Consider the following 57,671-nt stretch of genomic DNA (forward strand, 5'->3'; position numbering starts at 1 on the left):
GGCGCGCGCGGTGTCCGCGGGGCCGGCGGCGGGGATTGCGGTGAAATCGGGGTCGTCGAGGACCGTCTCGTCGAACGCCTTGACCGTCGGGACGCCGTCGATCGTGAGTTCGGCGAGGGCGCGACGGGCGCGCGTGAGGCACGCTTCGCGCGTCGGCGCCCACACGATGAGCTTCGCCAGCATCGAATCGAACTGGTCCGGCACGATCGAACCGGCGGCGACGCCCGTGTCGAACCGGATGCCGGGGCCGCTCGGCGCGCGCAGGCCGTCGATCGTGCCGGGGAACGGGACGAATCCGCGCGACGGGTCCTCCGCGTTGATGCGGAACTCGATCGCATGGCCGTGGGCGGGAACGTCGATAGTGCCGGTGGCGGCGGTTTCGGCGGCGTCGGTGACGCTGACATCGTTGGCGGTGCGTGCAGTGTTGATGACATCGGTGACGCTCGCGCCCTCGGCGATCGCGAACTGCGCGGCGACCAGGTCGACGCCGCTCGTCACCTCGGTGACCGGATGCTCGACCTGGATACGCGTATTCACCTCCATGAACGACATCGTGCCGTCCGGGTCGACGAGGAACTCGACCGTGCCGGCGCTCGTGTACCGCGCGCGCTCGCAGATCGCGACCGCCGCGCGCTTGAGCCGATTCTCGGTCTCCGGCGCGAGGAACGGGGCGGGCGCCTCCTCGATGAGCTTCTGATTGCGGCGCTGCAACGAACAGTCGCGCGTGCCGACGGCGACCACGCGGCCGGCGCGGTCGCCGAGCACCTGCACCTCCACGTGACGCGGGCGCGCGAGGAACCGTTCGATGAAGCAGTCGCCGTTGCCGAACGCGACCTCGGCCTCATGCGTGGCGGAGACGAACGCCTCCTCCACGTCCTTGAGCTCGTGGACGACCTTGAGGCCGCGCCCGCCGCCGCCATACACGGCTTTGATGGCGAGTGGCAGTCCGTGCTCGCGCGCGAACGCGACCACCTGCGCCGGGTCGTGCACCGGTTCCGTGGTGCCCGGGGCCATCGGCGCGCCCACGTCGGCGGCGATGCGACGCGCCTCCACCTTCGAGCCGAGCATGCGGATCGTCTCCGGGCTCGGGCCGATCCATGCGAGCCCCGCGTCGATGACCGCCTGTGCGAAATCCGCGTTCTCGGAAAGGAAGCCGTAGCCGGGGTGCACGGCGTCGGCGTGGGATTTCTTCGCGATGCCGACGATCTTGGCGATGTCGAGATACGTGGTCTTCGAGGTCGCGCCGTCGAGCGCGTAGGCCTCGTCGGCGAGATGGACGAACAGGGCGTCCGCGTCCGGGTCGGCGTAGACGGCGATGGCCGTGCGGCCCGTGTCATGGCAGGCGTGGATGATGCGCACCGCGATTTCGCCGCGGTTTGCGATGAGGACGCGGGTGAGGCGGTGGTGGGTTGAGGCGGGTGCCGGTGCTGAGGTCGGTGTGGCTGACGTGGCTGGGGTGGCTGACGTGGATGTGGGTTGGAACTGGGGCATTATGCCGTCCTTTCGTGGAGGGTGAAGCGGATTTGCGCGCCGGGCGGGAGCTGACCGGCGGTGGTGAGGGCCGCTGTGGTGAGTACGGCGATCACCGGGTAGCCGCCGGTCACCGGTTGATCGCGCAGGAAGATGAGCGGCAGCCCGTTGCCCGGCACCTCGATGCTGCCGGGAATCGTCGCCTCGCTGTTCAGCTCCGCGTGCGGGTCGCGGCGTTCGATGACGGGGGAGTAGGGTGTGACGGCCGGCGTGGCCGGCTCGGCCGATGCGGCCGGCGTGGCCGGTGTGGCCGATGCGGCTGGTGTGGCCGGTGTGCCGGCTGGCATGGAGTCTGGCGATGCGGAGGCTGCGGTTACCGCAGCGGCGAGACGGAGACCGACGCGGTTCGACTGGGCGGTGACGGTCCACGTGGTACCGAGGAACGTGGCGATGCCGGCTTCGGTGAACCAGTCGTCGCGCGGCCCGAGGGTGACGGCGAGTTCGGTGATATTCGTGGTGTTGGTGTTGGTGTTGGTGTTGGTGTTGGTGTTGGTGTTGGTGTTGGTGTTGGTGTTGGTTGCGGCGGCGCGCGGCAGGTCGTCCGGCCACGGCTGAGGGAGCCCGATGGTGAATGGTCGCCGTGCCGTGGCCCCTGCCGACGAGGGATTGATAGGGATGAGGTCGCCGGGGCGTAGCGGGGTGGGGCCGATGCCGCTCATCGTGTCGGTGGAGGCGGAATCGAGAATCGTGGGCACGGCGAATCCGCCGCGCACGGCGATGTAGTCGCGCAGGCCGGCTGTCGGCGCGCCGATGGCGACGGTCTCGCCGTCGCGCAGCAGGAACGCCTCCTGCCGGGTGATAGGGAAGGCGGGGTCCGGAGTGCGGGCGGCGTGCTTGCGACCACCCCCAACCGGCGTGCGCCGGGAGCCCCCGCCGGCGGGGGCGAAGAAGGGGGTGTTCGGATTGCGCGGGGCACTGCCGGTGGGGGCGGAAGGGGCTGAACCCGACTGATGTAGGGGGTTGCTGGCGGAGATGATGGTGACGGGGACCGGGGCGCCGGTGACCGCGATAGTGAGGTCGCCGTGAGCGGTGAACGATGCGTTGCCGCCGGTCAGTTCGATGACCGGGGTGCCGGCGGGATTGCCGACCAGCTCGTTTGCCAGGTGGAAGGCACGAGGGTCGGCCGCCCCCGAGCCGGTGACGCCCATCTCGGGCGCGCGGCGGCCCTCATCCTGGAACGTGGCGAGGATACCGGGGCTGACGGCCTCAAGGGCGGGGGCATCGGGCGTGGTGCCGGTGTCCTGCATGGTTGAACCGTCGGGCGTGGTGCCGGTAGCGTGCATGGTTGGGCCGTCGGGCGTGGTGCCGGTAGCGTGCATGGTTGGGCCGTCGGGCGTGGTGCCGGTGTCCTGCATGGTTGAACCGGTGTCCTGCATGGTTGAACCGGCAACGTGCATGGTTGGGGCTGTATTGTGTAGTCTTTCCGAGGCATTGTGTGGGGTGTCCTGCTGAAGAACGCCCTGCGCCGTGGCTTCGGCGCGTGCGGGTGTGAAGCGAACGGTGTCGCCGGGGCGGAGGAGCGCGGGCGGATTCATGGCATCGTTCCACATCGGAACGGAGGTCCTGCCGATGAGCTGCCAACCACCCGAACTGGCCCTTGGGTAGACGCCGGAGAACGTGCCGGCGAGCCCCACTGAGCCCGCAGGAACGGCCAAACGCGGCGCTTTTCGGCGCGGCACATCGAAGATCGGGTCGCCTCCCACGAGGTAGTCGAAGCCGGGGGCGAACCCGCCGAACGCGACCTTCCACGGTTGTCCGGCATGTCGTGCGACCACCTGTTCGGTGCTGATGTCGAGCAATTTGGCAACGTTCCCAAGATCCTCGCCGTCATACACGACCGGAATCTCCACGACCCGGGAATCACGGGTCTTCAGCACCTCACCGTGCAGGTTCGCGATTTTCGACTGCAGGATGCTCCGGAAATCCCGCACGTTCGTCTCCGAACCATGCACGTTCGCACGGAAACCATGCACATCCGTTCCCCAACCGTGCACGTTCGTCGCCGCGAGCAGCGGATCGAACGCGACGTATACCGTGCGCGCCGCCGGCAGCACCGTCGTCACTCCGTCGAAGGCCGCCGCGTCGATCGCCGCGTACAATTCCAGCGCCGCGTCCAGATCGGCGCATTCGACGATCATCGCCGATTCGCCGCATGGCAGGAACCGCAGCGGGCGCGAGGATGCTCCCGCGAGCATATCGTCGGCGCGGATGGGTGATGCGCCGTCGGAAGAAATGGTGGAAGAAGTGGTGGAGGTACTGCCGGGCGGGTTGCCGGAGATGGTGGCGCGAATCATGAGCATCCTCACGCTGCGAACGCTGCGAACGGACGGATCGCGACGCCGTCGGCGGTGAGTCGCGCGCGCACCGCCTTCGCGAGCGCGACGGCGGCCGGCGAGTCGCCGTGCACGCACACCGAGTCGGCGCGAATCGGCACGACTGTGCCGTCGATCGCCTCGACCACGCCGTCGGTCACCATGCGTGAGACGCGCGCGGCGACCGCATCCGGGTCGGCGATGACCGCGCCCGGCAGGCGGCGTGAGACGAGCGTGCCGTCGGGCGTGTACGCGCGGTCGGCGAACGCTTCGCGGAACACGCGCAGCCCGGCCGCCTCGGCCACGCGGCCTACCGCGGAGCCGGGCAGCGTGAGCAGGGCGAGTGCAGGGTCGATGGCGCGCATCGCTTCGACGACCGCCTTCGCCTGCGTTTCGTCGGCGACGATCCGGTTGTACAGCGCGCCGTGCGGCTTCACGTAGCGCACGCGTGTGCCCGCCGCCTTCGCCATGCCTTCCAGCGCGGCCAGTTGGTACATCACGTCCGCGGTGAGTTCGGCGGGCGCGACGTCGACGTAGCGGCGGCCGAACCCGGCGAGATCGCGGTAGGCGACGTGCGCGCCGACCGCGACGTCGTTCGCCGCCGCGTTCGCCAGCGTGCGGCGCATCACGCTCGGGTCGCCGGCGTGGAAGCCGCAGGCGATGTTTGCGCTGGAGACGACGGTGAGCAGCGCCTCGTCGTCGCCGAGCTTCCAGCGTCCGAAGCTTTCGCCCATGTCGCTGTTCAGATCGATGGTGGTCATGTTGGGTGTTCGTCCTTTCGAGATTGGTGTGATCCGCGTGATTCGCGTGATCCGTGTCCGCGTGCGGACCGTGCGACTGTGCGTCGTGCGGCTGAACGTCGTGCGCCGGAGGCCTCCGTCACACCATGTAGCCGAGGTCGCGCTTCGAGGTGATGAGCATGTGGCCGGGAGCGTGTGTGATCGCGAACGGCGGCTTCGAGGCCATCGCGGCGGCCTGCGGGGTCACGCCGCACGCCCAGAAGACCGGCACGTCGCCGTCCTCGAGGATCGGGGCGTCGCCGTAGTCGGGGTGCATGATGTCGGTCACGCCGATCGCCGCCGGATCGCCGACGCAGACGGGCGCGCCGTGCACGGACGGGTAGTAGCCGGAGATGCGCACCGCGTCGGCCACCTGCGTGGACGGGATGCCGCGCATCGAGACGACCATGTTCGAGTGGAACGCGCCGGCCGGGCGGCAGGCGATGGACGTGTCGTACATCGGCACGTTGCGGCCGGCGGTGATGTGCCGCACCGGCACGCCCGCCTCCATGAGCGGGAACTCGAACGTGAAGCTGCATCCGATCACGAACGTGACCAGGTCGTCGCGCCAGTAGTCGGTGATGTCGGGCGTTTCGGCGACGAGTTCGCCATGCTCCCACACGCGGTACAGCGGTACGTCGGTGCGGATGTCCGCGCCGGGGCAGGTGGCGGGCTTGGTCTCGCCCGCCTCCATCACCTCGAGCAACGGGCATGGCTTCGGATTGCGTTGCGCGAACAGCAGGAAGTCGAAGGCGAGATCCTTCGGCAGGATCATCAGATTCGCCTGCGCGTAGCCCTTCGCGATGCCGCAGGTCGGGCGCACGAGCCCGTCACGGAAGGCGAGGCGTGCGGCCTCGGGGGTGGAGTCGGCGTTGAGTGCGGACGTCGCCGGAGTTGCGGCGGCTGTGGTGGTGGGCGGCATTGCTGTGGTTGACGGCATCGCTACGGCTGACGATGTTGCGGTGATTGCGCCAGCCGGGCTTGTTTCGGCCGTTCCGGCTGTCCCGGCTGTTTCGGTCGTTCTGGTTGTTTCGGTCATGGCGTCCCCCGTTTCCGCGCGTTCTCGCGTCGCGCGCACTGCTGTTCGCACTGTTGTCCGCCACGATACGGCGGCACCGCGTTACGGTTCATGTCCGTTTGTGACCGTTGCATTTCCGTCGTGCTACATCGGATGTTTCACATGAAACAATGCGTGGTTAGGTTGGGCGCTGATGTGAGAACCGCCATGTCGAATCAGAGAAAGGGACTGTGATGAGTTCGATCGTGTTGGGAATGGGCAACGGCAAAGCGATGTTCGGCGATGAGAAGGTGAGCGACGCCGATCTCATCACCCTGGTCGATCCGAGTGGACTCAACATCAACGCCTTCGATCTGAGCGTGCTGCGCGGCGACGGCATCTTCGAGGCGACGACCGTGTGGAAGGGCTACCCGGTCTCGCTGGAGAACCATCTGCGTCGTCTCGCCCAGTCCGCTGCGATGGTCGACCTGCCCAAGCCGAACTTCGAGGCGATCACGCGCGGCGTCGAGCAGGTCATCGACGCGTATGACGACCCCGAACCCGGTCCGCTGCTGCGCATCATCGTCTCGCGCGGCCTCGATCCCGACACCGGCGTGGGCAAGGCCTCCGACCGCACGCCCACGGTGTTCATCTTCCTCGACGCCAAGGGCACGCTGCACGAGACCGATCCGATCACGATGGCCTCGATGACGCGCGGCTACCCGTCCGACATCACCGAACGCGCGCCGTGGCTGCTCAACGGCGCGAAGACGCTGAGCTACGCATTCAACTGCGCCGTGCACCGCGAGTGCGCGCGCCGCGGCGTCGGCGACGCCGTGCTCTACACCGAGGACGGTTACACGATGGAATGTCCGAACTCGTCGATCGTGGCCCGCTACGGCGACACGTTCGTGACCCCCGACCCGTCAATCGGCATCCTCAACGGCACGTCCCAGCGTGAACTGTTCGCGTGGGCGCGCCAGGAGGGCAAGTCCATCGAATACCGCAAACTGCCGATCGCCGAACTGCGCGAGGCCGACCGCCTGTACATGACGCACGGCGGCTGGGTGATTCCGGTGAACGAGATCGACGGCCGTGCGCTCGACTACTCGGCCGACGAGATCGCCCAGGTCAATGAGGCGATCCACACCGGCCGCACCCACGACGACGCCCTCGCCATCGGCCCGGACTATCGCTACTGACGTACCGGTATTGACGGTATGCGTGAGGCGGCTCGCTGGGTGCATTGCGCGAGAGTGGAGTAAGGTGGCTCGTATGACTGAAACGACGAGCACCCCCGAACGATCCGCGGACGCCGCGGATGCTGCGGACGAGAACGGCGGCGACTGGCTGAGCGCCACCGTCACCCGCAATCCCGGCGAACACGCCACCGTCATCGACTCCGCGAAAGCCGCGGAGAACCCCGAGACCGCCGAAACCGTGGCGAAGATCAAAGCGCTGCGCCAATCCATCGACAACGTGGACACGGCCATCGTCTCCCTGCTCGCCGAACGCTTCAAGTACACGTCGCAGGTCGGCGTGCTCAAGGCGCGCGCCGGCTTCGCCCCCGCCGACTACAAGCGCGAGGACTACCAGATCGAACGCCTCCACCGCATCGCCGTGGCCGCCGGCCTCGATCCGGACATCGCCGAGATGTACCGCGAATTCGTCGTCACCGAGGCGAAGAAGCGCCACCAGCGCATCGCCGAGGCCGGCGGCGACCCGGGCGTGCTGGACGTGTTCGCCTGATCGTGCGCAACCGCAACACCCAACCCCGGATGAAGATTCGAACGCGACGCCGGGGTGCCTTGGCGTGCGCGTGTGCGTGCGCCTGCGTGATCGCCGTCGCTTCGACGCTCGTCTTGGGAGGGGCCGTCGGCGCGACGGTGGTCACCTCCCATGCGGATGTTCCCACCATCGTAGACCGTGACGTACTCACCGTGACCGCGTCGGACGGCGGCCCGGGCGCGTTGTACCTCGTGAAGGATTCCGCTGAAGCCGCGGAAGGTCAGGGAGGTGCTGGCACGTCGCCGTCACCGGCGGCGACGGTCACGCGCGTGCGCGCCGGCGAACGCGAACTGCCGATCGCGGCGCATATCGACTATTCGCTCGACGGGCCGAATGTGAAACGCGCGACGGTCGCCGGAGCCAGCGGGCTCGTCGGCGTACACGTCACGCTCGAAGCCGACACGCTCGACGACGACCTGCCCCGCGCAGTGCGATCGCAGCGCATGCTCGTCGCGTTCACCGTGCCGACGCGCGTCGCCGACGACGTGAACGTGAACCACGACGCCGTCGTCACCACGCAAGGGGCGAACACGGTCGTCGCCGCCGTGATGCGCGTCGGCGACCGCATCGACTGCTATATGAACGCGAAGAAGTTCACGATGGGCGATGTGGTCGTCGTCTCCGCGGGCGGGGCGTCGGCGCTCGCCGGCGAGGCCGTCGCGATGGGCGACGGGTCGCTGGGCGGCTCGGATGGCGATGATGCTGCCGGTTCTGCCGGTTCTGGCGGTGCGACCGGCGTGACCGGTGCTGCCGGTGCGCATCAGGATCTCATCGACAAACTCACCGCGCTGCGCGACCTCGAACGCTCCCTTGCCGCCAGTGAGATCGCCGCGAAACAAGCCGACTATGACAAGGCGTTCGGCGCGTACATGAGCGCCTACGTCACGTCGTACACGAATCATCTGTCCGGCTCGATCGGATCGAGCACGCAGCTGACCGCGCTTATGGGCACGGCCGGCGAGCTCAGCGGCGGCACTCCGCTCGCCGCCGCGGTGCTTGACGAAGCGAGTGCGACCGACGCGCTGGCCTCCGCACATCAGCACACGGGTGCCGCGGATGCGATCGAGCAGGTGATTCGCATGGTGCGCGCGCAGGGCGTCGACGGTCTCGCGGACACGCTGCGCCGCCGCGCCGGCGAGGAGACCACTGAAGGCGCGAAGGCGTATGCGGCGGGCCAGTCGCAGCTGTCCCAGGCGATGATCCCGTATTCGATGGCGTACACGGACGCGTATACGAAGCATTTGAGCGCATTGACCGGTGGGAGCTCCGCGGGGGCGTCCGCGTATGCCGCCGAGGCGAACGCGGCGACCGCGAAGGAGTTCGGTATCGGCGGCGCGGGTGCTTCCGGTGGCGACGGTGCCGGCAGTGATGCTTCCGGCAGCGACGGTGCCGGTGGTGCGCACGCGGATGACGCGGCGAAGGTGGATGCGGCGATGGCCGCGCTCGCCGCGGCGCGTGAGCGTACCGGCGCGGGCAGTGCGTACCGTCAGGTGCTGCTGCGGTTCGCGGGGGAGTTGAACGGTGACGCGACTGGGACCGGCACGGCCGGTGCGACTGCTGCCGGTGCGGGTGCCGGTTCTGCCGGGACTGCCGGGACTGCCGGAACTGCCGGGACTGCCGGGACGACGGCGGTGACGGGCGACGCGGGTACTGGCGCTGGAACCGCCGGTGATGCCGGTCGGTTTGTCGGAAGTGGCATGACGGGTGATTCCTCGCTTGCGGCGCGCGCCGAAACGACGCGTCTGCGGCACCTTGCCGCCGCCGAGCGACGTGCCGCGAAGGCGTCCGCGGGTGATGTGACGACTACGGTGATCGACGAGACCGCGGGGCGTACCGATTCCGGTGATGTGCTGAAGTTCGCCGGCGGCGTGCCCGGCGTGGGTGGTTCGTCCGGTGCGTCCGCGAAGTCGGGTGATGCGTCCGGTGCGTCGGATACGAACGATGCGGGGAACCATGGCTCGTCGGGTGCGGGCGGTGCCGGGACTCATGCGGATGCGGCATCTTCGGGGTCCTCGGAGTCTTCGAAGTCCGCGTTGACGCAACTGTCGCCGTATGTCGGCATGAGCGGTTCCAACGGTTCGGCGGGCGGTTCCGGTACACGGCTCACCGTCGATACGACCCAACTCATCAACGATGCGACCGCGCTCGGCGATGCCGGCGCGCTCATCCAAACGCTGCTCGCCGACACGGCTCTTCAAGCCAAACTGCCCGTGGCCGCCGCGGGGTCGTCTTCTGCGGGGGTATCTGCCGGTGACTCGGCTGTCACGGGTTCGACTGCCGGTGGCTCGACTGTCGGTGACTCGACTGTCACGGGTTCGTCTGCCGGTGACTCGACTGTCGGTGACTCGGCGGACTCCGGCACGGCCTCCACACGCCTCCTGCTCGTCATTCCCGCCTTCTGACCCTGTTCCCGATTCCCGTCTCCAGCGTCTCGCGCGAGCGGATGGCTGACGCACGGTTTGGGGCAAGGCTAACAGTGGCGAGGCGGAGTATGCGGTTTTGAATCGCAAATGTGAAGGAAATGTGTTTTAGACTTTTTTAGACTTTTTAGATTCTTTAGAACTTTTTAGATTCTTGGGCATTATCTGAATTCGGTGACACGGGTTCCGTGTCACCGTCTGCGCGTTCTTCGCATTGTGACGTGTATAGAGGCCGCACGGTCATCTTTCTCTCGCTGGTGGGAGGTATGGGCCTTCCGTCTGGCGGGCATGTGGCTAATGCTTTTCCTCCCGCTGGCGGGAGGTGGCGCGTAGCGCCGGTGGGTGGTCGGCGGCGGTGAATCGCCGCCGTGTCCGGCTGACATCGGTGTTGTCAGCGGAACCACCCCCACCCGGCTCGCGCCGGGAGCCCCCGCCAGCGGGGGCGAGGGGATGCAGCGGCGTGGGTGTCGCGCGGCCCATGCGCACTACAGTGCGTAGGGCTCTTTGTAGCCGTGATATGCGAAGGGGTTGTCGGCCGGAATCATCACGATTCCGGCCGACAACCCCTTTATGTTGCGGCACCGGCTACCGGTTGTAACCGGCTGCAGGATACTACTTGCGCGGCTTCTTGACCGGCTGAGCCGTGAAGCGGGGAGTCCGGTGGACTCCCCGTAGGCGAAGCGAGCGGCGGCCGCCGCGAGGGACGACCGGGGAAGCCCGCCTCCTACTACTACTTGCGCGGCTTCTTAGCCGGCGGCTCGCCGAGTTCGCTTTCCTCGACGATGATCTCGGCGGCGGCCTCGGTCTCGGCCTTGGCCTCCTTGGCGGCGTCCTTCGCGGCTGCGGCTGCGGCCTCGACGGTCTCCTTGACGGCCTTGACGGCGGCGGCTGCGGCGGCGAAGTGGATCTTGCCCACCACACGGCCGGCCTCGGCGATGTCGTCCAGCGCACCGGCCAGCGATTCGCGCACGTCGTCGGCCACGCCCAGCGTGACGGACAGGATCGGCGTCTTCATCGAGACCTTCGCCTTGGACTTGATGCCGCGCAGCGCGGCCAGCGCCTCGCCGGCGTGGTTCAGCAGCTCCGGGGCCACCTTGAACGCGGCCGCCTCGTACACGTCCGGGGTCGGCCATGCGGCGCGGTGCACCGAACCGGAGTCGGCGTGCATCCAGCTCCACACCTCTTCGGTGGCGTACGGCAGGAACGGCGCGAGCAGGCGGGTGAACGCGTCGAGGCCGAGGCCCAGCGCGGTGCGCGCGGACTTGACGGCTGCCTCGGACGGCACGTGGCCGGTCGCGTCGGCGGTGCCGTAGGCGCGGTTCTTCACCAGCTCGATGTAGTCGTCGCAGAACTGCCAGAAGTAGTTCTCGATGGCCTCAAGCGCCTTGGAGTGCTCGTAGTGGTCGAGCGCGGCGGTCGCCTCGCGCACCACGAGCGCCATGCGGGCCATGGCGGCGCGGTCGAGCGGCTCGGTCACGTCGGCCGGATCCCAGACCGCCTCGGCGGCCTCGGAGACGTGGTGGTTCTCATCCTCACGGCCGATGGCCAGCGCGAACTTCGTCGCGTTGAGCAGCTTGATCGCCAGACGGCGGCCGATCTTCATCTGGCCCTCGTCGTAGGTGGCGTCGAGGCCGAGTCGCGCGGCGGCGGCCCAGTAGCGTACCGCGTCGGCGCCGAACTGCTCGATCGGCTTGTTCGGCACGACGACGTTGCCCTTGGACTTCGACATCTTCTTGTGGTCCGGGTCGAGGATCCAGCCGGAGAGGGTCGTGTGCTTCCACGGCAGGCACTTGTTCTCGAGGTGCGCGCGGTCCACGGAGCTGAACAGCCAGGTGCGGATGATGTCCTGGCCCTGCGGGCGCAGATCCATCGGGAACGTGGCCTTGAACAGCGCCTGGTTCTCCTCGCCGGGCTCCTCCCAGCGGGTCACGATCTGCGGGGTGAGCGAGGAGGTCGCCCACGTGTCCATGATGTCCTTCTCGGCGGTGAAGCCACCGGGCACGTCACGCTGCGATTCGTCGTAGCCGGCCGGCACGTCGGTGGTCGGGTCGATTGGCAGGATGTCCTCGGACGGGGTGATCGGATGGTCGTAGTCGGCCGAACCGTCCTCCTTGACCGGGTACCACAGCGGGAACGGCACGCCGAAGAAGCGCTGGCGGGAGATCAGCCAGTCGCCGTTGAGGCCGTGCACCCAGTTCTCGTAGCGCACGCGCATGAAGTCCGGGTGGAACTCGAGCTCGCGGCCGCGCTCGATGAGCTCGGCGTTCAGCTTCTGGTCGGTGCCGCCGTTCTTCAGGTACCACTGGCGGGAGGTGACGATCTCGAGCGGCTTGTCGCCCTTCTCGTAGAAGTTCGTCATACGCTTCGTCGGCGTCGGCTCGCCGTCCAGGTCGCCGGACTCGCGCAGATGGTCGACGATGATCTTGCGGGCGGAGAACGTGGTCTTGCCTTCGGTCTCCGCGAAGATCGCCTTGCCGCCCTCGTCGGTGATCCAGTCCGGCACGGACATCACGATGCGGCCGTTGCGCTGGATGATCGGACGGGTCGGCAGGTTCAGGTCACGCCACCATTCGACGTCGGTCACGTCGCCGAAGGTGCAGCACATGGCGATGCCGGCGCCCTTGTCCATCTCGGCGGCCGGGTGCGCGAGGATCGGCACCTTCACCTTGAACAGCGGGGAGTAGACGTACTGGCCGAAGTACTGCTTGTAGCGCTCGTCGTCCGGGTGCGCGATCAGCGCGCCGCAGGCGGCCAGCAGCTCGGGGCGGGTCGTCTCGATGTAGATCGGGGTGCCGTCCTCGAAGCGGAACGCCACCTTGTGGTAGAAGCCCGGGTATTCGCGCGATTCGAGCTCGGCCTGGGCCACGGCGGTCTGGAAGGTCACGTCCCACAGGCCCGGGGCGTCCTTCTGGTAGGCCTCGCCGCGGGCGAGGTTGCGCAGGAACGCCTTCTGGGCGACGCGGCGCGGATGCTCGCCGATCGTGTGGTAGGTCTGCGACCAGTCGATCGACAGGCCCAGCTTGCGCCACAGTGCCTCGAACAGCTTCTCGTCCTCGGCGGTGAGCTTCTCGCACAGTTCGATGAAGTTCTGGCGGGAGCACGGCACCTGGTCCTTGGCGTCGATCTTCTTGCCGTCGGTGCCTTCGAACGGCGGCTTGAAGTCCGGGTCGTACTTGAGGGAGGTGTCGACGCGCACGCCGTAGTAGTTCTGCACACGGCGCTCGGTCGGCAGGCCGTTGTCGTCCCAGCCCATCGGGTAGAACACGTCGAAGCCCTGCATGCGCTTGAAACGGGCGATCACGTCCGTGTGCGTGTAGGAGAACACGTGGCCCACGTGCAGGTGGCCGGACACGGTGGGCGGCGGGGTGTCGATGGAGTACACGGCCTTGCGGTCGCGGGTGTCGTTGAACTTGTAGGTGCCCTGTTCGTCCCAGACGGCACGCCACTTGTCTTCGAGGCCGTCCACGCCCACGCGGTCGGGGAGCGGGGTGAGGTTGGCCGTGATGGATTTGGCTTCAGTCATACAGGCGAGTTTATGCGGCTTAGGTGACAACGCCTACTGTTTTGCGAGGTCCTTCAGCGGCAGTCGGGTGTCGGTGAGCTGGGTGGGGTAGCCGTTCAGCGTCTTCTTCACGACGATCGCGTTGCGCTTCGTGTACAGCCAGTCGCTGGCCGCGTCCTCGCTCACCGTGCGCGCATACGTCTTCAGTCTGTTCGCGTAGTCCGTCGCGTTCGCGGCGCCCGCCGCCGCCGCGTACTGCGACTGCGCGTCCGCGTTCGTGTAGTGCGGCGTCGAGTCGGGTGTCGCGAAGATCGCCGATCCGTCCTCGCCGTCGAGCTCGGTGAGCATGAGCTGGAAGTCGCGTGACTGCGCGCGCTGGTCGAGCTGCGCCGCGTCGACCGTCTCCACGTCGACGGCGACGCCCGCCGTCTGGTACTGCGCGGCGATCGCCTGCGCCAGCGACGTGTACGCGGCCGTGGTGACGAGCTTCAGCGTGCCGACGTATCCGGAGGAGAAGTAGCTCATCATCGACCGTCCCTTCGCGCTGTCGTACGGCAGGATGGAGGTGAGGTTCTCATAACCGGGTTCGAGCGGGCCGATCGGTCCGCCGAGCACCTGCTCCACATCCTGTTTGCGGCCGTTCGCCAGCGCCGCCTTGTCGAGCATGAGGCGCATCGCCTGCCGCGCCTGCACGTCGGAGAGGATCGAATCGGCGTCGTTGTTGTAGAGCAGCGTCACCTTGCGCGTGCTGGCGCCGTACACGGTGGCGAACGAGGCGTCGCCGGCGAGCCCGTCCGCGGAACTTGCGAAATCCGGCAGGATCATGTCGAATCCGCCGAAATCGGCCTGCTTCATCAACGTATCGTCGTCGGCGAAATACTTGAACGTGACGGTGCCGACCTTCGCGCCGCCTCCGGAACGCGCCTTGAGCGTCATCACGCCGTCCTTGAACGACGAGACGGCGAACGGGCCGGAACCGGCGGTCTGCTTCGCATAGTTCACGTTCGCGTCCGCATCGTAGACGATGCCGAGACGGCCGGTGAGCGTGCGCGTGAGCGTCGGATCCGGTTCGCTGAGCGCGATGACCACCGTCGTCGGGTTCGGGTTCGTGACGGAGGCGAGACGCTTGAACTTCGCATCCGCATCCGGCCACTTGCCTTCCACGGCCTGCTGGATCGACCACACGGCATCGGTCGAGTCGAGCGTGTCGCCGTTCGCGAACGTGAGTCCGGAACGCATCGTGAGCGTCAACGTCCTGCCGTCCGCCGACGTCTCCCACTTCGACGCGAGACCGCCGGTGATCTGGTTCTTGTCGTCCACGTCGAGCAGCGTCTCGTACACGTTGCCGATGAGCACGCGGCTGAGACGGTCGGACTGCGCGCCGGATGCGGTGCGGATGTCGAGCGAGTCGGGCACGCCGGTCAGACCGATCGTCACGGATTCGCCCGCCGTGGCGCCGCCTTCGAACGCGGCGACGACGTCGCGATCCCGCACGACCGTCCAGCCGAGCCAGACGAGCGCGGAGAGCGCCAACGCGACGCCGAGGAAGACGCCCCAGCGTTTGAGTTCGTCGAGGGCGTTGCCGTTGCGGGGATTGCGTGTGCCGTTGCCGTGATTCGCCATGTGGCTCAGTCTACGCGTGACGGGCGGCTACGACGCGGACGGGCAGGTGGCGGCGAGCGGACAGTCGGCGCAATCGGGCGTGCGCGCGTGGCAGACCGCGCGCCCGAACAGGATGAGACGGTGGCTCAGATCCGTCCACTCCTCGGGCGGGAAGCACGCGGTGATCTCCTTCTCGACCGCCACCGGATCGGGGTGACGTTCGCGCCAGTCGCTGCGCCAGCGCAGGCGTCCGGTCACGCGCATCACGTGCGTGTCGACGGGGAAGCCGGGTACGCCGAACGCGTTGCCGAGCACGACGTTCGCCGTTTTGCGGCCCACGCCCGGCAGGCTCGTGAGCTCCGCCATCGTGCGCGGCACCTCGCCGCCGAAACGTTCGTCGAGCGCGGCGGCGAGCCCCAGCAGATGCTTCGTCTTGGAACGGTAGAAGCCGAGCGGATGGATGATGTCCTCCACGTCCTCGGGATTCGCGACGGCCAGCGCGGCGGCGTCCGGATAGCGGGCGAAGAGTTCCGGCGTGACGGTGTTGACGCGTTTGTCGGTGGTCTGCGCGCTCAGGACGGTCGCGATGAGCAGCTGCAGCGGCGTCGAGAAGTCGAGCGCGCACTTCGGTTCGGGGAACAGTCCGGTGAGGATCGCGTACTCGTCGTGCATGCGGGCGACGCGGGCCCGCTTCGATTCGCGTGGCATATCGGGAGGATCGGGGCGGTGGCGGCCGGCCGATCACTCGTCCTTCGGCGCGTTGCGCGCGGCGGACTTGGCGGCCGACTCCTCGGACTCCTCGTCCGGCGGGTCGAAACGGTAGCCGACGTTGCGCACGGTGCCGATGAGATGCTCGTATTCGCCGCCGAGCTTGGCGCGCAGACGACGGATGTGCACGTCGACGGTGCGCGTGCCGCCGTAGTAGTCGTAGCCCCACACCTCCTGCAGCAGCTGCGCGCGCGTGAACACACGGCCCGGATGCTGCACGAGATACTTGAGCAGCTCGAACTCCTTGTACGCCAGATCGATCGGGCGGCCGTGCAGGGAGGCTGTGTAGCCGTTCGTGTCCACGATGAGGTCGCCGGAGCGGATCTGACCGTCCTCGGTGGTCACGCCCTTGTCGCCCGCGGCGGCGTTCGCGCTCGCGGCGGGCGCGTTGCCGCGTTCGGAGACGAGACGCAGACGACCCTCGACCTCCGCCGGCGAAGCGGTCGAGACGACCACGTCGGCGATGCCCCACTGCGAGTTGACGACGGTGAAGCCGCCCTCGGTGAGGATCAGCACGATCGGCGTGGACAGGCCGGACGCGTGGATGAGATTGCACAGGGTCTTCGCGGTGGCCAGATCGTCGCGCGCGTCGAGGAACAGGATCGTGTTCTCCGGCATCTTCACCAGACTGGCCGCGTCCATCGGCAGGACGCGCACACGGTGGGAGAGCAGGGCGAGCGACGGCAGCACGGAGGCGGGGTTGCTAGCGAACGTCATCAACGTCAGATCAGTCACGTCTTGCCCCTCTCATGGCTCGGGCGCATGGTGCGGACGCTGGTCGGACCGGAAAACCTCACCGGGTCGATGACGTCCGTTGCGGGAATGACCGAGCCGGTCGTGCGCCGGATCGGAGATTCGTGATGGAAACCCTTACGAATACTGCGCCTCATTGTACGCGCACAGATGGGACACATGATGGTAACTTCTGTGACAACAAGAGGCAATATGCGTGCGAACTGGTGCAGGAAACTGCGGTTTCCGTGGGGCTATGGGGGCCGGTGAGGGCTGACGAGGGCTGACGAGGGCTGACGAGGGAGAATCGTCGGTGGCGGACGGGGCACAAAATGGTCCCGTCGGAAAATCCGCTGCGAAAATCATGGAAATTGCGATGGAAGACCATCCACCATGTGGTCATGTCCACTATGCGGGCTCTTCTGCATTATGGCGTGTATGGGCCGCGCGGCTGAGCGGCTTTCATCTCCCTCCCGCCTGCGGGAGGTGGCGCGTAGCGTCGGAGGGTGGTCGCGGGCGGGAGGTGGCGCGCGTGGGGCTGCATCCGGCGCGGCGGGTAGGATTGGTGCGGTCAACGAGGTCGAGTTGTGGATTCGGGAGTGTGGATATGAACGGCGAAACCGTCAGCCAGTGGAACGCCAAGCGCGGGGCGATGCTCGGCGCGCAGGCGTTCGCGTACGCGTTGCTCATCGTGATCGGCGCCGTATGGGCTTTGGCCGACGCCGGTGGCGGCATCATCGCACAGATGGCCGCGACTGTGCTGCTGGCGGTCGTGCTCGTGCTGTTCCACGTGTACTGGCCGTTCCGCGCGACCATCATCGACCGTGTGATCGGCCTGGTCGCCGGAGCACTGTCGCTCGTGTTCGTCGTGTCCCCCGCCGCCGGGAACCTGATCATGGCGAACGACGATTCCCACGCCGTCCTGTTCGACACCAACTCCGCCGAAATCCGCTGGGCGGCCGCCGTCGCCGGACTGCTCGTCGTCCTCACCATCGTCTCGTTCGGACGGCAGATGCTGCGTGAGGAGCGTTCTCACCTCATCCGCGCCCTGTCGCATTGCGTGACCGGCGGTGCCGCGGCAATCTCGCTGGCCGGCTGGTTGTTCTTCCCCTACGTGGTGGCCGGGGCAATCACCGCGCCGACGCTCCTGTTCGCGGGCGTGGTCGCGGTGATGGTGCTGTTCGCGCTCGTGCTCGCCTACGCTTCCGTGTGGTGGCTCAGGGAGCTTGACGCCGATCCGGCGCAGCGCGCCCCGTGGATCGGCGTCGCGCTGCTGCCCGTCATGTTCTTCGGACTCGTCTCCTTCGCCGCCGCCCTGTTCCTCCAGATCGTCGGCTGAATCGTCGGCTGAATCGTCGGCTGAGGGGCGATTCGCGCACGGTCGCTCCCTCCGTCGCCTTCGGCGCCTCCCTCGTCAGACACTCCCTCGTCAGAGGGGAGGGGGGAACGGTACTCAGAACGCGATGATGCCCAGATGCTCGAGCAGCACCTTGACGCCGATGAGAATCAGCACGACACCGCCGGCGATCTGCGCCGGAATCTGCCAACGGGAGCCGAACACGCGGCCGATGTAGATGCCGGCAATCGACAACAGGCCCGTCACCACACCCATCGCGGAGACCGTGAACGCGATGTTGATCTTCATCAATCCCAGGCTCACGCCGACCGCGAACGCGTCGATGCTGCACGCCACCGCCAGCGGCAGCATGTGCTTCCAGTCGAAGTCGGGGGTCTCCTTCGCATCCTCCTCAGGCTCCTCGAACGCCTCGCGGATCATGTTGCCGCCGATCACGGCCAGCAGGACGAAGATGATCCAATGATCCACGCTCGTCACATAGGAGGCGAACGTGGAGGCGGCGAAGATGCCGAGCAGCGGGAACAGCGCCTGGAATCCACCGAACCACAGGCCGCATTTCAGGGCGTCCACGAACCGCGCCTTCTTCACGGTCAGGCCCTTGCCGATGGACACGGCGAACGCGTCCATCGCGACGGAAACGGAAATCAGCAACGATTGGATGATCATCGAAATCATGGTGTGTGCGTGAATGGTTCATCCCGCGGCGGTTCTCCGCCGTCCCGCAGGATGGGCCTCGACCAGCGTTCCCACACGCCGCCTACGCCTAGGTGAAATTACGGTACTCGATTATATACGGGATTACAGGGCTCTTCGCCTTGTGGCGTGTGACCGTGCGATCGTGTGTCTGTGTGACTGTGCGACTGTGTGACCGTGTGGTCGTGATTCCCGTCTCCCCTCCCGCTGGCGGGAGGTGGCGCGCAGCGTCGGAGGGTGGTCACGGGTCGGAAGTGCCGTGACACCGGAGGGTGGTCGCGTGGGAGCGGTGCCGAATCATGAGACCGTCGTCCTCTTCTTCCCCTCCCGCTGGCGGGAGGTGGCGTGCAGCGTCGGAGGGTGGTCATGGGCCGGAAGTGCCGTGACACCGGAGAGCGGCCCCGCGGAAGTGGTGCCGGATCATGCGGCTGCAGCTGTCTTATCTTCCTCCCGCTGGCGGGAGGTGGCGCATGGCGCCGGAGGGTGGCCGCGGGCCGGAAGTGCCGTGATACCGGAGAGCGGCCCCGCGGAAGTGGTGCCGGATCATGCGGCTGCAGCTGTCTTATCTTCCTCCCGCTGGCGGGAGGTGGCGCATGGCGCCGGAGGGTGGCCGCGGGCCGGAAGTGCCGTGATACCGGAGAGCGGCCCCGCGGAAGTGGTGCCGAATCATGCGGCTGCAGCCCTTTTATCTCTCCTCCCGCTGGCGGGAGGTGGCGCATAGCGCCGGAGGGTGGCCACGGGCCGGAGTCCGATGCGTCCGCCGCTGCCGGGCCGGTCGTTTGCGCGTGGGCCGGTGATTGTTCCGGACGTGGAGCTGGCCGGTTCGGACGTGGGACCGGCCGTTTCCGGGGTGCGTGCGGCGCGGAGGACGCGGCAGACTCGTGCGGCGCACGGCTTCCTGCCCCCGTGTCCCACGTCCCGTCCGGTTCTGCTCCACAATACGTGCCGGAGAGCCTGTTGTGGAGCGGCATTCCGCCGCGACCCCCGCGAGAACCCCTGTTTCCGGCGTTCCCGGCCTGTAAACCGCGCCACAACTCCCCGGAATACCGGGTTCCGCTCCTGTTGTGGAGCGGGTCTGCTCCACAACAGCCGCCGGTATCGTTCCCACCGCGCGTTGTGGAGCGGACGGCCCCCTCATAACGCGCCACAACTCCCATAAACCGCCTCTCACAGCCGTGTTGTGGCGCACCGCCGCTCCACAACACGATCCCCATATGCCGTTGTGGCGCACCACCATGCCACAACACGATCCCCGCATGCCGTTGTGGCGTACCGCCATCCCCGCGACTGCCCCATGGCACGGACCGGTGCGACGAGCGGGGCATCGCGGTTCCGCATCACGATCCCCGCATGCCGTTGTGGAGCACCGTCACCCCTGCGGCCGCCCCACGGCATGGATTCCGCACGTCGTGTAGTGGAGCATCGTCACACCCCGCGGCACGAAACGGCACAGCGGGTGGAGCTCGAGAACGTCCCCCAGCCCGAGAACGCCCCGGCCCGAAGGTCGCCCACCGCATCACCCCAGGAGTTCGCCACCAGCGTCACAAATCCCGGAGAACAGCCCTATCGTCCGGGATTCCTGACGCCGCGGCTCAGCGTCACAAATCCCGGACGACGCCGCTTATCTCCGTAATCCGGGACGCTGGGAGCGGCTCAGTGTCCCGGGTTACGGATGATGCCGCCTATTTCCCGAATTGGGGACGCTGGGAGCGGCTCAGTGTCCCGGGTTACGGATGAAGCCGCCTATTTCCCGAATTGGGGACGCTGAGAAGGGCTCGGCGTCCCGGGTTACGGATGATGCCGCCCGTTTCCCGAATTGGGGACGCTGGGAGAGGGGGTGCGTCCCGGGTTACGGATGAAGCCGTTGTTCTCCGGGATTTGTGACGCCGGGGCGGATATCGGCGCATATCGTCCCGCCGGGCGCGACCACCCTCCGGCGCCGCACGCCACCTCCCTCCGGTGGGAGGGAAGAAACGAGGAGCGGTTCGTGCGCGTTGCCTCCCTCCGATGGGAGGGGATGGCATGCCGCCGATCCCTTTGCCCCCGCCGGCGGGGGCTCCCGGCGTGAGCCGGATGGGGGTGGGCGTCAACGACGCCACTGGTATCGGCTGGGCATGACGGCGATACACGATCGCCGACCACCCTCCGGCGCTACACGCCACCTCCCGCCAGCGGGAGGAAGATACGAATCACAGCCGCATGGGCCGGTGCCGCACCACCTCCGTCCGCGACCACCCTTCGGCGCTGCGCGCCACCTCCCGCCAGCGGGAGGAAGATACGAATCACAACCGCACGGACCGGTGCCACACCACCTCCGTCCGCGACCACCCTCCGGAACTACGCGCCGCCTCCCGCCAGCGGGAGGTGGAATACGAAGGCGGCTCGTGCGCGCCACCTCCCGCCAGAGCGGGAGGCGGATGGGGAAGACCAGAGCCGCTTGGGGCGTACGCGTCCAAACACGACGAGTCGGTTGAGAGGTCATGGTTTGGGGCCAGGGGAATCGCCGGCAACAAACGACTGAGGGGTAGCCGGATGCTTGGATCCGTGCTACCCCTCAGTCCCGCTTTGCGGGCCAGCTCCCCTGCAAGGGGAGCCTAATCAATCTGCGTCACTTGGCGGAGTTGGCGAGGCGCTCGCGCGCTTCCTTGATCTCCTTCTCGGCGACGTCCGCACCGGTCCAGTAGTCGCCCGGGAGGACTTCCTTGTTGGGCTCAAGGGCCTTGTACTGCTCGAAGAAGTGCTTGATCTCCTTGAGGTGGTACTCGTTGACGTCCTTGACGTCCTGGATGTCGTCGTAGCGGACGTCGGCCGGCACGCACAGCACCTTGTCGTCGCCGCCCTCTTCGTCCTCCATGTGGTACAGGCCCACGGCGCGGCACTCGATGACGCAGCCCGGGAACACGGAGTTCTTCACCATGACGAGCGCGTCCAGCGGATCGCCGTCCTCGCCCAGCGTGCCCTCGATGTAGCCGTAATCATCCGGGTAGCCCATGGCGGTGAACAGCTCGCGGTCCAGGAAGACACGGCCCGTCTCCTGGTCGACTTCGTACTTGTTCTTCGAGCCGCGCGGGATCTCGACCACGACGTTGAAGGTTTCAGCCATTTTCGGTTTCTCCTTGATTGGTTGTTGTTCGCTAATCACCTTACCGCGAAACACGCGGTGGAAGGAATCACTCGCCGTACTCGTGCACGACGGTGAACACGTGCGCCACGTCGGCCCACGGGGCGAGCGAGACGAAGTTGTCCCAACCCCACGCGAAGTCGCGGCCGGTCAGCTCGTCGCGCAGGTGGGCGCCCCACTTCGGATCGACGTCGAACTCCGGCATCTCGAAGTGGACCATCGCCTGATGCGCGTTGTGGCAGTCGAGGTTGACGACCACGATCAGCGTCTCCGGCTTGCCGGACTTCGTGAGGTTCGCCGGCGTGTGGCGGGCGAACGCGAGGATGTTCGGGTCGGAAGTCTCCAGCACGTGCAGGTTGTGGTAGCTGAACGCCTCCACATGCTCGCGGCGGATGCGGTTCAGCGAGGTGAGCAGCTCGGCGATGCCGAACTTGTCCGCCTCGGACCAGTCACGCACCTTGATCTCGTACTTCTCGTTGTTGCGCTGCTCCTCGAAGCCGTCGCGCTGCTGGTTCTCGATCAGCTCGAAGCCGTTGTAGATGCCCCAGCTCGGCGAACCCATCGCGGCGAGCACCGCGCGCACCGCGTGGCCGGCGATGCCGTTGTCGCGCACGTAGGCGGTGAGGATGTCCGGCGTGGTCGGCCAGAACGTGTTGTGCTGGTAGTAGCCGTCGTCGCCGTTCGTGGTGCCGAGGTACTCCTCCAGCTGCTCCTTCGTGTTGCGCCACGGGAAGTAGCAGTGCGACTGGGTGAAGCCCACGTAGCTCAGCGCGCGCATCATGCCCGGGCGGGTGAACGCCTCGGCGAGGAACAGCACCTCCGGGTGCTTCTTCGTGACCGCGGCGATGACGTCCTGCCAGAAGCGCACCGGCTTCGTGTGCGGGTTGTCGACGCGGAAGATCGTCACGCCCGCCTCGATCCACAGGTCCATGATGCGCTCGACCTCGCGCTCGATGCCCGGCATGTCCGCGTTGAAGTCGATCGGGTAGATGTCCTGGTACTTCTTCGGCGGGTTCTCGGCGAACGCGATCGTGCCGTCCGGCTTGGTGCGGAACCAGTTCGGATGCTGCTTCACCCACGGGTGGTCGGGCGAGCACTGGAGTGCGAAGTCGAGCGCGATCTCCAGACCCAGCTCATGCGCCTTCGCGCACAGGGCCTTGAAATCGTCCATCGTGCCGAGCAGCGGATCGACGGTGTCGTGGCCGCCGAGCGAGCTGCCGATGCCGAACGGCGAACCCGGATCGTCCGGGCCGGCGTTGAGCGAGTTGTCCTTGCCCTTGCGGTTCGTGACGCCGATCGGGAAGATCGGCGGCAGGTACACGATGTCGAAGCCTTCGGCCTTCGCGCGCTCCAGACCGGAGACGGAGGTCTTCAGCGTGCCCTGCACGATCTTGCCGGTCGCCTCGTCCACGTACGCGCCCTCGGAGCGCGGGAAGAACTGGTACCAGGCGGCGAAGCTGGACTTCGGACGCTGCACGAGGAATCGCTGCGGGGCGCTGGCGGACAGACCGTCGCGCAGCGGGTTCGTCTCATGCAGTTCGACGACTTCGGCGCCGGTGGCGGCGGCGAGACGATCCTCGGGGGAGAGGGTCTCGTCGGCCATCGTCTTCGCGGCGGCCTCAAGCACCTTGCGTTGGGCGGCCTTGAGCTTCGCGTCCGGGGTGTGCGCCCAGCGGTCGAGCAGCTGCGCGCCGGAGATCAGCGTGTTCTCGACATCGTCGTTCACCTTCACCTTGATGGTGGCGTCATGCAGCCAGGACGTGTAGGTGTCCTCCCAGCCTTCGATGGTGACGGACCATTCGCCCAGCTGGCGCTTGATCTGCGCGAACTCCGGCTCCCACGGCTTCACATCGGAATGCTCGCCGCAGGTGAGGCTCACGGCCCAACGGTCGAGGCCCGGGTTGACGCAGGTCATCGGGACGCGCTGCATCTCCTTGCCGCGGTGGTTGCGCACGACCGCGGTGGCGCCCACCTTCGTGCGGCCCTCGATGAACACCTGCGCGGTGACCTCGAACGGCTCGCCCAGCTCGACGCGTGCCGGGTACACGCCGCGCTCCTCGTTCGGCGTGACGTCCAGAATGTTGATGCGGCCGAACTGGCCCGGCTCGGTGACGGGAATCGACGGTGCCGGAGCCTCGCCCACGACGGTGACGGCGACCTGGGTGGGCTGCGCGGCCTTGCGGCGACGCGTCGTCGTCCTCTTCCTGGTGGTCTTCGTGGCCTTGGCGCCCTTCTTCGCCTCCGCCTGCTCAGTCTCTTCCGCCTTCGTATCGGCCATGGCGTTGTTCATCTCGCTACTGGTCGTCTTCGACATGGCGACCTCCTCCTTACTTCTCACGCGTATCGCGCTGACTGCAACAATCGTTGCGGCCACGCGACCTTGGATGTGCCACGGCACCCATTGTAGGGGCGGGTATGCCGGAAATACAGCCTTTTCGGCCAGTCGTGGTGGATAACCCGGTGGACGGGCGCGGACGCATGTGGACAACTGCGCCGAGCGGCGTCCCGAATCGGCGGAATGTGGATAAACGGACGGTCGGAGTTATCCACAACACGCCCGGCGACGGGGGCTCCGACCACAGGCCCGCGAAAACCGTTGGTGAAACGCGCGAATCTGCCAGTCTGAGGCAATCCCCCGCGGTCCGCCGCGGAGGGCGACGACGGAATCCCCGCGCGACCGACGAACGGTGGCCGCGCGGGGCCAGGACAGGGAGGAATACGGACATGATCGACGAACCAACCACACAACCACATGGTGAGATTCACGGGCATCATCGCGACGATTGCCGCGGCGAATGCCGCGATGCCGGATATCGTCGCGACGGGCGTCATTGCGATGACTATCGCGATAGTGCGTGCAGCGATGGTCGTCATGGTGACGGGAGACGTCATAGTGACGGGAGACGTCATGGTGACGGGAGACGTCATGGTGACGGGCGCGGTGACGAGCATCGTCACGTCGGGGGAGGGGCGTCGACGGGACAATCATCGCGTCGAACACTGCTCGCGCGCGCCGCGCATGCCGTCTCGCGCATGGCGCGGACGGTCGCATGCGCCGTCGCGACCGTCGCGCGTACTGTCGCGCGTACTGTCGTGCGTACTGTCGTGCGTACTGTCGTGCGTACTGTCGTGCGTACTGTCGTGCGTACTGTCGTGCGTACTGTCGCCGCGGCGTCGGCCTTGGCCGTGACGCTCGCGGCGACGATGACGCTGGCAGTACCTGCCGCGCTCGCCGCCGAACCGATGAGCTGGGCGCCGGCGAACACGTACCTGACCTACGACGCCGACGGGCAGCAGGGCCTGTACATCGGCGCGCTCGCGGTGACCGGCGACGGTCGGCTCGTCTACTGCATGGAAGCCGGCAAAGACGCCGAAGCCTCATACTCGTCATCGCACATCCGCGACGACAGCGAGGCGTCGAGGCGCATCGGCTGGCTCGCCGACCACTACCGGCAAAACCGCGACGCACGCACCCACGCCGCCATCGGCATCCTCGTCCACGACCATTTCGACGCGGATCCCGGCGCATGGCAACGCCACTATGCGGCCATCCGCCAACAGCATCCCGGACTCGACGCGCGCGCCGCGGAACTCTGGAACGAAGCGGGCGAACGCGTGCCGACCGGCATCCGCGTCGAATCCGAAACGGTCGACGGCATCCGCAGCGGACACGTCGACGTGCAGGTGACCAACGCGGCAGGCGCGTCGATCGCCGGAATCCGCTACGAACTGCGCATCGAAGGACCGGCGCAATTCGACGCGTCAGACGGGCACGCGGCCGGTGCGACCGTCAGCGGCGTGACGGATCTGCGGCCCATACGCCACACATGGAGCGCCACCGGCAAAGGCGACGTGAACGTGCATTCCGGCTACGACCGGGCGAGCGTCGAACAGTTCGTCAGCAGCCAGGACTACATCGGATTCGGTCGGCAGGAACGCGTGAGCAACGTGGGTGTCACCTTCCGCGTGCGCAAGGACTTCACGCCCTCGCTCGCCACCGTCACGTCCGCGAAGATCGTCGACACCGGACAGGAGATCTCCGATCAGGTGACGTCCGGCGTGACCGGAGACGACAGCCACTGGCCGGACGGGTTGAAGCTCATCGCCGACGGATACTATTTCGACGACATACCCGCCGATCGTCTCGTCGACCGCATGGAACCGAACGACGGCGAAACCATCGAGGACTTCCTCACGCGCGTCAAACGACGCGGCTACGAGCCGGTCGCGCACGGCGAGGCGACGTTCGACGGTGCCGGGCAGCAGGTGACTGCGAAGGCGATGGTCGATGATGGGGGTGCCGGTGCTGGTGCTGGTTCTGCTGGTGGTGCTGGTGGTGCTGGTGGTGGCGGTGACGGTGCTGGTGCTGGTGGCGAGGCTGCTGGCGGCGAGGCGTATCGCACGCCCGCGCGCGGCGGCATCGGCACCTGGGTGTGGGCGATCGACGCCTCCGCACAAAGCGACACGGCGAAGGAATACGTGCTCGCCGACGTCGTCACTCCGTTCCTCGACGCGGCCGAAAGCAACTCGAACCGGGCGACGGTGGAAGTTGAATCCGCCGCCACCGAGCACGCGGCGCAAGTCGGATCGCATCTGAGCGACACGATCACCGTGAGTGGATTCCCAGACGGGCACGGCACGTTCGCCGGTGACGACGTGTACGGTATCGGCGCCGACCAGCCGCTCGCGCAAGTAAGCGTCTGGTGGTCCGGCGACCCGGACGACCCCGCGGGCGACGACGCATACGAGCCGAAGGGAGCCGAGGAGCCGGTCGAAGACGCCAACCACCGGCTCGTAGGCACCTGGGAGTATCCGGCCGTCAACGGACGGATACGCGTGGGAGCCGGCTCGCCCGACGCGCACGGCAACCCGGTCGAGATCAAAGCCGAAACCCACGGCTGGTACGTATTCGTCTGGAAATTCGCCGGCGACGACCGCGTGATGCCCGCCGCCAGCCGCTACGACGACAAATGGGAGCACACGCGGGTGACGATCGAGGAGCCGGAGGAGCCTGAAGAGCCGGAGGAGCCCGAGGAGCCGGAGGAGCCTTCGCCGGAGGAACCCGAGGAGCCGATGCCCGAAACCGGTGTGAACGTGGGGCTTGTGTTCGGCGTGACCATCAGTGCGCTCGCCGTCGGCGCGTTCATGCTCGCCGTGATTCGCCGGCGCAGCCTATAGCGGCTTATAGTGCGGCTTATAGTGCGGCCTATAGTGCGGCCTATAGTCGATGGCGCTTGTAGACTGGCGGCTCTTCGCACTGCGTGGTGTTGGGGGCCGTGGACTATAGGTGGACTATAGGAAGGGGCTATAGGAACTGTCGTGGTGTTGATAACCGGGGCATGGTCGTGCGACTGTGCCCCGGTTATCACTCCTCCCGCTGGCGGGAGGTGGCGTGGAGCGGGGTGGGGCGCCTATAGCCCTAGCCCGTCGCCACGGGCGCGAGTGGTTGCCGCGCGATTGTCTAGTCCTTTTTCCTCCCGCCAGCGGGAGGTGGTGCGTAGTGCCGGAGGGTGGTCGCGGGCCGGATGCGCCGTGGTGCCGGACCGTGCGGCCGCAGCTCTCTTATTCCCTCCCGCTGGCGGGAGGTGGTGCGTAGTGCCGGAGGGTGGTCGCGGGCCGGATGCGCCGTGGTGCCGGACCGTGCGGCCGCAGCTCTCTTATTCCCTCCCGCTGGCGGGAGGTGGCGCGCAGCGCCGGAGGGTGGCCACAGGGCCGGAATCCGGTGCGTCCGTCACTGCTGGGCCAGCCGTTCCGGGCGTAGGCCAGCCGTTTTCGGGGTGTGTGCGGCGGATGCGCGCGGGCGCGGCTTCCCATCCCCGCATCCCGGCCGGGTCTGCTCCACAACACGTGCCGGAGAGCCTGTTGTGGAGCGGCATACCATAGCGATCCCCGCGAAAACCCCCGTTTCCAGTGTTCCCGGCTCGTAAAGTGCGCCACGACTCCCCGCAATCCCGGCTCCGGCTCCTGTTGTGGAGCGGGCCTGCTCCACAACAGCCGCCGGTATCGCTCCCACCGCGAGTCGTGGAGCAAAAGAGCCCCCATATCGCGCCACGACTCCCGCGAACCGCCTCCCGCAACCGTGTTGTGGCACGCCGCCGCGCCACAACACGATCCCCGTACGCCGTTGTGGCGCACCGCCGCCCATCCCAGCGTCAGGAATCCCGGACGAAGCCGCCCATCTCCCGAATCCGGGACGCCCCCGAGGTCTAACGGCAGGAAGCCGGCGTTGAGCAATCCCGGACACAGCCGTCGATCTCCGGGATTCGGCGACACCGGGTCACATATCGGATAACGGCGCATGCCGTCCCACCGGAACGGATACGACGGCTCCCTGTCGAAGCGGAAACGCCGGCTTCATCCCACTGCGCCCGACCGGCGAGCCCGGAACCGGAATCCGGAACACCACATTGAGTCCCCACGGTCGCCGGCCTGGACCCCCGTCGCACAACGCCATGCGAACCTTCAGACACGTCCTTCCCGACCAGACACCCTTTCGACGACGGACAACACGGAACAACAAAGGCGAATGCGGGTCCGCCCCCCATCGCCACGTCGACTCGGGCCCGCGACCACCCTCCGGCGCTCACGCGCCACCTCCCGCCAGCGGGAGGAAGACACGAGGGACGGGCTCGGGCCCGCCTCCTCCCGCCAACGGGAGGAGAAAGTTCCTATAGTCCAGAATGCAAGTTGCAACCGCCTCCCGCCTACACGCTCCAATGCGAGCCGGTACCCAGTGCACGACTTCCACACCCGGGGCGAATGGCAGGTCTATAACCTATAGCCCTATAGCCCCAATTGGCATACACGTCACGATGCGAAGAGCCCATTTGGCCTATAGCTTGGGGAAACGAAAAAACGCTAGGAACCTTGCGATTCCTAGCGTTTTCATTGGTAGCGGGGCATGGATTTGAACCATGGACCTCTGGGTTATGAGCCCAGCGAGCTACCGAGCTGCTCCACCCCGCGTCGGCTTGTCTTTGCGACAGCTCTATCTAAGATACCGGCGAATCGAAATACGTCAAATCGATTGGCCATCGGCGTGTCGCGTTGTTTTCGGGGGCTTCTCAGTCAAGCGGTGGCCGGTAGGGCGGGCTCGTCCGGAATCCGGGACGCTGGGGGCTGCCCAGAGTCCCGGATTCGGGAGAATGCCCCTATCGTCCGGGATTCCTGACGCTGGGAACTGGTCAGCGTCACAAATCCCGGACGATAGGGCTGTTTTCCTGAATATGTGACGCTGAGCGCGGGGGGCTAGCGTCACAAATCCCGGACGAAGCCATTCATCTCCGGGATATGTGACGCTGGGTATGGTCAGCGTCACAAATCCCGGAGGACAAGGATGATTCCCGGGATATGTGACGCTGGGTGTGCGAAGGATTGGTCGTATGTCTGATTGGCCGTTGTGGCCACCCTCCGGCGCTGCGCGCCACCTCCCGCCAGCGGGAGGAAGATAAGAAGGCTGCGACCGCATGGCCCGGCACCACGGCGCCTCCAGCCGCGACAACCCTCCGGCACCACGGCGCCTCCAGCCGCGACAACCCTCCGGCACCGCGATCCCTTCGCCCCGCCGGCGGGGGCTCCCGACATAAGCCGGGTGGGGGTGGTTGCGCCCAACGACACCACCGGCATCAGCCGAACACGACGGCAACGCACCATCGCAGACCACCCTCCGGCGCTGCGCGCCGCCTCCCGCTGGCGGGAGGAAGGTGAAAGCTCTGCTTGGTCGTATGGCTGGTGGCCGGGCGTATGGCTGGTGGCTGGGCGTATGGCTGGTGGCCGGGCGTATAGCCGGTCATAAGGAGATGCTATGACGGCGGCGGCTCCGGCGGCGTGCGGCATATCCGCGTCGCGGCCATAATGAAGACATGCCTATCAAGATTCCCAGCGGCCTGCCGGCCAGAGCCATCCTCGACTCGGAGCGCATCTTCGCGCTCGAAAAGCCCGAGGCGGAGCGCCAACGCGTCCGCCCGCTCAAGCTGGTGATCCTGAACCTCATGCCGAAGAAGATCGAGACGGAGACCCAGTTGCTGCGTCTCATCTCGAAATCACCGCTGCAGGTCGAGGTCGACTTCATGAAGACCTCCACGCACGAGGCGACGCATGTCTCGGCCGACCATCTGCTCAAGTTCTACGAGAATCTCGACGCGTTCGCCGACAACTACTATGACGGGTTCGTCGTGACCGGCGCCCCGGTCGAGCATATGCCGTTCGAGCAGGTGGACTATTGGGACGAGTTCAAGACGATTCTCGACTGGGCGTCCACGCACGTGTTCTCCACGATGTACCTGTGCTGGGGCGCGATGGGCGCGCTCTACCAGCGGTACGGCGTGCATAAGATCGACTATGCCGAGAAGGTGTTCGGCGTGTTCCCGCAGTATCTGCAGGACGAGTACTGCTTCCTGACGAACGGTTTCGACGAGATCGCGTTGCAGCCGCATTCGCGTCTCGCCGGCGTGAACGAGGCCGACGTGCGCGCCAATCCCGATCTGCAGATCCTCACGTGGGGGCCGCAGTCGGGTCCGGGACTCATCGCCACGCGCGATTTCTCCGAGGTGTTCGCGCTCGGTCACTGGGAGTACGGCAAGTACACGCTCGCGGAGGAGTATGAGCGCGACATGGCGAAGGGGATGAGCAACGTGCCGTTCCCGAAGAACTATTTCCCGCATGACGATCCGTCCGTCGAACCGTTGTTCTCGTGGCGCGCGCACGCGAACCTGTTGTGGCGCAACTGGCTCAACTGGGTGTATCAGACGACGCCGTACGATCTGACGGAGGTGCCGCAGCTGCGTGCGGAGAAGCGTCTCGGCACGGACCGGTCGATCCGGCATGAGCCGGGCGGCCCGCGTGGGGACGGGTTCGCGCCGTTCGCACACGACGGGTACGGCGTGATCCGCGGGTAGGCGATTCTCCCGGCCCCATGACGAATCCCCGGCGACGTGGACGGGTGTGTCCAATACTCGAACCGGTTTGATACCATTATCTGAAATTGACAATGGTCACAATATGACAACGGAATGGAGGTACTGTCCCGTCGCGAAGAAGCGCGGGAAGGGCGGCGAACCGCGGCATTGCAACGATGTAATGCGACAACACGCCGGTAATCTGGTCGTTTGGATTTGTCCCAAGACCGGCCAATAATCACTCTTCAGTCATTCGGGGCCGACCGCCGGCCCGGTCCGATTCCGGACCGACGCGCACCCCGGAACGAGGGAAGACGGAAGACGAAAGTTACCGACACGTCACATTCGCCGACCCAGTTGGTCTAAACTGACACCTGACTAGAAGAAGCAGGAGGCGCGAATGATTGGTGCTGCACTCAACTCGCTGACGTTGGCGAGTGCCACGCAACCGGAGTATCCGAGCATCGACGATTTTCTCCCTCCGGAACTGCTGTTCCAGGGAACCCCGTTCGCCATCAACCGAATCATCCTTGTCCGCATCATTGCGACGATCATCATGCTGCTCGTACTCGGCATCACCGCGCATCGTGTGAAGCTGATTCCGGGCCGTTGGCAGGGTGCGGTCGAATGGCTCATCGAGTTCGTGCGCGACCAGATCGTCTATCAGGTGATGGGCGAGCTGCGTGGCAAGCGCTACGTGCCGATGGTCACCACCGTGTTCTGCACGCTGCTGGTGTTCAACCTGTGCGGCATCATCCCGGGCTTCAACATCGCCGCCTCGGCGACGATCACGCTGCCGCTGGTGTTCGCCATGTGGTGCTTCTGCCAGTACTGGATCGCCGGCATCCGTGAGAAGGGCCTCGGCCACTTCCTGCGCGACGAGCTGTTCCCGAAGGGCGTGCCCGCGCCGATCTACATCCTGCTGTCGCCGATCCAGCTGCTCGAGCTGCTTGTCATCCGCCCGTTCTCGCTGACGATCCGACTCTTCGCCAACATGGTCTCCGGCCACCTCATTCTCGGCCTGTGCCTGTCGGCCACGCAGTTCTTCCTCATCGACATCGCCAACAAGGCGATGGCGCCGTTCGGCGTGATCACGTTCGCCGCCGGCATGTTCATGTTCCTGTTCGAGGCGCTGGTCGCCTGCCTGCAGGCCTACATCTTCGCGATCCTGACGACCGCGTACATCAATATGAGCTTCCCCGAGGCCGACTGACCGAGGGTTAGAAACTGTTGCTATCACGGCAATAACCAGAAAGGAAACAACCATGGATATCGTTACCCTCGCTGCGGTTGCGGGCAACCTGAACGTCGTCGGCTACGGCCTCGCGGCCATCGGCCCCGGCATCGGTCTGGGCATCCTGATCGGTAAGACCATCGAGAGCACGGCCCGCCAGCCCGAGCTCGGCGGCCGCCTGCAGACGCTGATGTTCCTTGGTCTGGCGTTCGTCGAGGTGCTGGCGCTGCTCGGCTTCGTCGCCGCCTTCATCTTCCAGTGATCGAAAGCCCATCCGAAACGAATCCCCAAGGACATGAAAGGAGGAAGACGTTATGGTGACTGAAGCCGCGAGCGGCGTCGAGCTGTTCCTGCCTGAGACTTATGACATCGTGTGGTCGCTGATCATCCTCGTCATCGTCGCCGTATTCTTCTACAAGTTCTTCCTGCCGAAGTTCCAGGCCGTGTTCGATGAGCGCGCCGCCAAGATCGAGGGTGGCATCGCCAAGGCCGAGCAGGCCCAGAAGGAAGCCAACGCAGCCAAGGCCAAGTATGAGGCCCAGATGAGCGAAGCCCGCGTCGAAGCCGCGAAGATCCGCGACGACGCCCGTGCGGAAGCCTCCCACATCGTCGCCGACGCGCGCACCCGCGCCGAGGCCGATGCGGCGCAGATCACCGCCAACGCGCAGCGCTCCCTCGAATCGCAGCAGCAGCAGGCCCTCGTCTCGCTCAAGGGCGAGGTCGGCACGCTCGCGACCGCGCTGGCCGGCAAGATCCTCGGCGCCAAGCTGGAGGACAAGGACGTGCAGTCGTCGATGATCGACTCGATGCTCGACGATCTGGACGCCAAGAAGTGAACATCCGCAACGAGAAAGGGAGGTGACCATGCGAGGAGAGGCATCTCGTATTGCAGACCGCGAGTCGCGTGATTCGCTGGCCCCGAAGCTGCGCGACACCCGTGAGGACGCGTGGCGGATCGGCAACGAACTGTTCACGATCACCCGTGTGCTGGATGACAACATCGCGCTGGAACGTGCGCTGACCGACCCGTCCCGCCCGACCGCCGACAAGGTGGCCGTCGTCAAGACGCTCGTCGGTGAACGCGTGCACCCGATGACCATGGAGATCATGGCCGATCTGGTCGGGCGCCGCTGGAGCAAGGCACGGCACATCGCGAACGCCGTCGAGGACTTCGGCGTCGACGCGATGATGTACTACGCGGACGCCACCGGCGCCACGCTGAAGGTGTCCATCGAGCTGTCCCAGCTGAACTCCGCGCTGCTCAACCTGCCGGTCGTGCGCGCCAAGCTGTACGACGACCAGGCCACGAGCGAGGCGCGCGTCGCGCTGTTCCGCAAGCTGTTCGGCGGCAAGGGCCTCAACAAGGTCACGATGCGTCTCGCCGAGCACGCCACGTGCAACCTGCGTCGCCGCCGCTACCTGGAGACGATCCAGTGGCTGATCAACAAGTTCTCCCGCCATATGGGACAGTCGATGGTCACGGTGACCACCGCCACCCCGCTGACGGAGGAGCAGGTCGGACGACTGGTGAAGATCTACTCGGCGAAGGTCGGTCGCACGGTGCACATCAACTCCGTGGTCGATCCGTCCGTGCTGGGCGGCATGCGCATCCAGGTCGGCGACGAGGTCACGGACAACACCGTGATCGCGCAGCTCGAACACCTGCACCGCACGGTGAAGGTCGGCACGAACTGAGCGCACCGCGCACCGCGGCCGCACGCATTGTGCACGCACCGCACACGCGTCGCGCACACGAACACAAGCAAAGACTTGCACTGAACAAGAAAACCAATTGAAGGAGTGATCATGGCAGAACTGACCATCGATCCCGCCTCGGTACGCAAGGCCTTGGACGACTTCGTGTCGTCCTACCAGCCGAGCGACACCCCCACCCAGGAGGTGGGCTATGTCGCCACGGCCGGTGACGGCATCGCGCACGTGACGGGGTTGCCTGGTTGCATGGCCAATGAGCTGCTGACGTTCGAAGACGGCACGCTCGGCCTGGCGTTCAACCTTGACGCCCGTGAGATCGGCGTGGTTATCCTCGGCGATTTCGCTGGAATCGAGGAAGGCCAGGAAGTGCGCCGTACCGGCGAAGTGCTCTCCGTGCCCGTCGGCGACGGCTATCTCGGCCGCGTCGTGGACCCGCTGGGCAAGCCGATCGACGGCCTCGGCCCGATCAAGAGCGAAGGCCGCCGCATCCTCGAAGCCCAGGCTCCGGACGTGATGCACCGCCACCCGGTCGACGAGCCGCTGTCCACCGGCCTCAAGGCCATCGACGCGATGACGCCGATCGGCCGCGGCCAGCGCCAGCTCATCATCGGCGACCGCCAGACCGGCAAGACCGCCATCGCGATCGATACTATCATCAACCAGAAGGCGAACTGGGAATCCGGCGACCCGAAGAAGCAGGTGCGCTGCATCTACGTCGCGGTCGGCCAGAAGGGCTCCACCATCGCCTCCGTGAAGCAGAGCCTCGAAGACGCGGGCGCCATGGAGTACACCACCATCGTGGCCTCCCCGGCCTCCGATTCCGCCGGCTTCAAGTACATCGCCCCGTACACCGGCTCCGCCATCGGCCAGCACTGGATGTACAACGGCAAGCACGTCCTCATCGTCTTCGACGACCTGTCGAAGCAGGCCGAGGCGTACCGATCGATCTCCCTGCTGCTGCGTCGCCCGCCGGGGCGCGAGGCCTACCCGGGTGATGTCTTCTACCTGCACTCCCGTCTGCTCGAACGTTGCGCGAAGGTCTCCGACGACCTCGGCGGCGGCTCGATGACGGGTCTGCCGATCGTCGAGACGAAGGCGAACGACGTGTCCGCCTACATCCCGACCAACGTGATCTCCATCACCGACGGTCAGATCTTCCTCCAGTCCGATCTGTTCAACGCCAACCAGCGTCCCGCCGTGGACGTCGGCATCTCGGTCTCCCGAGTCGGCGGCGCCGCGCAGACCAAGGCTCTGAAGAAGGTCTCCGGCACGCTGAAGATCTCCCTGGCGCAGTACCGTTCGCTGGAATCCTTCGCCATGTTCGCGTCCGATCTGGATGCGGCCTCGAAGGCCCAGCTGACCCGTGGCGCCCACCTGACCGAGCTGTTGAAGCAGCCGCAGTTCCATCCGTACTCGATGGAGCAGGAGGTCGTGTCCGTCTGGACCGGCACCCACGGCAAGCTCGACGACCTCGACCTGAAGGACGTGCTGCCCTTCGAGCAGGGTCTGCTGGACTACCTCGATCACAACACCGACATCCTCAAGACCATCCGCGAGACCGAGGACTTCACCGCCGACACCGAGGCGGAGCTGGCCAAGGCCGTGGACGCGTTCCGTGCGACCTTCGTGTCGTCCGCCGGCAAGCCGCTGGTCGACAAGAAGCCGGACGTGTCCCAGGCCGCCCCGGTCGAGCAGGAAAAGATCGTGGCGGGAGAGAAGTAAGCCATGGGCTCGCAACTCGCATTGAAATCACGCATCCACTCCACCGAGTCGTTGGAGAAGATCTTCAACGCTCAGGAGATGATCGCGTCTTCGCACATCGCCAAGGCCCGTGACGTCGCCTTGAACGCGAAGCCGTACACCGATGCGATTTTCGATGCCGTGCAAGCGTTGGTGGCACACACCCATATCACGCATCCGATCGCGGTGAAGGACGAGAACAACCCGCGCGTGGCCGTTCTCGCCCTCACCTCGGATCGTGGCATGGCCGGCCCGTACACCTCTTCGATCATCCGCGAGACCGAGTCGCTGCTGGCTCGTCTCGAGGATGCCGGCAAGAAGCCGGAGCTGTTCGTGTACGGGCGTCGCGGTTCGACGTACTACAAGTACCGCAACCGCGACGTCGCGGCCACATGGGAAGGCGACACCGACCAGCCCGGCGTGGAAATCGCTGAGACGATCTCCAACGCCCTGATGGACGCCTATATGAAGCCGGCGGACCAGGGCGGAGTCTCCGAACTCTACATCGTCTACACCGAGTTCATCAACATGGTGGTCCAGAAGGTTCGCGTGCTGCGCATGCTGCCCGTGGAGATCGTGGGACAGGGCAACGTCTCCGTGCCCGACCCGGACGAACCGGTGGACACGGCGAACATGTCGCCGCTGTACGCCTTCGAGCCGAGTCTGGACGAGGTGCTGGATGCGATTCTGCCGAAGTACATCCAGTCCCGCATCCACGAGTGCCTGCTGACCGCCGCCGCCTCCGAGACGGCGAGCCGTCAGAACGCCATGCACACGGCAACGGACAACGCACGCAATCTGATCGACGATCTCACGCGCAAGCTCAACGCCTCGCGTCAGGCCTCGATCACGCAGGAACTTACCGAGATCATCGGCAGCGCCGACGCGCTGAATACAAAGGAAGAGTAGGAACGCACTATGGCTGAGAATCAGACCACTGTGGCTTCCGAGAGCAACGGCGAGCCGATTCACGGACGCGTCACCCGAGTCCAGGGTTCGGTCATCGACGTTGAGTTCCCGGTGGGCCATCTGCCCGACATCTACAACGCCCTCACGGTGACGATCGTCAACACGGGCGCCAAGGAGGAAGGCGAGGCCAAGTCGACCACGATCACCCTCGAGGTCGAGCAGCACCTCGGCGACTCCACCGTGCGCTGCGTCGCGCTGAAGCCGACCGACGGCCTGGTGCGTGGCGCCGCCGTGTCCGACACGGGCGCGCCGATCTCCGTGCCGGTCGGCGACGTGACCAAGGGCCACGTCTTCGACGTCGCGGGCAACGTGCTCAACAAGAAGCCGGACGAGACCATCACCGTGACCGAGCGTTGGCCGATCCACCGCAACCCGCCGGCGTTCGACCAGCTGGAGTCCAAGACCCAGATGTTCGAGACCGGCATCAAGGTCATCGACCTCCTGACCCCGTACGTGCAGGGCGGCAAGATCGGTCTGTTCGGCGGCGCAGGCGTCGGCAAGACCGTCCTCATCCAGGAGATGATCCAGCGCGTGGCGCAGAACCACGGCGGCGTCTCCGTGTTCGCCGGCGTCGGCGAGCGCACCCGTGAGGGCAACGATCTGATCGGCGAGATGGACGAGGCCGGCGTTCTCGAGAAGACCGCCCTGGTCTTCGGCCAGATGGACGAGCAGCCGGGTACCCGTCTGCGCGTGCCGCTGACCGCACTGACCATGGCCGAGTACTTCCGTGACGTGCAGAACCAGGACGTGCTGCTGTTCATCGACAACATCTTCCGCTTCACGCAGGCCGGTTCCGAGGTGTCCACGCTGCTGGGCCGTATGCCTTCCGCCGTGGGTTACCAGCCGAACCTGGCCGACGAGATGGGTGCTCTCCAGGAGCGCATCACCTCGACGCGAGGCCACTCCATCACCTCGCTGCAGGCCATCTACGTGCCGGCCGATGATTACACCGACCCGGCTCCGGCCACGACCTTCGCCCACCTCGACGCGACGACCGAGCTTTCCCGTGACATCGCCTCGAAGGGCATCTACCCGGCCGTGGACCCGCTGAGCTCCACGTCGCGAATCCTCGATCCGCGTTACGTCGGCCAGAAGCACTACGAGTGCGCCAACCGCGTCAAGGCGATTCTGCAGCGTAACAAGGAACTGCAGGACATCATCGCCCTGATCGGTATCGACGAGCTCTCCGAAGAGGACAAGACCACCGTCAACCGCGCCCGCCGCATCGAGCAGTTCCTCGGCCAGAACTTCTACGTGGCTGAGAAGTTCACCGGTCGTCCGGGCTCCTACGTGCCGGCCGACGAGACCATCGAGGCCTTCACCCGCATCTGCGACGGCGTGTACGACGACGTCCCGGAGCAGGCGTTCTCCGGCATCGGCGGCATCGACGACCTCGAGGAGAAGTGGCACAACATGCAGAAGGAACTGGGTGCGTGATGGCAGTATCGGAAAAGACCACGATGAAGGTGAACATCGTCGCGGCCGACCACCCCGTGTGGCACGGCGAGGCGAAAAGCGTGACCATCCCCGCCTCCGAAGGCGGCATGGGCATCCTGCCGAACCATGAGCCGGTGCTCACGGTCATCAAGCAGGGTACGCTCACTGTGGTCGAGCCCGACGATGCCCGTCACACGTTCGAGGTGACCGACGGATTCATCTCCTTCGACTCGAACAAGCTGACCGTCGCGGTCGAACGCGGCCACGACGTGCAGTACTCCGGTTCCGAGCAGTAGTTCCACTACGGTTCCGCTGCTGAACGGTTGAACGTAGGGAGGGTCTCCCGCCGATGTTCCGGCGGGAGACCCTCCCTCGTATGAACCGGGGATGCGGTACAGTGGCACGTTATGCGCATTCTTGTGGCCGATTGCTCGGCGGAATATTCCGGACGACTCAACGCATCCCTGCCGTTCGCCAGGCGCGTCCTGCTCATCAAAGCGGACAACAGCCTGCTCATCTTCTCCGAACTCGGATCGTACAAGCCGCTCAACTGGATGAGCGCCCCGTGCACGATCCGCGAAATCGTGCCGGACACCGCGGAGACCGCAGACGCCTCGGATGCCACGAACACCGCGGGCGCCCCGGCCGTCGCCGATAACGCCCCGGCCGCCGATGGCGCCGCCTCCGCCCCGACCCCTGAAAAGGTGCTGCGCGTCACCGCCGACAAGTCCTCGGACATCCTCGAAGTCACCCTGTACCACGTCTATTCGGACGAGTCCTACGACCTCGGCGTCGACCCCGGCCTCGTCAAAGACGGCGTCGAAGACCATCTCCAGCAGTACCTCGCCGAGCAGATCCACCGCATCGGCGAAGGCGCGACACTCGTGCGTCGCGAATATCCGACCGCCATCGGCCCCGTCGACATCATGGCGCTGAACGCGGACGGCGAGCACGTCGCCATCGAAATCAAACGGCACGGCGGCATCGACGGCGTCGAACAGCTCACCCGCTACTGCGAGCTCCTCAACCGCGACCCGCTGCTCGCCCCCGTACACGGCATCTTCGCCGCACAGACCATCACCCCGCAGGCGCGCGTCCTCGCCGAAGACCGGGGGTTTCGGTGCCTCATCCTCGACTATGAGGAGATGAAGGGTACGGAGGACGACTCCCTGCGCCTCTTCTGAGCATCCTCCCCGCGACCATCCTCCAGTGCCGCGTGGCCCGCGACCACCCTCCGGCGCTTCGCGCCACCTCCCGCCGGCGGGAGGGAGGAATTCGTGCGTCAGCCCTTGTCGGCGGGAGGGAGGAACGAGAGCTGGAATGGATTCTGCGCGCCACCTCCCGCCATAGGGAGGCGGCGCGCAGAGTAGCGTCGATCGGTAGCGCACGGAACAGCGCCAATCAGTGGTGCCGATCAGTAGGCGCCGAGGATGTCGATGACGAAGACGAGGGTCGAATTCGCGGGGATCGAGCCCTGGGCCGTCGAACCATACGCCTTGTCCGGCGGGATGATGAGCAGCACCTGCGAGCCGACCGTCTGACCGCGCAAGCCCTCCTGCCAGCCGGTGATCACCTGATGCTGGCCGTTCGTCGAATCACTGTACAGATCCGCATCCAGCGTCGTGTTCTTCGTCCACGAGGAGTCGAACTGCGTGCCGTCGGTCAGCCAGCCCGTGTACTTGACCACCGCGGTGTTGGATTCGGTGAGCTCCTTGCCTTTGCCCTTGACGAGCGTCTGCACGACCAGCGAATCCACGGAACCCTGTCCGTTCATGTCGATCGACGGCTTGCCGTTCTTGGCGCGCGTCACCTTCGGCAGGTTCGACGGGATGTCGGTCACCACGTCGCCGGCGGCCTTGGTCAGGTCCTGGGAGCGGGAGACGAGCGTGTAGGCGAGCAGATAGGACGTGCCGGAGCTGTTCGAATCGTTGACGCCGAACACGATCGTCGAATTGAGCTTCAAGCCCACCATCTTCGTGTACGGCGGAATCTGCTTGAGGTTCGAGTCGGACAGCTGGATCGAGCAGTCGGGCGTGTTCTTCTCCCACGAGCTCATCAGCTCGGAGCCGTCCTTCGCGTTGACCGCGATGCCCTGGGCGCACACGCGGTCGCCCTTCTGAATCGTTTCGCCGTCGCCGTTCTGCACGACCGCGTACGTGTTGTTCTGCACGGTCATCGGCGTCTTGAACTTGAGCGTCGGCTTCTGGCCGAGTTCGCCGGTCGCCGTCACGCCGGCGATCTGGTCCATCTTCGTCGACGACGAGCTGGACGAGCTGGAGGAATCGGACGACTTCGAGGACTTCGCATCGGACGAGCCGCATGCGGCGAGCGTCGCGCACATGGCCAGCGAGCAGACGGCGGCCAGAGCGGTGCGGATTACGGAATGAGAACTGTTGCGCATGGGCACCACCCTAGCCGTCAACCGCGATTTTTCCGCCGTTCCCACCTCGCTTTCAGGCCCCGATTGTAGAATGGTGCCCATTATGAGTGTTGAGGAATCCAAGAATGAAAGCGAGCGCGCGGGCTCCACTGGCACTGAGGGTGGCCGTACTCCGCGCGACCGTCGCCGCGCCGTGATCATGCGCGGCGTCGTCACGCCGTTCGTCGGCCTGCTGGCCGTCGCGGCGATCGTCGTGGGCGTGTTGAACGCCACGATCTGGCAGCCGAGCCGCGTCATCACCGCCGATGCGAAGGTGAATGGCTCCCGGTACATCGTCACCGATCCGAACGTGCTGGGACTGGTCGATAGCACCGTGCAGCTGAGCGTCGACGCGGGCGGCAACAGCGACGTGTGCGTCGCGACCGCTTCGTCGAAGGACGCGTCCGGCTGGCTGTCCGGCTCGTCCTACACGCGCGTCACCGGTCTGGCCGATTGGACGACGCTGTCGACGCAGCAGGCTTCCGGCGGTCAGGACAAGGACGCGTCGGGCGATGCGTCGGCGGATACGACCGCGACCGAAGTCGCGTTCAAGGACTCCGACATGTGGACTTCCGTCACATGCGGCAAGGGCGAGGTCACGGTGAAGACGACGTCACGCGCCGCGACCGACGTCGCGCTCGTCGACCTTGGCGAGAAGAGCGGCACCGCCGACGTGTCGTTCACGTGGACGCGCCAGACGCTGCCCGACTATGCGACGCCGCTGTACTTCATCGGCGGCCTGCTTGCCGTGCTCGCCGTGTTCACCGCGACCGTCTTCGCAATGCCGCCGCACAAGCGCCGCAAGCGTCACGTCGAAAGCGTTCCCGTCGAACCGGAGGACGAGGTGACGTTCGGCGCGGCCGTCGCCGGCAGCCTCGGCATCAGTCCCAGCTACGAGCCGAAGTCGAAGCGTGGTGGACGCGGTCGTCGCCGCCGCCACGCCGCCGGCACCGACACGGGCACGATCGAGCCGATCCGCGTGGATTCGCCGGTCGTCGTCGACCCGTCGTCGCGCAATCTGGTAGCCGACGCGGAAGGCGCGTCCGCCGCCGCCACGCCGGAACCGGCGGCGGCACCGCGCGCGGACGTCAACGACGAGGCGACGTCCGTGATCTCGCCGGACGAACTGCAAGCGTATTTCGCACGACTCGCGCAGGAGGTCGGCGACGATACGAACGGAGAGGAGAAGCGATGAAGACATGTATGGGAGCCGTCGCGGCGAAGATCACGGCGCTCGTCCTGTCCGCGGGACTGCTCGTCTCGCTCGCCGCGTGCGAAGGCCAGGTGCCGAAGACCGCGTCGGCGGATGCCGCCGACCGCACGCCCGATCTGACCGTCGCGCAGGAGAAGAAGATCCGCGGGCAGATCCTCGACCTGATCGACGCGGCGAACGAGTCGAAAAGCGCCGACGGACTTGACGCGCGACTGACCGGACCTCAGCTCGAGATACGCGCCAGCGAGCTCACCATCGCCGCGGCGACCGGCACGCTCGAAGCGAAGGCGACGATTCCGCGCAAGATCACGCAGACCGTCATCCCCGTCAACGACGGGTGGCCGCGTACCGTGTTCACAATCACCACGACCACCGATGACCAGCAGTCGAAGCGTCTGCTCGTCATGACGCAGGATTCCGCCCGGCAGAACTACAAGCTGTGGGGCGTGGCGCGCCTGTTCCAGGGGGCGAAGCTGCCGAAGTTCGAAGTGCCGAAGCTCGGCACCGACATGGGCGACCCGAAGGATTCCAAGCTCGTCACCACCCCGGAGAACGCGGTGAGCTGGTATGCCGACCTGCTCAACAACGGCGACTCCAGCCAGTACAAGGACAAGTTCGCCGACGACCTGTTCCGCTCCGACCTCCAGCAACTGGACGCCACGGTCCAGCAGGGCATGGAGGCCAACAAGGGCACGCAGGAGCAGGAGTTCACCGTCCCGAAGAACCAGCTCAAGATCATGCGGTCCACCGACGGCGGCGATCTGGTCGTCGCGCGCATCGACTCCACGTGGACGCGTCAGGCCGGCGAAGGCCGCGAATCGCTGCCCGCCTCCGACCAGGAGAAGGCGCTGTTCGGCGACGGCAAGGCCACCAGCACGATGAAGGTCACGTATGTGAACGTGATCGCCATGTACATTCCGCCGGCAGGCTCCACCGGGGATGCCGCGAAGATCGTCGCCGTGGGCGCCGAACGCCAGCCCGTCAAGGTCGAGGCGCTGTAGGGATAGCTGTAGGCGAATCGGGGATGCCGTCACTAAGATAAGTGACGGCATCTTTGTTTATGCACGATTACGTATATACGACACAGTTGGAGGCGTGGCATGGCCGATCAGCCGAAGTTCAATCCCGGGGTCTCATTGGCGGGAGCCGTCGATCTTGAGGCGCTCGCGCATCAGGTGAAGGCCGAACCCGGCCAGGCGGGCGGTGCCCCCGCGGCCGGCGGCTACGTGATCGACACGACCGAAAGCACGTTCCAGGCGATGGTGACCACCTCCGCCACGTTCCCGATCCTGCTGCTCCTGTGGATTCCCACCGACGACCGTCTCTTCCCGATGGCGCGCGCGCTCGCCGACGCGGTCAACGCGATGAACGGCCAGATCCAGCTCTCCCGCATCGACATCAACGAGAACCCGTCGATCGCGCAGGCGCTGCAGGTGAAGGGCGCTCCCGCACTGTTCGCGCTGATCGGCGGCCGTCCGATGCCGCTGCTCCAGGGGCTTCCCTCCGACGACGAACTCACGCAGATCAAGGAGCAGGTGCTGCCGAAGATCGTCGCGATGGCGCAGCAGGCCGGCGTGACCGGAACCGCGCCGTATTCGGGAGACCCGTCCGCGGCGGGTGCGGACGGCACGGACGGTGCCGGTGCCGCCGCTGCCGCCGTCGTGCCGCCGGAGCATCAGGAGGCGCATCAGCTGGCGCAGGCCGGCGACTACGCGGGCGCCGCCGCCGCATACGGCAGGGTGCTTGAATCCGATCCGAACGACGCGCTCGCCGCCCGCGAACGCGCCAAGGCGCTGCTGCTCGCGCGCGCCGCCACCGCGGACGTGCGCGAGGTGCGCGCCGCCGCGGCCGCCGCGCCGGACGACGTGGAAGCGCAGCTCGCCGTGGCCGACATCGACATGATCGGCGGGCAGATTCAGGACGCCTTCGACCGTCTGCTCGACTTCGTGGCCGCTGGTCACAAGGCCGACATCGAGCCGGTGCGCAAGCGCCTGCTCGAATACTTCGCGATCCCCGAGCCGACCGACGCGCGTCTCAAGGCCGCTCGCCGCCGCCTCGCCACGTTGATGTACTGATCCGCCTGATTCGCCTGATTCGCGTCCGGCCTTCACTCCATCCGGTTCCGGCCGAAGAACTGTTGGAACTGGGGGCCGGTTCTGGCGAGTTCACGCTCGAAATCCTCGCGCCATTCGCCGAATGGCCGGCCGGCCAGCCCGTCGTTGTTGAACCGCGGCTGGTCGGTGATTTCGGTGACGCAGAATTTCGGAATCGTGAGGTTCGTGACGGGCGTGGCGCGTTCCGCTTCGGCGATGATGAGCGGCGCGTTCGCCCCGCCGAACACGTCCACGCTCCAACCATCCTCCGCGATCCACACGGAATAGCGGTTCTTGACGATCGGCTTGCCGCCGCGCCGCACCAGTTCGACGGCGATGCGCGTATCGATCTCCCGTTCCGCCTCATAGCGGGTGCCGCCTACGGACGGGCCCTTCACGGTGACGTAGGCGCGCGTGAAATCCTCGCAGTACTGTTCCAGCACGTCGCGCGGGTCCAGATCGGGGGTCATGTCGATGCGCACGCGGCGCGTCTTCAACCGCACGCGCAACGCATAATTGTCCTCGTAGACGAAATAGCTCTGCACGATGAGGGCGGGCGTATCGCCGTCATCGTATTCGGGCGGCAGCTCCCGGCAGAAGAACCGCCTCTCGAACTCGAATTCGTTCACTGACTCGGACATAACCCCAGTGTAGCCGCCGCGGGTTCGCATAATCGCGTGCGACGCACATGCGGACCGCACGGACCGCACGGACCGCACGGACCGCACGGACCGCACGGGGCGTGGGGTACGGGGCATGGGCCTCCGATCCGGCATCGCACGTCCGGTGGTATCCCAGCGGTATCCCAGCGGTATCCCGTCAGCATCCCGGTGGCATGAGGTGCATCACGACGCGGCGTGGCATGACACCGGCGATGGGTTATACTGTTATCCGCGTCGGGCCGTGCTTAAGCCCCGGGCTCCATTTTTTGCCGCCGCGAGCGGCCCTTGCGCCGACAGGCGCTTTCACGGTTCGGCGCCTTTCTTTGTTTGCTTGTTCTCCCCGTCGTGAGGTCTTACGGGCCGACTGCGTCATCTGTGTCGCCTGCGCCGACTGCGTCATCTGTGTCATCTGCGTCATCTGTGTCGCCTATGCCGTTGTCGTCCGCCCTCTCAATCTCCGCCGCCCTGGTATCGCACTACAGGCGATGTCTCCGGGATACCGGGGGAGAGGCGTGGGCGTGGGCTAGTGTGGAGAACATGAGTGACGACAAGCGACCCACGACCACAGGCCCGCAGATCCGCGATCCGCATGCGCCCGTGAATCTGTTGCGCGATTTCGAACCGTTGGATGACCTTCCCACGCCGGCGTCGGCCTCCAGCCGGGCCTCCACCCAGGTCTTCGCGCCGATCTCCACCCCGTTGGCCGGCACCGGTGCGCCCGGCGCATCCGAAACGTCCGCGTCCCCGCTCCACGCCCTGTCCGACGTCGCCGACCTCGACATCTCCGACACGCAGGACGGTCTCGACATCTCCGGCACCGGCGGCGCGCACGGTCCCGCCGCCGCGCCCGGCGCCGCGCGCATCGACCTGCGCGCCGTCGACGCGGCCTCCGGCGATCGTCGTCGCGGCGCCCGTCGCCGCCGCATCGACGACGATCCGCTCGCACGCCGCCCGCGCACGTCGAGCCGCGTGCTGTGCGTCGTGTTCGGCCTGCTGCTCGTCGCCGCCGCGATGGGCGTCTACTGGCTCGGCATGCACACCGAAAGCGGACAGTCGTTCGACGACATGGTCGAGGTGTACCTCACCGACTACGTTCCCGGCTGGTTCGCCGGACTGCTCGGCGCCGGCTCGCACATGACCGTGCTCGTCGGCTCCGCGGTGTTCGCCGTCGCCGCCGCGATCGTCGCCATCGTGCGCAGACGCTGGTGGCTGCTCGGCCAGCTCGTCGCGTTCGGCGTACTGTGCTTCGCCGCGTCGTTCCTCAAGGACGTGCTGCCGCGGCCGTTCATCATCCACACGACGATCGACGCCGGCAACTCCGCGCCGAGCGGCCACACGATCCTCGGCGTCGCCGCGGCGGTCGCGCTGCTGTTCGCCGTCTCCCGCGCGTGGCGATGGGTCGCCGCGCTCGCCGGCGGCCTGTGGAGCGCGTTCGTGGGATTGTCCGTCGTGTACGGCAAGTGGCATCGTCCATCCGACGCGATCATGGCGATCCTGCTGGTCGGCGGCATCGCGTTGATCGTGCTCGCGTTCACGCGCGCCTCCGGCATGGACGAGACCGGCAAGCGCCGCTCCTCGGCCGGTGTGCAGGTCGTCGGATCGATCGCGTTGACGGCCGGCGCGTTCGCCTGCCTGTATGGCGCATACGTAGTGTGGCAGGTCGTGCCCGGACTGCTGATGAGCGCCGAATGGGCGCGTTCCGGCGCGGTCGCCGCCTCGATCATCCTGATCTGCGGCGTGACGACGCTCGTGTTCGGTCTTGTGCTCGCGATGCGTCAGCTCACCGCCGCGCCGTTGACGAAACTCGGTCTCGTCGGCGCGCCTCCGGCCCCGCCGAAGCGGCGCTGAAACGGCGCTGAAACGGCGGCGGACACACGGATGGCCACCGATGGTGAGTATGATGACAGCACGGCGGCACCGCGCGACGACGGTGGAACGCACGGGCGCCGCGACGGCAGTGACGAACGGCAGTGGCAACGACAACGGAGAGGTGAAGGAGAGGTCATGGCAACACGCACCGCGAACGGCACCAAGCTGGTGATCGTGGAGTCTCCCACCAAGGCCCGCAAGATCGGCGGATACCTGGGTGACGGATACACCGTGATGGCATCGGTGGGGCATATCCGCGACCTCGCCCAACCCAGTCAGGTTCCCGCCGCCGACAAGGCGAAATACGGCAAGTTCGGCGTCGATGTGAACGACGGCTTCAAGCCCTACTACATCGTCGACGGCGACAAGAAGCGCACCGTCTCCGAACTGAAATCCGCGTTGAAGAACGCGAGCGAACTCTACCTCGCCACCGATGAGGATCGCGAGGGCGAGGCCATCGCGTGGCATCTCGTCGAAACGCTCAAGCCCAAGGTGCCAGTCAAGCGCATGGTGTTCCACGAGATCACCAAGGACGCGATCCGGCGTTCCCTCGACCAGACGCGCACCGTCGACGCGGACATGGTCGACGCGCAGGAGACGCGCCGCATCCTCGATCGTCTCTACGGCTACGAACTGTCGCCCGTGCTGTGGCGCAAGGTCGGGCCGGGACTGTCCGCGGGACGCGTGCAGTCCGTCGCGACGCGCCTCATCGTCGAGCGCGAGCGCGAGCGTATGGCGTTCGTCCGCGCCTCCTACTGGGATCTGACGGCGACGCTCGAAGCGCCCGACGCGTCCGGCGAGCCGACGACGTTCGAGGCGCGCATGGTCGCACTCGGCGGCAAACGACTCGCCACGTCGAAGGACTTCGGCGCGGACGGCAATCTCACGCCGGACGGATTCGCCGGCAACGTGCGCCGTCTCGACGAGGGCGAGGCGCGCACGCTCGCCGCGGGTCTCGTCGACGTGCCGTTCACCGTCGTGTCGATGGAGTCGAAGCCGTACCGTCGCCGTCCGCTGCCGCCGTTCACGACGTCCACGCTCCAGCAGACCGCCGGCAACCGTCTCGGCATGAGCTCGCGCGCCACGATGCGCGCCGCGCAGGGCCTGTATGAGAACGGTTTCATCACGTATATGCGAACCGATTCGGTCACGCTCTCACAGGAGGCGATCGCCGCCGCGCGCGACGCGGTCTCCTATCATTTCGGCGAACGGTTCCTGTCCGACGCGCCGAAGCAGTACGCCACGAAGACCGCCGGTGCGCAGGAGGCACACGAGTGCATCCGTCCGGCCGGCGCGCGGTTCCGCGATCCGGACGAGCTCGTGGGCAAGGTGCCGGGTGACCAGTTGAAGCTGTACCGGCTCATCTGGCAGCGCACGCTCGCCTCGCAGATGGCCGACGCAACCGGTTCGACCGCCACGGTGAAGCTCGCCGCGCCCGCCATGGGCGGCGACGGCGTGGTCGAGGACGCGCTGTTCCAGGCGTCCGGCACCGTGATCGAATTCCCGGGCTTCATGAAGGCGACGGGGGAGGGGCGCCACGCTGCCGCCTCCTCTTCCGCTTCCGCGGCGAAGGCTGCCGAGGCGGCGAGTGCCGCGGGCGCCGCGGGGGGCAAGGCGAAGAACGCCGACGAGAACGCATCCCTGCCGCCGATGCATGAGGGACAGGAGCTCGCCGCCTCCGACGTGAGCGCCGACGGGCATGAGACGCAGCCGCCGGCACGCTACACCGAAGCCTCGCTCGTCAAGACGCTGGAGGCCAAGGAGATCGGCCGCCCGTCCACCTACGCGTCGATCATCTCCACGATCATCGACCGCGGCTACGTGTACGAGCGCGGCCGGGCGCTCATCCCCTCCTGGCTGGCGTTCGCCGTGACCAAGCTGCTGGAGACGAAGTTCCCCAAGCTCGTCGACTACCAGTTCACCGCGCAGATGGAGAACGGGCTCGACCAGATCGCGCATGGCAAGGAAACCGGACGTGACTGGCTCACCCGCTTCTACTTCGGTTCCGGCTCGGGTGCCGCGCAAAACGCCGACGAGGCGCATGAGGGCCTGCAGCAGCAGGTCGCACAGCTCGGCGAAATCGACGCGCGCGCCATCAACACGATCGAGATCGGCGATGGCCTGCACGTGCGCGTCGGCCGTTACGGCCCGTACCTCGAGGACATGGAGCATCTCGACGCCGAAGGCAATCCGAAGCGCGCCTCCCTGCCCGACACGCTTGCGCCCGACGAGCTCACCGTCGAGGTCGCGCGCGACCTTATCGAGAACCATTCCGGAGGCCCCCGCGCGCTCGGCACCGATCCGGCGACCGGCGGCACCGTCGAGGTACGCAACGGCCGGTTCGGCCCGTATGTCGCGCTGATCACGCCCGAGGCGGCGGCCGCCGAAGCCGAGGCCCGCAAGGCCGCGAAGGAGGCGGAGGCGGCCGGCAAGCCAGCGCCGCGCCGCTCGCGCAAGTCGGATGCGCCGCGTCCGAAGATGGCGAGCCTGTTCAAGACGATGAGCCCGGAATCGCTCACGCTCGATGACGCGTTGAAGCTGCTGAGCCTGCCACGCGAAGTCGGCTCCTACGAGGAGACGAACGCCGAGACCGGCGAGACGACGGTCGTGACGGTGGCTGCGAACAACGGCCGGTACGGTCCGTACCTCACCAAGACGAAGGCGGACGGGGCGAGCGAGACCCGTTCGCTCAACTCGGAGGACGAGATCTTCACCGTCACCATCGATCAGGCGAAGGACCTGTTCGCGCAGCCCAAGTACCGTGGGCGCGGCCGTGGCGCCGCCAAGCCGCCGGTCCGCACGCTCGGCAACGATCCGGAGAGCGGCAAGCCGGTCGTCATCAAGGAAGGCCGTTTCGGCATGTACCTGACGGATGGCGAAACGAACCGCACGCTGCCGCGCCAGTACGATCCGGCGACCATCGAGCCGGCGGACGCGTACCGGATCCTCGCGGAGAAGCGCGCGATGGGGCCGGCGACCAAGCGTGGCCGCGGCGGTCGCTCCGGTGCCAAGGGTTCCGCGGCGAAGGGTGGTGCCAAGGGTGCTAAGGCCGCGCCGAAGGTGAGTGCCGTCGAGGCGAAGCGCGCCGAGCGCCGTGCCGAGGTGAAGAAGCTCGCCGCCAAGGGATGGGCGAACACGCGCATCGCGGAGAAGATCGGCTCCACCGCTTCCACCGTGAAGGGCGACGTCGACTGGCTCACCGCGAACGAGGGCTTCGAACGCCCGCCGGTCGTCGCCGCCAAGCCGGCGCGCAAGCCCGCTGCCAAGAAGAAGTGATTGCGGGGCCGTTGTTCGCCGGAAGCCGGTTGTTGGCGTATCTGGAGCGGCGGGCGGAGGCATCCGCGCCAGCGGTTATGGTAAATAGCTATGGTCGGATTGTTTATTTCCTTTGAAGGCGTCGACGGCGTCGGCAAGACCACGCAGGTCGAACGGCTGCGCGCGGCGTTGGAGGCCGCGGGCCGCGAGGTCGTCGTCACCCGGGAGCCCGGCGGTACCCCGCTCGGCCAGGCCATCCGCCGCCTGCTCCTCCACGGCACCGCCTCCGTCTCCGCCCCCGCCTCCGCTGGTGAGGGAACCCCCGTCTCCGCCCCCGCCTCCTCTGGTGAGAGTCCCGCCTCCATCTCCGCCCCCGCTGGCGGGGGCTGTCGGCGTGAGCCGACTGGGGGTGGTCCCGCCCCCGCCGACATCGCCCCGCGCGCCGAGGCGCTTCTCTTCGCCGCCGATCGCGCGCAGCACGTCGCCGAGATCATCCGTCCCGCGCTCGACCGCGGCGCCGTGGTCATCACCGACCGCTATCTCGACTCCTCCCTCGCCTATCAGGCGGGCGGCCGCGAGCTCACCGCCGACGAGATCCGTTCCTTGAGCATGTGGGCGACCGGCGGTCTGCTACCCGACCGCACGTATCTGCTCGACATGGATCCCGCGCTGTCGCATGCGCGCCTCACCCACGCCGAGGATCGCATGGAATCCGCCGGAGACGGTTTCCAGCGTCGCACGCGCGAGGCGTTCCTGAAGCTCGCCGCCGCCGAACCCGACCGGTTCCGCGTCATCGACGCGTCGCAGTCGATCGACGCGGTGTGGTCGTGCATCGCGCGCGACATCGACGTGCTGGCCGGTGCGCCGGCCGGTGAGGATGGTGACGCGCGATGAGCGTATGGGATCCGATCATCGGGCAGAAGCCCATCGTCGAGCAGCTGAAGGCGATCGCCGCCGGCGATCCCAAGCAGATCGCGCAGTCATGGCTGATCTGTGGGCCTCCCGGATCGGGCCGTTCGAATCTCGCGCGTGCCTTCGCCGCCGCGCTCGAAAGCCCGGACCACGGTCTGGATGACGAACCGACGAAGGTCACGAAGCAGGTGCTCGCCGGCACGCACCCGGACGTGAGCGTACTTGCCACGAACAAGGTGACGATCGGCATCGACGAGGTGCGCGAGCTGATCGGCGTGTCCGAGCAGATGCCGAGCACCGCGCCGTGGCGCATCATCATCATCGAGGACGTCGACCGCATGCTCGAACGCACGACGAACGTGCTGCTCAAGGAGATCGAGGAACCGGCCGAGCATTGCATCTGGCTGTTGTGCGCGCCGAGCGCGCAGGATGTGCTGCCCACGATTCGCTCGCGCACGCGCATCGTGAATCTCGCCGTGCCGCAGCCCGCGGCCGTCGCCGCCTATCTCGAGTCGAGCGTCGGCGCCGACGCGCATCTCGCGCGGCGTGCGGCGCGACTCGCGGAGGGGCATATCGGCATCGCGAAACTGTACGCGACCGACGAGCGCGTGATGACCGACCGCGACGAGCTCGTCGTCGGCGTGCTGGAACTCACGAAGGCGTCCGACGCGGTGCTGCTCGCGGGGCGCCTCATCGACAATGCGAAGGCACAGGCCGAAGTGGATGTCGCCGGGCAGGCGGCGCGCGCCGAAGCCGACTTCCGCCGCGTCAACGGCCTCGGTGCCGACGACCGTATTCCGCCGAAGCTGCGTGGCGCGTACAACGCGATCGCGAAGAAGGACGAGTTGAAGCGGCGGGCGACGCGTCGCAGCCGCGACGTGCTCGACCGCGCGCTCAACTCGGTCGCGTCCGTCTACCGCGACATCACCGTGCTGCAGAACGATGCGGAGGACGCGGTCGGGCTCATCAACCTGGAGAACCGGGCGGCGATCACCGAGCTTGCGGCGCGGCTCTCCCGCGAGGCGGCGTTGGCGCGGCTCGACGAGGTCGCGCGCGCCCGCAAGCGGCTCATGGGCAACGGCAATCCGACGCTCGTCTTCGAGGCTCTGTTCTGCGCGCTGATCCCCTGAGGGGAGCGGCCGGCAGGGGATCAGCGTTTCGTGCTGGAGACGCGGACGATGAGCTGCGGCGGCAGCGCGACGTGGCTCGGATGGCCGGTGCCCGCCTCGATGAGCCGCAGCGACTCGGCGACGATGCGGTCGTAGGGCGGGCGCACCGAGGTCATCGTCGGCAGGGTGGCGGCGGCGATGGGGGAGTCGTTGTAGCCGACCACCTTGATGTCCTCCGGCACGCTCATGCCGAGCGCGTGCAGGGCCATCATCACGCCGAACGCGATCGTGTCGTCGGCGCAGACGATCGCGTCCGGGTGCCCGTATTCGCCGAACAGACGGATTGTGCAGTCGAAGCCGCGCTGCACCGTCGAATCACCGAACCGGTTCCACGCGCTGACGGTGTGGAGGCCGGCGGCGCGCACCTGCGTGTGGAACATGGTGAACAGTTCCGCCGACTCGAACGAGACCTCCTTGCCGGCGAGGTAGGCGACCGACGCGACGCCCTGCGAGGCGAGGTGGCGGATGATCGACTCCATCGCCGTATTCTCGTCGATGGAGACCATGTTCGTGCGGAACGAGCGCTGATGCCCGCCCACCTGCACGATCGGAATCGTGTCCGCATAGCGGTCGAACACGCGCGACAGATCGTTGCCGGCGGAAGTGACGGCGATCAGGCCGTCCACCTTGCGTGAGCAGAGCGCCTCGATGCGGTCCGCCTGCGTAGCCTCGCTCGCGCCGATGCCGAGCAGGAGCTGACGGCTGTCCGAGTCGACGACCGGTTCGAGCGCGTCGAGCAGTCCGGCGCTGAAGGCGTCGGTCGCGGAGGGGATGACCAGGCCGATCGTGTTCGTCACGTCGCTCCTCAGAGCACTGGCCGCATAGTTCACGGAATAGTTGAGTTCGGCGGCCGCCTTGCGTACGCGCTGTGCGATGTCGTCGTCCTTGGTGCGGCGGCCGGAGAGCACGCGGGACACCGTCGCCGTCGAGACGTTCGCCAGCGTGGCGACCTCGAGGATGGAACTGGGGGATTTCGCCGCCCGGTTGGCCATGGTGCTGTGCCCTTTCCTGTTATGTGTGCGTTGCGCATGACGTGCGTGCCGTTGCGCCGTCCGACGGTGCGGTGGCGCACGCGTGTGCGGAGAAACAAAAACGCCGCCCAGCACAGCATGATACCGCGCGGACGGCGAGTTCGTCTTGCAATAGATGATCGGCTTCCGCAATGCGCCTGCGAAGGCCGAAGTCTGTATCGCCGGTCTTACTCGGCCTTCGTCAGGGTCTCGACCAGGGAGTCGGCCACGGCCTCGGCGTTGTCGCCTTCGACGGTCAGGGTGACGGTGTCGCCCTGCTTGACGCCCAGACCCATGACGGACAGGATGGAGCCGGCCGGAACGGCGGCGCCGTCGCCCTTGGCGATGGTGACCGTGTGGCCGGAAGCGGTGACGGCCTGCGCGAACTCGGCGGCCGGACGGGCGTGGATGCCGACGGGGTCGTTGATGACGGTGGAACGGGTGACGGTTGCCATGGGAGCACTCCTTTGGTCTTTGGTTTTCCTTCACGCATGTCAGTCACTGGCTTGCGCTGGTAAGCACTATAGCACGTTTTTCTACGACACGCAGAAAACGATTACCCGTGTTGCTTCAACGGGTTTTCTGTGTATACTGTCATGCGTCGGTAAATGGATTACCCGCTGGAGTGCAGAAACGGCGGGTGGTTGCTGCGGAACGAGCCGCAGGTATGCCGGCTGTGAAACGACAGTCATAAAGGAGTGCTCAACATGGTTATCACCGGAAGCGGAATCGGACGTGGCGTCGCAGTGGGCAAGGTCATTCGCATGGCCCCGCCGCTGGAGGAGCCGGCCGATGTGCGCCGCGATGCGTCGATCAGCGCCGTCGTCGAGAACGAGCGCGTCACCAAGGCTCTGGCCACCGTCAACGCCGAGCTGAACCACCGTGCCGAAGAGGCCAAGAACGGCGATGAAGGCGCCAAGAAGGCCGCTCCGATCCTCGAGGCCATCGCCATGTTCGCCTCCGACCCGTCGCTGGCCACCTCCATTCAGAACCTCGTCAACGGCGGCAAGACCGGTGAGCGCGCCGTGCTCGAAGGCTTCGCCCAGGTCGAGGAGATGTTCAGGATGATCGGCGGCTACCAGGCCGAGCGCGCCGCCGACCTGCACGACGTCGGCCAGCGCGTCATCGCCGAGCTGCGCGGCGTGCCCGCCCCGGGCGTGCCGGAATCCGACGAACCGTTCGTGCTCGTCGCCGAGGATCTCTCTCCCGCCGACACCTCCAGCCTGGATCTCAACAAGACGCTCGCCATCGTCACCTCGCAGGGTGGCCCGACCTCGCACACCGCGATTCTGGCGCGCGCCCGCGGCATCGTCGCCGTCGTCTCCGCCGCCGGAGCCGAGGATCTCAAGACCGGCGACACCGTGATCGTGAACGCCGCCAAGGGCGAGGTCGTCACCGAGCCGACCGAGGTCGAGATCGAGGAGGCCGAGCACGCCAAGGCCAAGGCCGCCCGTGCCAAGGAGCTGCGCGGCCAGGCCGGCGGCACCAAGGACGGCCACCACGTGCCGCTGCTCGCCAACCTCGGCAAGCCGGCCGACGGTAAGACCGCCCTCGAGTACGGCGCGGAAGGCGTGGGCCTGTTCCGCTCCGAGTTCCTGTTCATCGGCAACGCCGAGCCGCCGAGCGTCGAGGAGCAGACCAAGGCGTACACCGAGCTGCTCGCCCAGTTCCCGGGCAAGAAGGTCGTCATCCGCATGCTCGACGCCGGCGCCGACAAGCCGCTGCCGTTCCTCACCCCGGAGGACGAGCCGAACCCGGCTCTCGGCCTGCGCGGTCTGCGCACCCTGCGCGTGCACAAGGAGGTTCTCGAAGGCCAGCTCAAGGCGCTCGCCGCCGCCGACGCCCAGACCGACGCCGACCTGTGGGTCATGGCTCCGATGGTCGCCGACGAGCATGAGGCCGCCTACTTCGTCAAGCTCGGCAAGAGCTTCGGCCTGAAGAAGGTCGGCGTGATGGCCGAGGTGCCGTCCATCGCCCTCATGGCCGACAAGGTCGCCGAGGTCGCGGACTTCGTCTCCATCGGCACCAACGATCTGACCCAGTACACGATGGCGGCCGACCGTATCCTCGGCTCCGTCTCCAACTACCAGACCGCATGGCACCCGGCGGTGCTGCGTGCGATCAAGCTGATCGCCGACGCAGGCAACGCCCACGGCATGCCGGTCGGCGTGTGCGGCGAGGCCGCGGCCGACCCGGATCTGGCAGTCGTGCTCACCGGCATCGGCGTGAACTCCCTGTCGATGACCCCGGTGGCGCTGGACGACGTGCGCGCCCAGCTGGCCGAAGTCACCTTCGAGGAAGCCAAGGCCAAGGCCGAGGCCGCCCTCAACGGCGACTTCTACAAGCCGGCCTGGGGCGACTGATCCCAGGGTTCCCGCGCACGCCTGAGCGTGACGCGTTCGTGGCCCGTCGCCGTGCTCCGCAGGTGCGCCGTCGGCCATGATGCATGAATACGTGATCCGGACCCCTTCGCCGGGTCACCTTTGTCGCCCGGCCCGGGCCGATGGGAATGAGCACTCCTCATCGGCCCGGGCCGGGCCTTTTCCGTATTCGGCGTGTATTCGGCGCCGATACGCGATCTTCCGCGCGATACACTGGGGGCATGAAGATTTCAGCTGATTTCACCGTGGTTCCGGACGATTTCGCCAAGGCGGCGGCGCCCGAATACCGCACGGGCGGCGTGCCCGTCATCTCCTTCCCCTTCTACATCGACGAGGTCGCCCCGGACGCCCAGTACCTGCATTGGACGCTCACCGATCCCGACTCGATTCCCGTGTGCGGCTTCGAATGGATTCACTGGACCGTCGCGAACCTGCCCATCGACGCGCTCATGTTCGACTTCAACGATGCGCACGCGCTCGCCATCCCGCCGGACTTCTCCCGTCAGATGGCCGCGATGATCCCCGAGGCAGTGCAGGGGCGCAACTCGTCAGCCTCCAAGTTCGTGGGCCGCGAGAACGACCCGGCCGTGACCATGCGGTACAACGGTCCGCAGCCGCCGGACCAGGACCACGACTACTATCTGCACGTCTACGCCACCAAGGAGCCGCTGCCCGGCCTGAATCAGGGCTTCTGGATGAACGAGCTGCTGCACAAGCTGCGCGAATGCGGCGAGACCCCCGACCAGGCCGGCATCTTCCTCACCGGCAAGGCCTGAGCCTTCCGCTGTCGGCCCCCTCTGGCGAGGGGGCTCCCGGCGGAGCCGGGTGGGGGAGAGACCGCCGCGAGTGGGTACCCCCGAACAGCCACCCTCAGTCGCGCTGCGCGCGCCAGCTCCCGCCAGCGGGAGCGAGGGGACTCGGTTGCGCTTTGCATGACTGCTCCCGCCAGCGGGAGCGAGGGGAGTGCGGCGCGCGACGGCTCCCATCCGCGGGAGCGGAACAACGAAGAACATAAAGAAAGGACACCACACACCCATGGCCTGCACCACGATTCTGGTAGGCAAGGACGCGAGCTACGACGGCTCGACCATCATCGCCCGCAACGAGGATTCCGCGAACGGCGAGTTCTGCCCGAAGCAGTTCCTCGTCGTCAAGCCCGAGGACCAGCCGCGCCGCTACAAGTCCGTCATCTCGCACGTCGAGATCGACCTGCCGGACGATCCGCTGCAGTACACGCACGTGCCGAACGCGGACCGCAAGGAGGGCATCTGGGGCGAGGCGGGCGTCAACGAGGCGAACGTCGCGATGAGCGCCACCGAGACGCTCACCACGAACGAGCGCGTGCTCGGCGCCGACCCGTTCGTCGAGCTCGTCCCGGCGCGCGGCGCGGAAGGCGAGGACGGCTACGAGCCGGAGATCCCCGGCGGCATCGGCGAGGAGGACTTCCTCACCATCGTCCTGCCGTACGTGAGGACCGCGCGCGAGGGCGTCGCGCGTCTCGGCGCGCTGCTCGAAGAGTACGGCACGTACGAGATGAACGGCACCGCGTTCTCCGACGCGAACGAGATCTGGTGGATGGAGACCGTCGGCGGCCACCATTGGATCGCCAAGCGCGTGCCCGACGAGGCGTACGTGACGATGCCGAACCAGCTCGGCATCGACGAGTTCGACCTGGACGACGCGCTCGGCGACCAGGAGGACCACATGTGCTCCGCCGACCTCGCCGAGTTCATCGAGACGAACCACCTCGACCTCGCCGTGGAGAACACGTCCCCGTTCAACCCGCGCGACGCGTTCGGCTCCCACTCCGACTCCGACCACGTGTACAACACGCCGCGCGCCTGGTGGATGCAGCGCTTCCTCAACCCGTACGACGAGGTGTGGGACGGTGCCGACGCCGACCACGGCCCGGAGAACAACGACATCCCGTGGGCGCGCCAGCCGGAACGCAAGATCACGATCGAGGACGTCAAGTACGTGCTGTCCGGCCACTACCAGGGCACCCCGTACGATCCGTACGGCAAGCTCGGCGACGAGCGCACGCGCCACATGTACCGCACGATCGGCATCAACCGTCAGAGCCAGCTCGCCGTCCTGCAGATCCGCCCGTACCGTCCGCAGGCGAACCGCGCGATCCAGTGGATGGCGTATGGCTCCAACCCGTTCAACACGCTCGTCCCGTTCTATCCGAACGTGGACTCCACGCCCGCCTACCTCGCCGACACGACGACGCGCGTGACCACCGAGAACTTCTACTGGGCGAACCGCGTGATCGCCGCCCTGTGCGACGGCGCGTTCGCCGACACCGCGAACGCCGTCGAACGCTACCAGCAGAAGACGCTTGCCGCCGGCCACCGCCTCGTCGCCGCGACCGACGAGCAGGTCGCGCGACTCGGTCTCACGGACGCGGAGGCCGCCGCGGAATCCGCCGCCGAGGAGGAGTTCGAGGCGGACAACGTGGACGGCGACGTGCAGCCGATGGAGCCGGACGAGATCGTCGACGCCGTGCGCGACGACGAGGTGCGTGCGATCCTGGCCGCCGCCAACCAGACCATGGCCGACCAGCTGAAGGCCGAGACCGACGCGCTGCTCGACTCCGTGCTGTACACGCGGTCCATGGCGATGAAGAACGGCTTCCACATGTCCGACTTCTAAGCCGCCTCGTCCGTCAGCGGGAGGCAACAACAATGTGCTACACATGTGCATGAATGGTGCATACAGCGAAAAGAAAGGCATTTCCCATATGACCACCATCGCAGACTTCACCAGCCAGTACGGCCTGGTCGAGAAGATCGACGCGTTCGGATACCTCGACTACCTGAAGAAGAACCCGGATGCCCCGCGCAAGCACGGCAAGGTCGTGCTCGTCACCGCGGACACCCCGCTCAAGGCATCGCGCGGCGAAGGCAAGACCACCACGACCATCGCCCTCATCGACGCGCTCAACGAGCGCGGCATCGACGCGGCCGCCGTGCTGCGCCAGCCGAGCATGGGCATCACCGCCGCCGGTTCCAAGGGCGGCGCGTCCGGCGGCGGCAAGGCCTCCCTGACCCACCCGGAGCTCATCGACTGGGGTCTGTGCGGCGAGATGGGCGCC

41 protein-coding genes and 1 tRNA gene (2 of these 42 cut by a window edge) are annotated in these 57,671 nt (G+C 66.7%); 26 read left to right on the forward strand and 16 right to left on the reverse strand.

Features of this window, described 5'->3' with window-relative positions; all coding sequences use genetic code 11:
- The 4 genes from AC1AYR_RS06450 to AC1AYR_RS06465 all read right to left on the reverse strand — a co-directional run.
- Positions 1-1,359, reverse strand: partial view of an acetyl/propionyl/methylcrotonyl-CoA carboxylase subunit alpha gene (locus AC1AYR_RS06450; RefSeq protein ID WP_476511996.1) — the 5' portion only. The gene continues 549 nt to the left of window position 1, outside the view; the window shows 1,359 of its 1,908 coding nt (coding positions 1-1,359); its start codon is at positions 1,357-1,359; the stop codon falls past the left edge of the window.
- A 131-nt stretch (positions 1,360-1,490) separates the two neighbouring features.
- On the reverse strand, positions 1,491-3,824 hold the full coding sequence (locus AC1AYR_RS06455; protein ID WP_476511997.1) for a 5-oxoprolinase subunit B/C family protein: 2,334 nt from the start codon (positions 3,822-3,824) through the stop codon (positions 1,491-1,493).
- 8 nt (positions 3,825-3,832) lie between these two features.
- Entirely contained in the window at positions 3,833-4,603 is a 771-nt protein-coding gene (locus AC1AYR_RS06460) for a LamB/YcsF family protein (RefSeq protein ID WP_476511998.1), read from the reverse strand.
- A 118-nt stretch (positions 4,604-4,721) separates the two neighbouring features.
- A complete protein-coding gene (locus AC1AYR_RS06465) occupies positions 4,722-5,543 on the reverse strand; it encodes a putative hydro-lyase (protein WP_476511999.1) in 822 nt (273 codons plus the stop codon).
- 329 nt (positions 5,544-5,872) lie between these two features.
- Between AC1AYR_RS06465 and AC1AYR_RS06470 the strand changes: the two genes are divergently transcribed.
- From AC1AYR_RS06470 to AC1AYR_RS06480, 3 genes are all read left to right on the forward strand, one after another.
- Positions 5,873-6,820 (forward strand): aminodeoxychorismate lyase, encoded by a 948-nt coding sequence (locus AC1AYR_RS06470; RefSeq protein WP_476512000.1) that lies wholly within the window; start codon positions 5,873-5,875, stop codon positions 6,818-6,820.
- Positions 6,821-6,893: 73 nt separating this feature from the next.
- Entirely contained in the window at positions 6,894-7,367 is a 474-nt protein-coding gene (locus tag AC1AYR_RS06475) for a chorismate mutase (RefSeq protein WP_476512001.1), read from the forward strand.
- A gap of 29 nt (positions 7,368-7,396) precedes the next feature.
- Positions 7,397-9,808: a hypothetical protein gene (locus AC1AYR_RS06480; RefSeq protein WP_476512002.1), complete on the forward strand. Its 2,412-nt coding sequence runs from the start codon at positions 7,397-7,399 to the stop codon at positions 9,806-9,808.
- Positions 9,809-10,556: 748 nt separating this feature from the next.
- On the opposite strand, the gene valS is transcribed toward AC1AYR_RS06480, so the two are convergent.
- Genes valS through AC1AYR_RS06500 form a run of 4 tightly spaced genes read right to left on the reverse strand, consistent with a single transcriptional unit; the run spans position 10,557 to position 16,415 of the window.
- Positions 10,557-13,349 carry a valine--tRNA ligase gene (gene valS, locus AC1AYR_RS06485; RefSeq protein WP_476512003.1) on the reverse strand — a complete coding sequence of 931 codons (2,793 nt, stop codon included), beginning with the start codon at positions 13,347-13,349 and terminating at the stop codon, positions 10,557-10,559.
- 33 nt (positions 13,350-13,382) lie between these two features.
- On the reverse strand, positions 13,383-14,951 hold the full coding sequence (locus tag AC1AYR_RS06490; protein ID WP_476512004.1) for an ABC transporter substrate-binding protein: 1,569 nt from the start codon (positions 14,949-14,951) through the stop codon (positions 13,383-13,385).
- Between the two features lie 27 nt (positions 14,952-14,978).
- Entirely contained in the window at positions 14,979-15,638 is a 660-nt protein-coding gene (nth, locus tag AC1AYR_RS06495) for an endonuclease III (protein WP_476512005.1), read from the reverse strand.
- Between the two features lie 33 nt (positions 15,639-15,671).
- Complete coding sequence (locus tag AC1AYR_RS06500; protein WP_476512034.1) at positions 15,672-16,415, reverse strand: winged helix-turn-helix transcriptional regulator; 744 nt, start codon at positions 16,413-16,415, stop codon at positions 15,672-15,674.
- Positions 16,416-17,037: 622 nt separating this feature from the next.
- Between AC1AYR_RS06500 and AC1AYR_RS06505 the strand changes: the two genes are divergently transcribed.
- Positions 17,038-17,769, forward strand: coding sequence for a hypothetical protein (locus AC1AYR_RS06505; RefSeq protein ID WP_476512006.1), 732 nt, complete (start codon positions 17,038-17,040; stop codon positions 17,767-17,769).
- A gap of 114 nt (positions 17,770-17,883) precedes the next feature.
- Here the strand turns inward: AC1AYR_RS06505 and AC1AYR_RS06510 are convergent, their stop codons facing one another.
- From AC1AYR_RS06510 to AC1AYR_RS06520, 3 genes are all read right to left on the reverse strand, one after another.
- The gene (locus tag AC1AYR_RS06510) at positions 17,884-18,453 is read right to left on the reverse strand and encodes a manganese efflux pump MntP (RefSeq protein WP_476512035.1); all 570 of its coding nucleotides are present in this window, start codon (positions 18,451-18,453) and stop codon (positions 17,884-17,886) included.
- Between the two features lie 2,635 nt (positions 18,454-21,088).
- Positions 21,089-21,583 (reverse strand): inorganic diphosphatase, encoded by a 495-nt coding sequence (locus tag AC1AYR_RS06515; RefSeq protein WP_476512007.1) that lies wholly within the window; start codon positions 21,581-21,583, stop codon positions 21,089-21,091.
- A gap of 67 nt (positions 21,584-21,650) precedes the next feature.
- The gene (locus AC1AYR_RS06520) at positions 21,651-23,879 is read right to left on the reverse strand and encodes an alpha-1,4-glucan--maltose-1-phosphate maltosyltransferase (RefSeq protein WP_476512036.1); all 2,229 of its coding nucleotides are present in this window, start codon (positions 23,877-23,879) and stop codon (positions 21,651-21,653) included.
- 875 nt (positions 23,880-24,754) lie between these two features.
- Here AC1AYR_RS06520 and AC1AYR_RS06525 point away from each other — a divergent pair.
- Entirely contained in the window at positions 24,755-26,779 is a 2,025-nt protein-coding gene (locus tag AC1AYR_RS06525) for a cell surface protein (RefSeq protein ID WP_476512008.1), read from the forward strand.
- Positions 26,780-28,490: 1,711 nt separating this feature from the next.
- Here the strand turns inward: AC1AYR_RS06525 and AC1AYR_RS06530 are convergent.
- A tRNA-Met gene (locus tag AC1AYR_RS06530) sits at positions 28,491-28,567 on the reverse strand.
- 896 nt (positions 28,568-29,463) lie between these two features.
- Between AC1AYR_RS06530 and AC1AYR_RS06535 the strand changes: the two genes are divergently transcribed.
- The 10 genes from AC1AYR_RS06535 to nucS all read left to right on the forward strand — a co-directional run bounded on the left by AC1AYR_RS06535 (position 29,464) and on the right by nucS (position 38,775).
- Positions 29,464-30,498 (forward strand): homoserine O-succinyltransferase, encoded by a 1,035-nt coding sequence (locus AC1AYR_RS06535; RefSeq protein ID WP_476512009.1) that lies wholly within the window; start codon positions 29,464-29,466, stop codon positions 30,496-30,498.
- A 400-nt stretch (positions 30,499-30,898) separates the two neighbouring features.
- On the forward strand, positions 30,899-31,711 hold the full coding sequence (gene atpB / locus AC1AYR_RS06540; RefSeq protein ID WP_476512010.1) for a F0F1 ATP synthase subunit A: 813 nt from the start codon (positions 30,899-30,901) through the stop codon (positions 31,709-31,711).
- Positions 31,712-31,763: 52 nt separating this feature from the next.
- On the forward strand, positions 31,764-31,994 hold the full coding sequence (gene atpE, locus AC1AYR_RS06545; RefSeq protein ID WP_034528870.1) for an ATP synthase F0 subunit C: 231 nt from the start codon (positions 31,764-31,766) through the stop codon (positions 31,992-31,994).
- Positions 31,995-32,049: 55 nt separating this feature from the next.
- On the forward strand, positions 32,050-32,568 hold the full coding sequence (locus AC1AYR_RS06550; RefSeq protein WP_476512037.1) for a F0F1 ATP synthase subunit B: 519 nt from the start codon (positions 32,050-32,052) through the stop codon (positions 32,566-32,568).
- Between the two features lie 28 nt (positions 32,569-32,596).
- Positions 32,597-33,427: a F0F1 ATP synthase subunit delta gene (locus AC1AYR_RS06555; RefSeq protein ID WP_476512011.1), complete on the forward strand. Its 831-nt coding sequence runs from the start codon at positions 32,597-32,599 to the stop codon at positions 33,425-33,427.
- Between the two features lie 111 nt (positions 33,428-33,538).
- Entirely contained in the window at positions 33,539-35,167 is a 1,629-nt protein-coding gene (gene atpA / locus AC1AYR_RS06560) for a F0F1 ATP synthase subunit alpha (protein WP_476512012.1), read from the forward strand.
- Positions 35,168-35,170: 3 nt separating this feature from the next.
- Positions 35,171-36,094, forward strand: a complete 924-nt coding sequence (locus AC1AYR_RS06565; RefSeq protein ID WP_476512013.1) for a F0F1 ATP synthase subunit gamma — start codon at positions 35,171-35,173, stop codon at positions 36,092-36,094.
- A gap of 9 nt (positions 36,095-36,103) precedes the next feature.
- The gene (gene atpD, locus AC1AYR_RS06570) at positions 36,104-37,591 is read left to right on the forward strand and encodes a F0F1 ATP synthase subunit beta (RefSeq protein WP_476512014.1); all 1,488 of its coding nucleotides are present in this window, start codon (positions 36,104-36,106) and stop codon (positions 37,589-37,591) included.
- Positions 37,591-37,887, forward strand: a complete 297-nt coding sequence (locus AC1AYR_RS06575) for a F0F1 ATP synthase subunit epsilon (protein ID WP_476512015.1) — start codon at positions 37,591-37,593, stop codon at positions 37,885-37,887. The genes atpD and AC1AYR_RS06575 overlap by 1 nt, the downstream gene beginning before the upstream one ends.
- Before the next feature lie 111 nt (positions 37,888-37,998).
- Complete coding sequence (nucS, locus tag AC1AYR_RS06580) at positions 37,999-38,775, forward strand: endonuclease NucS (protein WP_476512016.1); 777 nt, start codon at positions 37,999-38,001, stop codon at positions 38,773-38,775.
- A gap of 230 nt (positions 38,776-39,005) precedes the next feature.
- Here nucS and AC1AYR_RS06585 read toward each other — a convergent pair whose 3' ends face one another.
- On the reverse strand, positions 39,006-39,992 hold the full coding sequence (locus tag AC1AYR_RS06585) for an FKBP-type peptidyl-prolyl cis-trans isomerase (protein WP_476512017.1): 987 nt from the start codon (positions 39,990-39,992) through the stop codon (positions 39,006-39,008).
- 82 nt (positions 39,993-40,074) lie between these two features.
- Here AC1AYR_RS06585 and AC1AYR_RS06590 point away from each other — a divergent pair, with 82 nt between their 5' ends.
- The 3 genes from AC1AYR_RS06590 (at position 40,075) to AC1AYR_RS06600 (ending at position 43,298) form a co-directional block, all read left to right on the forward strand.
- Complete coding sequence (locus tag AC1AYR_RS06590; protein WP_476512018.1) at positions 40,075-41,205, forward strand: hypothetical protein; 1,131 nt, start codon at positions 40,075-40,077, stop codon at positions 41,203-41,205.
- Complete coding sequence (locus AC1AYR_RS06595; protein ID WP_476512019.1) at positions 41,202-42,224, forward strand: DUF8094 domain-containing protein; 1,023 nt, start codon at positions 41,202-41,204, stop codon at positions 42,222-42,224. The genes AC1AYR_RS06590 and AC1AYR_RS06595 overlap by 4 nt, the downstream gene beginning before the upstream one ends.
- A 99-nt stretch (positions 42,225-42,323) precedes the next feature.
- Positions 42,324-43,298, forward strand: coding sequence for a tetratricopeptide repeat protein (locus tag AC1AYR_RS06600; protein WP_476512020.1), 975 nt, complete (start codon positions 42,324-42,326; stop codon positions 43,296-43,298).
- Between the two features lie 32 nt (positions 43,299-43,330).
- Here AC1AYR_RS06600 and AC1AYR_RS06605 read toward each other — a convergent pair whose 3' ends face one another.
- Positions 43,331-43,957, reverse strand: a complete 627-nt coding sequence (locus AC1AYR_RS06605) for a CYTH domain-containing protein (protein ID WP_476512021.1) — start codon at positions 43,955-43,957, stop codon at positions 43,331-43,333.
- A 558-nt stretch (positions 43,958-44,515) separates the two neighbouring features.
- Here AC1AYR_RS06605 and AC1AYR_RS06610 point away from each other — a divergent pair.
- The 4 genes from AC1AYR_RS06610 (at position 44,516) to AC1AYR_RS06625 (ending at position 51,144) form a co-directional block, all read left to right on the forward strand.
- Complete coding sequence (locus AC1AYR_RS06610; protein WP_476512022.1) at positions 44,516-45,826, forward strand: phosphatase PAP2 family protein; 1,311 nt, start codon at positions 44,516-44,518, stop codon at positions 45,824-45,826.
- Between the two features lie 156 nt (positions 45,827-45,982).
- On the forward strand, positions 45,983-49,123 hold the full coding sequence (topA, locus tag AC1AYR_RS06615; protein ID WP_476512023.1) for a type I DNA topoisomerase: 3,141 nt from the start codon (positions 45,983-45,985) through the stop codon (positions 49,121-49,123).
- A 90-nt stretch (positions 49,124-49,213) separates the two neighbouring features.
- Positions 49,214-49,996 carry a dTMP kinase gene (gene tmk / locus AC1AYR_RS06620; protein ID WP_476512024.1) on the forward strand — a complete coding sequence of 261 codons (783 nt, stop codon included), beginning with the start codon at positions 49,214-49,216 and terminating at the stop codon, positions 49,994-49,996.
- Positions 49,993-51,144: a DNA polymerase III subunit delta' gene (locus AC1AYR_RS06625; RefSeq protein ID WP_476512025.1), complete on the forward strand. Its 1,152-nt coding sequence runs from the start codon at positions 49,993-49,995 to the stop codon at positions 51,142-51,144. Before tmk ends, AC1AYR_RS06625 begins: the two co-directional genes overlap by 4 nt.
- A 20-nt stretch (positions 51,145-51,164) precedes the next feature.
- Here the strand turns inward: AC1AYR_RS06625 and AC1AYR_RS06630 are convergent, their stop codons facing one another.
- Positions 51,165-52,175 (reverse strand): LacI family DNA-binding transcriptional regulator, encoded by a 1,011-nt coding sequence (locus AC1AYR_RS06630; protein WP_476512026.1) that lies wholly within the window; start codon positions 52,173-52,175, stop codon positions 51,165-51,167.
- A gap of 206 nt (positions 52,176-52,381) precedes the next feature.
- Positions 52,382-52,648: an HPr family phosphocarrier protein gene (locus tag AC1AYR_RS06635; RefSeq protein ID WP_476512027.1), complete on the reverse strand. Its 267-nt coding sequence runs from the start codon at positions 52,646-52,648 to the stop codon at positions 52,382-52,384.
- A gap of 252 nt (positions 52,649-52,900) precedes the next feature.
- Between AC1AYR_RS06635 and ptsP the strand changes: the two genes are divergently transcribed.
- From ptsP to AC1AYR_RS06655, 4 genes are all read left to right on the forward strand, one after another.
- Positions 52,901-54,556 (forward strand): phosphoenolpyruvate--protein phosphotransferase, encoded by a 1,656-nt coding sequence (ptsP, locus tag AC1AYR_RS06640; protein WP_476512028.1) that lies wholly within the window; start codon positions 52,901-52,903, stop codon positions 54,554-54,556.
- A 239-nt stretch (positions 54,557-54,795) separates the two neighbouring features.
- A complete protein-coding gene (locus AC1AYR_RS06645) occupies positions 54,796-55,350 on the forward strand; it encodes a YbhB/YbcL family Raf kinase inhibitor-like protein (RefSeq protein WP_476512029.1) in 555 nt (184 codons plus the stop codon).
- 259 nt (positions 55,351-55,609) lie between these two features.
- On the forward strand, positions 55,610-57,229 hold the full coding sequence (locus AC1AYR_RS06650; RefSeq protein WP_476512030.1) for a C69 family dipeptidase: 1,620 nt from the start codon (positions 55,610-55,612) through the stop codon (positions 57,227-57,229).
- An 88-nt stretch (positions 57,230-57,317) separates the two neighbouring features.
- A protein-coding gene (locus AC1AYR_RS06655; protein ID WP_476512031.1) for a formate--tetrahydrofolate ligase crosses the window boundary here: on the forward strand, positions 57,318-57,671 show its beginning. The gene runs 1,164 nt beyond the window's last position; the window shows 354 of its 1,518 coding nt (coding positions 1-354); the start codon lies at positions 57,318-57,320; the stop codon falls past the right edge of the window.

Source organism: Bifidobacterium sp. LH_417 (assembly GCF_056357035.1).

Bases quoted from the DNA above. Each gene is read 5' to 3' on its own strand.
- AC1AYR_RS06455 (WP_476511997.1), bottom strand. From the start codon at position 3,824: ATGATTCGCGCCACCATCTCCGGCAACCCGCCCGGCAGTACCTCCACC.
- AC1AYR_RS06460 (WP_476511998.1), bottom strand. From the start codon at position 4,603: ATGACCACCATCGATCTGAACAGCGACATGGGCGAAAGCTTCGGACGC.
- AC1AYR_RS06465 (WP_476511999.1), bottom strand. From the start codon at position 5,543: ATGCCGCCCACCACCACAGCCGCCGCAACTCCGGCGACGTCCGCACTC.
- AC1AYR_RS06470 (WP_476512000.1), top strand. From the start codon at position 5,873: ATGAGTTCGATCGTGTTGGGAATGGGCAACGGCAAAGCGATGTTCGGC.
- AC1AYR_RS06475 (WP_476512001.1), top strand. From the start codon at position 6,894: ATGACTGAAACGACGAGCACCCCCGAACGATCCGCGGACGCCGCGGAT.
- AC1AYR_RS06480 (WP_476512002.1), top strand. From the start codon at position 7,397: ATGAAGATTCGAACGCGACGCCGGGGTGCCTTGGCGTGCGCGTGTGCG.
- valS (WP_476512003.1), bottom strand. From the start codon at position 13,349: ATGACTGAAGCCAAATCCATCACGGCCAACCTCACCCCGCTCCCCGAC.
- AC1AYR_RS06490 (WP_476512004.1), bottom strand. From the start codon at position 14,951: ATGGCGAATCACGGCAACGGCACACGCAATCCCCGCAACGGCAACGCC.
- nth (WP_476512005.1), bottom strand. From the start codon at position 15,638: ATGCCACGCGAATCGAAGCGGGCCCGCGTCGCCCGCATGCACGACGAG.
- AC1AYR_RS06500 (WP_476512034.1), bottom strand. From the start codon at position 16,415: ATGACGTTCGCTAGCAACCCCGCCTCCGTGCTGCCGTCGCTCGCCCTG.
- AC1AYR_RS06505 (WP_476512006.1), top strand. From the start codon at position 17,038: ATGAACGGCGAAACCGTCAGCCAGTGGAACGCCAAGCGCGGGGCGATG.
- AC1AYR_RS06510 (WP_476512035.1), bottom strand. From the start codon at position 18,453: ATGATCATCCAATCGTTGCTGATTTCCGTTTCCGTCGCGATGGACGCG.
- AC1AYR_RS06515 (WP_476512007.1), bottom strand. From the start codon at position 21,583: ATGGCTGAAACCTTCAACGTCGTGGTCGAGATCCCGCGCGGCTCGAAG.
- AC1AYR_RS06520 (WP_476512036.1), bottom strand. From the start codon at position 23,879: ATGGCCGATACGAAGGCGGAAGAGACTGAGCAGGCGGAGGCGAAGAAG.
- AC1AYR_RS06535 (WP_476512009.1), top strand. From the start codon at position 29,464: ATGCCTATCAAGATTCCCAGCGGCCTGCCGGCCAGAGCCATCCTCGAC.
- atpB (WP_476512010.1), top strand. From the start codon at position 30,899: ATGATTGGTGCTGCACTCAACTCGCTGACGTTGGCGAGTGCCACGCAA.
- atpE (WP_034528870.1), top strand. From the start codon at position 31,764: ATGGATATCGTTACCCTCGCTGCGGTTGCGGGCAACCTGAACGTCGTC.
- AC1AYR_RS06555 (WP_476512011.1), top strand. From the start codon at position 32,597: ATGCGAGGAGAGGCATCTCGTATTGCAGACCGCGAGTCGCGTGATTCG.
- atpA (WP_476512012.1), top strand. From the start codon at position 33,539: ATGGCAGAACTGACCATCGATCCCGCCTCGGTACGCAAGGCCTTGGAC.
- AC1AYR_RS06565 (WP_476512013.1), top strand. From the start codon at position 35,171: ATGGGCTCGCAACTCGCATTGAAATCACGCATCCACTCCACCGAGTCG.
- atpD (WP_476512014.1), top strand. From the start codon at position 36,104: ATGGCTGAGAATCAGACCACTGTGGCTTCCGAGAGCAACGGCGAGCCG.
- AC1AYR_RS06575 (WP_476512015.1), top strand. From the start codon at position 37,591: ATGGCAGTATCGGAAAAGACCACGATGAAGGTGAACATCGTCGCGGCC.
- nucS (WP_476512016.1), top strand. From the start codon at position 37,999: ATGCGCATTCTTGTGGCCGATTGCTCGGCGGAATATTCCGGACGACTC.
- AC1AYR_RS06585 (WP_476512017.1), bottom strand. From the start codon at position 39,992: ATGCGCAACAGTTCTCATTCCGTAATCCGCACCGCTCTGGCCGCCGTC.
- AC1AYR_RS06590 (WP_476512018.1), top strand. From the start codon at position 40,075: ATGAGTGTTGAGGAATCCAAGAATGAAAGCGAGCGCGCGGGCTCCACT.
- AC1AYR_RS06595 (WP_476512019.1), top strand. From the start codon at position 41,202: ATGAAGACATGTATGGGAGCCGTCGCGGCGAAGATCACGGCGCTCGTC.
- AC1AYR_RS06600 (WP_476512020.1), top strand. From the start codon at position 42,324: ATGGCCGATCAGCCGAAGTTCAATCCCGGGGTCTCATTGGCGGGAGCC.
- AC1AYR_RS06605 (WP_476512021.1), bottom strand. From the start codon at position 43,957: ATGTCCGAGTCAGTGAACGAATTCGAGTTCGAGAGGCGGTTCTTCTGC.
- AC1AYR_RS06610 (WP_476512022.1), top strand. From the start codon at position 44,516: ATGAGTGACGACAAGCGACCCACGACCACAGGCCCGCAGATCCGCGAT.
- topA (WP_476512023.1), top strand. From the start codon at position 45,983: ATGGCAACACGCACCGCGAACGGCACCAAGCTGGTGATCGTGGAGTCT.
- tmk (WP_476512024.1), top strand. From the start codon at position 49,214: ATGGTCGGATTGTTTATTTCCTTTGAAGGCGTCGACGGCGTCGGCAAG.
- AC1AYR_RS06625 (WP_476512025.1), top strand. From the start codon at position 49,993: ATGAGCGTATGGGATCCGATCATCGGGCAGAAGCCCATCGTCGAGCAG.
- AC1AYR_RS06630 (WP_476512026.1), bottom strand. From the start codon at position 52,175: ATGGCCAACCGGGCGGCGAAATCCCCCAGTTCCATCCTCGAGGTCGCC.
- AC1AYR_RS06635 (WP_476512027.1), bottom strand. From the start codon at position 52,648: ATGGCAACCGTCACCCGTTCCACCGTCATCAACGACCCCGTCGGCATC.
- ptsP (WP_476512028.1), top strand. From the start codon at position 52,901: ATGGTTATCACCGGAAGCGGAATCGGACGTGGCGTCGCAGTGGGCAAG.
- AC1AYR_RS06645 (WP_476512029.1), top strand. From the start codon at position 54,796: ATGAAGATTTCAGCTGATTTCACCGTGGTTCCGGACGATTTCGCCAAG.
- AC1AYR_RS06650 (WP_476512030.1), top strand. From the start codon at position 55,610: ATGGCCTGCACCACGATTCTGGTAGGCAAGGACGCGAGCTACGACGGC.